The organism is Lacticaseibacillus baoqingensis (assembly GCF_003946165.1).
Taxonomy (GTDB): domain Bacteria; phylum Bacillota; class Bacilli; order Lactobacillales; family Lactobacillaceae; genus Lacticaseibacillus; species Lacticaseibacillus baoqingensis.
This window is the reverse complement of sequence record NZ_RHOI01000005.1, coordinates 57,672-115,342: the sequence shown is the minus strand read 5'-3', so window position 1 is coordinate 115,342 and position 57,671 is coordinate 57,672. Positions and strand designations below refer to the sequence as shown.

Below are 57,671 nucleotides of genomic sequence, written 5' to 3'. Positions count from 1 at the left end.
TGAAAGTGTCGGGGCGGCTGTGACCAATGTGCAGCCTGGCGATTTTGTCATTGTCCCGTTCACTCATGGTTGCGGTCATTGTGCAGCTTGCTTGGCAGGCTTTGACGGGGACTGTCTCACGTTTAAGCATCAAGGCAGCCCGGTGGGTTATCAAGCGGAGTATTTGCGCTATGAGAATGCCAACTGGGCGCTGGTGAAAGTGCCGGGCCAACCAAGCGACTACACTGATGAGCAGCTCAATGACTTGTTGGCCTTGTCTGACGTGATGGCGACGGGTTACCACGCTGCACAGGCTGCCGAAGTGAAACCTGGTGACACAGTGGTGGTCATGGGTGATGGCGCCGTGGGCTTAAGTGGGGTGCTTTCTGCCAAGCTGCTTGGCGCAAAGCGAATCATTGCCATGAGCCGCCATGCCGATCGCCAGGCGCTGGCGCGGGAATTTGGCGCTACCGACATTGTGCCTGAACGTGGGGATGAAGCGGTGGCTAAGGTCATGGCGCTTACCGACGACAGCGGTGCTGATGCTATCCTTGAATGCGTTGGGAACGAACAGTCAGTGGCCACGGCGGTGCAAGTGGGCCGGCCAGGTGCGGTTGTTGGCCGCGTTGGCATTCCGCAAAACCCGCAGATGAACACCAACGACTTGTTTTGGCGCAACATCGGCTTGCGCGGCGGCGTCGCGGCGGTCACCACGCATGACCGTGGCGGACTGCTGCAAGCGGTGTTGAACGGTGAGATCCATCCTGGCAAGGTCTTCACCAAGCGCTTTGACCTGGATCATGTGCAAGCTGCTTATGCGGCGATGGATCAGCGCACCGCGATTAAGTCGTTGCTGGTGATCAGCGAATAAACCCATTGCAACTTTTCTCGCAAATCCGAGAAAAGTTGCTTTTTTTTGCAGAAAAGCCTTGCCTTAAAGTTCACTTTAAGGCTTAAGCTAAATTCATCAGTTAAGAACAACGCTGTCATATCGGCGTTTACATGAAAACAAGCTTGGAGGCTGTCATGCAAAAACAAAAATTTGGGTTGGTGCTGCCAATCATCTTGATCAGTTACTTGATGATCCTGTTAGATAATTCCATCGTGTTTACCAGCACGGTTAAGATCGCGCAAGACTTGCAGATGGATGCGCAGAGTCTGGCTTGGGTGACGAATGCTTACGCGCTGACTTTTGGCGGGTTGTTGATGCTTGGCGGGCGCGCCGGTGATATGATTGGGCGCAGGAAGGTGTTTATCAGCGGCTTGACCTTGTTTACGATCGGTTCCTTGCTGGTCGGGTTGGCGCAAAACGGGGCCCTGATCATTGCCATGCGCGCATTGCAAGGGGTGGGGTCGGCGATTCTGGCGCCAACCACGCTGGCTTTGTTGATGGACAACTATACCGGTAATATGCGCACGCGCGCCATCGCTTATTACGGGGCCACTGCCGGCATTGGCGCCAGCTTTGGCTTAGTCATCGGCGGTTTGATTGCCAGTTATTTTTCTTGGCGTGTGGGGTTCTTGTTGAATGTGCCGGTGGGGCTCGTTTTGCTGGTCTTGACGTTGAAGGTGGTGCCTCAGACCAAAGGGCAAGGCGGGCGGCTTGATTGGGTCGGTGCCGTCACGTCGGTCATTGGCTTTGCCGGTTTGATTTACAGCATCAACGGGGCATACGCTCGCGTGGCGGCTGGGGTCGTCGCGGTGGTATTCTTGGCTTTGTTCGGGTTGGCCGAATCGCGCATCGCTCACCCGTTGATGCCGTTGCGGTTGTTTGCCGATAATGAACGCAGCAGTGCTTACATCGCGCGCTTCTTCTACCTTGGGGCGATGATCTCATACTTCTTCTTGGTGCCGCAAGCGATGCAAAACGTTTACGGTTACACCCCGCTGCTGGCGGCGCTTGGTTTTTTGCCTGAAACGATTCCGCAGTTCATCTCGGCTACCGTGTTGGCGCGGCTCAACAACCGCTTCACCAACAATCAATTGTTGGTCACAGGCGTTGTGATCACACTGGCGGGATTGATCATGGGCGCTTTGATCGGCATTCAAGGCGGCTACTTCTGGGCTTTGGCAATGCCAATGGTCATTATTGGGATCGGGCAAGGCTTGAGCTTGAGCCCGTTAACAGTAGCCGGGGTGGCGCACACTGATCCCGTTATTGCCGGCGCGGCTTCTGGGGTGGTCAACACCGCCCACCAAATCGGCGGATCTTTTGGTTTGTCGGTCATTGTGGCGCTGACCAGCGGCTTCACCAAGGCGGCGGTCAGTTATGATCACGCAGCGGTGCTGATGGCAGGGTTCATGGTCATTGCCCTGCTGGCGACGCTGAACATTGTCCGGCGCACAACGAAATCGGAGGAAAACTGATGAAAATGATGCTAATTGGCGCCACCGGTTCCCTGGGCCGGGTCACGCGCCAGGAATTGCTTGCGACAACAGATGCCAAGCTGGTGTTGGTTTCCCGCCATGCTGCAAGCCTTGCCCTTGACCCGACAAGAGAACAAGCAATGAATATTAACGTGTTGGATCAAGCGGCACTGGTCAAGGCACTGGCTGGGGTGGATGCTGTTTTTGCCGCGCTTAGTGGCAACTTGGCGGCGATGGCGCGCAGTATCGTTTCCGCAGTGACTGAAGCAGGTGCGTCTAGATTAGTGTTTATCGCCTCGATGGGGATTGATAACGAAATTCCCGCGCGAGTGGGGGCCCAAGGTAATTTGGCGCATAACCCGCTGCTTGTGGGTTATCGGCAAGCAGCGGATATCGTCACCGCCTCAAGTCTGAATTATACTGTGATCCGGCCAGGCTGATTTGATCATGGCAGTGATGATTACGAAGTCACGCGCCAAGGCGAACCGTTTGGCGGCCGAGACGTTTCTTGCCGCGCGATCGCCAAATTGTCGATTGCGGCCTTGAGCGATGCTAAACTTTACAGTCGTGAAAGTATCGGCATCAACCGGCCAGAATAAATATCGCGTCAGTTCGCCAGCATCCGCAAATTGAGTGATAATTAAACCAACAAGCAAGGAGAAAGTATATGAACATCAAAGAAGCCAGTGAACGCACAGGCGTGCCTGCGGCGACGATCCGCTATTATGAAAAAGAGGGATTGATCCCCAATATTGACCGGTCGGCGGCTGGTGTGCGAGCAATCGATGACCGTATTATTCGCCGGATCAACTTTGCCAAGCAGATGCGCAACGCGGGGATGAGCATCGAGTCTTTGCAACGGTATATCCACCTGTTTGATGCTCAGGAAAATAACCTCGAAGCACAGCGGACGCTTTTGGCGGAACAACTCGCCATCATGGAAGAAAAGCGTGATGACCTGCAGGCGGCCATTGACCACTTGCATTGGAAATTGGCCCACTTTGATGACCACATGGTGGCAACAGAAGCAGAACTGCGCGAGCTTGAGTCTCAGCACCTGGATGAGACGCTGCGTGACTAGGTGCACCGCTAATGGTCAACCGCAAGGATCGTTCATTAAATCGGTTAACCGCCAGCATCCCATCAAGGGGTGTTTTTTTTCGCAAACAAGGTGAGCGTCAATGAGGCAGCCAACATGAGCCAGGCGGGCAGCAGGAGATCGCGAAAAAACTTGCACACACCAAAAATTGCGGTAAACTAGTATTCGTTAGCTCGCTAACGAATGGGAGGCACACATGCAAACCAAAATCTCACCTAAAGTCGTTGGTGCGATCATCGCCACTGGATTAATGTCATTTTGCGGGGTGATCGTTGAAACTGCTATGAACATCACGTTTCCAACGTTAATGAAAGAATTCCATGTCGCCACGAATACGGTCCAGTGGCTGACGACTTTGTATCTATTGGTCGTCGCAGCGATGGTGCCTTTGTCAGCCGTGTTGAAGCGGCGTTTTCGCACCAAAACGCTTTTTTTGTGGGCAATCAGCGGGTTTATTATCGGCGTAGGCTTAGATGGTGCGGCAGTCAATTTTGGAATGCTGCTGTTAGGCCGCGGGGTCCAAGGGCTAGGGACCGGCATTGCCTTACCGTTGATGTTCAATATTATTTTGGAGCAAGTTCCACCAGCTAAAATCGGCACCATGATGGGCGTGGGGACTATGATCACCGGCGTTGCACCAGCGATCGGACCAACATTTGGCGGCTTTGTGGTGTCGACTTGGTCCTGGCGGTATATCTTTATGTTTTTATTACCGGTATTAGTGATCGCGTTGATCTTAGGGGTGGTGTGCATCCAGCAAAAAAATCCCACCCAAGCAGTCGCTATCGATGGCTTAAGCGTGGGCTTGGTCATCGTGACGTTTGCCGGGTTGATCTATGGTATCAGCAACTGGGGGACGCAAGCGTTTTTCGGTTGGTCAGTAGGCGGTGCTTTGGGACTTGGAATATTGGCTTTTGCTGGTTTTTGGCATCGCAGCCAGCGCTTGGCGCAACCGATCATTAATTTGCAACCATTAGCGACGCCAACGTTTCGGGTCCTGGTGGGGGCTTTTGTTTGTTTGCAGATCAGTGCGTTAGGGTTATCGTTTTTATTGCCGAACTATATTCAACTGGTCAATGGCAAAACCGCCTTGGTGGCAGGGCTGATCGTGTTGCCTGGCGCTGCTTTAGGGGCTTTGGCTGGGCCGTTAAGCGGCCGGTGGTTTGACCATGTTGGGCCTGCATGGCCACTGCGTTTAGGTGCAGGATTGGCATTTGGCGGGATGTTGGGCTTGCTGATCAGCAGTGGCCACTTGGCCGATGGGGCGATCATGGGTTGGTATGCGGTCTTTATGCTTGGGATCGGTTTGAGTTATGGCAATATCATGACCGACGGGTTAAAGCAATTGTCACAAGCGGCAGCTGCTGATGGCAATGCGATCTTCAACACGCTGCAGCAATTTGCTGCTGCAGTCGGCACTAGTGTGGCGGCGGCATTAGTCGCAGCAGGACAAGCCGCGACTAAGCCGCTAGCTGCTGGGACCATTGTCGGCAGCGCCCATGGGTTGCTGGTGTTAGTCGTATTGTTGGCTTGCTCGGTGATTTGTGTTTGGCTGGCAACGCGGCCAAATCAGGCGGCTGCAAGGATCAGGTAAGTGATGCGCAACGCCAAAACGCGCTTGGGCCACGATTAACGAATCGTGATCCAAGCGCGTTTTGATTGTGACACCATCATGCGTCAGGGGCTAAAAAGCCATGTTCGAGGATATCGATCGCGTCAAGTACTTGAGCAATCACTGGATCAAAGGCGTCGATCTTGATATTGGGATCTTGACGGATCATCTCTTTGCTTTGTTCAGTGATCAAATCGATCATCGTGAGCAACAGTTTGGCGACAGTTTCAACTGCAATGCCTGGCCGCAGCGGCATGCGCTTGAGCACAGGCGTGACCATATCCGGCACGTTCTCAGTGGTGACAGCGGTCCAGATCGCTTGGATCTTAGGTTGCAAGCGCTTAGGCAGATGACCGACTTCTGCAAAGGCCTGCATACTCAATGCGAACTCATCAGGATATTGCAGTTGCAAGCTGATCTTGTAGCGCAATGCCCGCTGGATCATTTGCTTGAGGTCAGGCGCCTCTTGCCATACCGACAAGTCGGCGACTGCCATGATCTTGGCATAGGTCGTTTGCACCGTTTCTAAATAAAGCTGCTCTTTGGAGCCAAAGTAGTTAAAGATCAATCCCTTAGAAACATTGGCAGCTTGGGCGATCGCGTCAGTCTTGGTGTCGCGGTAGCCGGATTGAGCAAATTGATGCATGGCGCGATCGAGGATCCGCGCTTTTTTTTCTGGGTCGATCGCAGGACGAGATTTTACCATGAGCACTCCATTTCTTGGTCAATTTACCATCAAATCTCTGTTAGCATACGCACACCCGCCACAAAGGATCAAGCCAAGGCCCAATAAGGTCATCCAAGCGGCTGTCGGCCACTGGACCTGCGCTACTGGGACGTTATTGATCCAACCATATGGAGTCAGCCGGGTGGCCCACTGAGGAAGATCAAGCAGACTGCCGAGATATAACGAGAAAAACCCATATGCTGGCCAGATCCAAATGACGCTTTGCCAGCGCGGCAGCAGCCCGACCAAACATGCCCCTAAGCCATAGACCACGATCAGCGCCGGCACATATCCCCAAAAAGCGCGCATCAAGTGGCTGACGGTCGGTGCATGCGGCATGACGGCTTGGCCAGCGGCGATCATCCCGACCATCCCGCAAAAAAAGGCGAGTACCGCAACCAGCAAGCCATATACGGCGATGCTGGCATATAGCCGGGTGCGGCTGACGTTGCGGGCATGTAGGGCTTCAAAGTAGCCTTTGCGTTCATCTGCGTTGATGCGCAAAAGCGTACTTAAGCCTGGCAGCGTCGCGAGGATGACGAAAATCACCGCTAATTTGTTGGTGAAAGCCAAAACAATGGTCCGATTTGCGGCATGCGTGGCGGCAGTACCGATCAATTTGGCCATCGTCGGATTGGAAGTTAACAAATCACCGGCGGTACCAAAAATCGAACCATAAGTGGCCCCTAAAATACCCAGCCCGAAAAGCCAGATCAAGGTACTGGTGCGCTCAAGGCGGGCGATCAGCGCCAATGGGCTGTTCAACCAAACAGAGGCGCCTTGCCGTCCTTTGCGTTGCGGCAAAAGCCCAGCGCCAACATCGCGATTTTGGGTGACGGCAAGCGTCAAAACGCCTAAAACCACAGTTACGGCAAGCATCAAGCCAACCGGCAGCCACTGATCAGTCGCGTAAATATCAAGTTTTTCGATCCAGCCATACACCGTCAGCCAAGTCGCCTCTGGCGCTTGCACATCAGTGGCCATCCGAGCAATGAATAAGCTGCCCAGCCAGACATAACTCATCATGGTGGCATCACGGCTAGTATCTGCCAATTGCGCCCACAGCAAGCTAAAAGCCCCAAACATCAAGCCAAATGCGGCTAACCCGGCGCCAAAAAGCCAATTGCCCACAGTGGTCATGCCGTGCATGCCGGAAACTTGCAGACTCAAGGCTTCCAAGATACCGGCCGTCAAATTCAGTAAAAGCAACTCTAAAATTGCGGCGGTCAGTGGGGCATTGCGCCCGGTAGCATGGGCGCGGACCAATTCGACCAAGCCGGAATCCTCATCTTGGCGAGTCGCATGAATGGCAAAATAGATATTCATCATGGCGACAAATAAGCCCATAAAAACCATCATTTCTGCGGCATAAATCCCGGCGACGGTATATGGCTGAGCAGCCGTAAATGGGCCGAGCAGTGACACCATTGCAGGCGCTTTCAGGGTGGTGATGATCGATCGCATGGCGGTTTGCGTGCCGTATAACCCGTTGAATTTTGCTGCGGCACCGCCCATCAACCCCACCAAGCCGATCAGCCAAAGGGCAAGTTTCAACCAGTCGCGGCGCAGATTTAGGTGTAAGAGCTGGCCGACATTTGCATTGTGGGTCATCATGACTGCGCCTCCTGCTGGTGGTAATACCGCAAAAAGAGGTCTTCTAAAGTCGGCGGGGTGCTTTGTAATTGTTGGATCCCCAATGGCGTCAAGGCCGTTAACACGGTATTGAGCTGTTCAGAATCGACGGCAAAACTGATTTGGCTGCCAGTTTGGGTAAACCCGTGTACGGCAGCCAACTGCTGGATCGCGCTCGGATCTTGGCTGGTCGTGACTTTGATCTGGGTGCGGGAAAGGTGGCGCATATCGGCTAATGAGCCGGTTTCAATGACTTCCCCGGCGCGAATGATCCCGATACGGTCACACATGCGCTCGACTTCACTGAGAATGTGGCTGGAAAGCAGCACAGATTTGCCTGCGGTTTTTAAAGCGCGGACATGTTTTTGGAAGACGGCTTCCATCAGTGGGTCCAAGCCGCTGGTCGGTTCATCAAAGATGTACAAGTCTGCTGCCGTTGAAAAAGCGGCGATCAATGCCACTTTTTGGCGGTTGCCTTTGGAATAGGTGCGGCATTTTTTAGTCACATCCAGTGCAAAATCTTGGATCAAAGCATCAGTGGCCGCACTGTGGCGTTGGCCATTGAGCTTCAATAAGAAATCGATCACTTCACCGCCAGATAAATTGGGCCACAAATAGACGTCGCCAGGGACATAGGCGAGGCGTTTGTGGATCCAAACGGCATCTTGCCAAACGTCTTTGCCGAAAATCGTTGCTTCACCGCCGCTTTTTTTCAAAATTCCTAATAGTGTGCGGATCGTGGTGGACTTGCCGGCCCCATTTGGCCCGATAAAACCAAAAACCTCTCCGGCATTGACGGTTAAGGTGACGTCTTTAAGCGCTTGGAAGTGCCCAAACCGTTTTTGCAGATGTTGGAGCGAAACCACTGGTTGTGCCATGTTGATGGCCTCCTTAAAAGGGTAAACGCGGGTGCATCAAGGTTGCAACTGCAGTTTAGCACCAAAATGACTGGCCGGTCAATGACTAGCCAGTCATTTTTGCAAAAGCACGTCTTGCGTCAACTGGTGCTGTTCTGCTGCCAGTTGCGGATAAGCCAGCCACCACAGCAAGCATAAACTCCCTAAGGCAGTCAGATACCCGGCCAAGACGTCACTAGGGTAATGAACTTGAACGTAGATGCGCGAATAACCGATCAATAAGATCATTAGCCCGGCCAACAGTCGGGTGAGCCAGCGCCGTTTTGGGGGCCATGACCAAAGGGTGGTTAAAAGTATTAAGCTGCCATATAAAAGCATCGCCCCAGAAGCATGACCGCTAGGAAATGAAAACCCACCGGCAGCAGTCAAGGGGGTGATCGTGGGATCGGCGATAAATGGGCGCGGGCGTTGGAGCCATTGTTTGAGTAGATGATTGACCGCACTGAGCCCGGCAACGTTGATGCCAACAAAAGCGGCTTGATGCCTTCGGCGGCTGTAGATCAGCGCAAACGCGAAGACAGCGGCTAAGCCGACGACACTTGCTGGATTGCCGCTGGCGGTGATGACCAGCAAAAAATGCGTCAACTCAGCGGGACGCCAGGCGGTGACCGCATTGATCACGGGCTGGTCGAAGGCATGCACCCAAGGCGCTTTGGTGGCGACGCCAATGATCAAGGGCAAACTGGCAAGCCAAGCACCAACAGCAACGATCAAGGGTAATTTTGGACGTGACATAATGACCTGCTTTCTAGCCTAAAGGCTAAAGATTATGCTTGCATCTTAGCACGTTTTCCGGTGAGAAGGCTTGTTATGTCGCGGAGATTTTGCTATTATTGACCCAATATCAAACGAACAAGGGACTAGTAATTGACCTGCGGGACAGTCAGAAATCAGGCGGGCAATGTGAGCCTGGCATGGCGGTCGATGAACTCACCTTTGCGTTGCGACCGTGAATCCAGTAACGGCTGCCGGCCCTGACCGTTATCCGTTCAAGCGCTGCAATCGCAGAACTTAGGTGGTACCGCGGGAAATCCGTCCTATATGTATAGGGCGGTTTTTTGTTTGTTTGAGCAATCTTAGGAGGCAATATTGATGGCATACGATCACAAGGCGATCGAGAAGAAGTGGCAAAAGTATTGGGCAGAGCACAATGAATTCAATACCACCACAGATCCCAACAAGAAAAACTATTACGCACTCGACATGTTTCCGTACCCGTCTGGTCAAGGCTTGCATGTTGGGCATCCTGAAGGCTACACCGCAACTGATATCACCGCTCGGATGAAGCGGATGCAAGGCTATAATGTCTTGCATCCAATGGGCTGGGATGCGTTTGGTTTGCCAGCTGAGCAATATGCCTTGAACACGGGCCACAACCCCAAAGAATTCACCAAGAAGAATATCGAAAACTTCAAGCGCCAGATCAACAGCCTGGGTTTTTCTTACGATTGGAACCGCGAACTGGCGACGACTGACCCTGGTTATTATAAGTGGACACAGTGGATCTTTGAGCAGTTGTACAAGCGCGGCTTGGCTTATGAAGCAGAGATCCCAGTCAACTGGAGTCCAGATCTAGGTACCGTGGTGGCCAACGAAGAAGTGATCGATGGCAAAACCGAACGCGGGGGCTTCCCAGTCGTGCGCAAGCCAATGCGGCAGTGGATGCTCAAGATCACCGCTTATGCTGACCGGTTGTTAGAAGATCTGGATAACTTGGATTGGCCGGAAAACATCAAGCAGATGCAGCGCAACTGGATCGGGCGGTCTGTCGGGGCCCAAGTGACCTTCCAAGTGGCTGATTCAAACCAGGCGTTTGATATTTTCACTACCCGGCCGGATACGTTGTTTGGGGCCAGCTACATGGTGATGGCGCCGGAACATGAGTTAGTCGATGCAATCACGACCCCAGAACAAAAAGCGGCGGTGGCAGAATATCAAGCCGCGATCGCGCATAAATCAGATTTGGAACGGACGGATCTGAATAAAGATAAGACCGGCGTTTGGACTGGGGCATATGCGCTCAATCCGGTTAATGGCGAAAAGCTGCCGATTTGGATCTCTGATTATGTATTGGCCAGCTATGGGACTGGTGCGATCATGGCGGTGCCAGCACATGATGACCGGGACTGGGCATTTGCTAAGAAATTCGGCTTGAAGATCGTGCCGGTGATCGCCGGCGGGGATGTCGAGGATGCGGCTTATACTGGCGACGGGGTCCACATCAATTCCGGCTTTTTAGACGGTTTGAATAAAGCAGATGCGATCGACAAGGTCGTTGAATGGTTAGCCGATAAAGGCTTTGGTGAAAAGAAGGTCAATTACAAGCTGCGTGATTGGGTCTTTTCTCGGCAACGCTATTGGGGCGAGCCGATCCCTGTGATCCATTGGGAAGATGGCGAAACCACTTTGGTTCCAGAAGACGAATTGCCATTAATGCTGCCTGAAGAAGCTGATATCAAGCCTTCTGGTACGGGCGAATCACCACTAGCCAATCTTGAAGATTGGGTCAATGTGGTGGATAAAAATGGGCGCAAAGGCAAACGCGAAACTAACACGATGCCACAATGGGCAGGGAGCTCTTGGTATTTCTTACGCTTCGTTGATCCGCATAACAAAGAAGCCTTAGCGGATTATGACAAGCTCAAAGAATGGCTGCCGGTCGATTTGTATATTGGTGGTGCCGAACACGCGGTTTTACATTTGCTGTATGCGCGTTTTTGGAACTTGTTCTTGTATGACATTGGCGCGATTCCAAATAAGGAACCATTCCAGCGCTTGTACAACCAAGGGATGATCTTAGGGGACAACCACGAAAAGATGTCCAAATCCAAAGGCAACGTCGTCAACCCAGATGATGTCGTTGAACAGTACGGGGCAGATACATTGCGCTTGTATGAGATGTTCATGGGCCCATTGGATGCTGGGATCGCCTGGAGCACGACTGGTTTAGCCGGGGCTCGCAAGTTCTTGGATCGGGTCTATCGCACCTTCATTGATGATGAAGGCAAGATGCGTGATCATATCACGACCTTCAATGATGGCAAGCTGGACAAGGTATACAACGAAACGGTGAAGAAAGTCACCACCGACTTTGAAGATCTGCATTTCAATACCGCGATCTCGCAAATGATGGTCTTCATCAATGAAGCACAAAAAGTTGACGTGCTGCCTTATGAGTATGTTGAAGGCTTCGTGAAGATGTTGGCACCGATCGCACCGCATTTGATGGAAGAGATCTGGAGCAAGTTGGATCACGACCACAGCTTGACTTATGAACCTTGGCCAACGTTTGACCCGCAAGCATTAGTCACTGATTCTTATCAAATGATGGTACAAGTCAATGGTAAGCTGCGCGGCCATATCCAAGTCGATGCCGGTACTGACGATGACACGATCAAAGCGGCGGCTAAAACAGTCGAAAACGTCAAGAAGTTCATCGCCAACAAGACGGTCGTTAAAGAAATCGTGGTACCAAAGAAAATCGTCAATATTGTGGTGCGGTAAGTTTTAATTGCCTTAATAAAAGCGTCACTAATCCAAAGTTTAGCCTCAAAACGCCGATGACTCGCGCCGTAAGCACGCTGGTCATCGGCGTTTGCGTTGCCGTTAAGCGCTGTTTTTGGCATGGAAGTTTTATAGGTGCAGCGTGACACAAGGCGGGTTGGCGTTGAAAGGGGGCGGGCTTTCAATTAAAATATAAAGTATCTGGCATTGTGAGGAGCGTCCTTTTTAAATGGATAAACATACACCTGCAGCCCACGTTGAACGGTCTGCAAAGGAACAGATGCTGCGGGGATCGGCGTGGATGACTGCCGGCAGCATTCTTTCCCGGATCCTAGGGGCGATCTATATCGTCCCGTGGCGGATCTGGATGGGCGCGGCTTTTTTGACCGCCAACGCTTTATTTACCAAGGGTTATCAGATCTACAGCGTTTTTTTGATCATCAGCACTGCGGGGATCCCGAGTGCGATCTCCAAGCAAGTTGCCCATTATAATGCACTCAATGAATATAAAACTGGATTTAAACTATTTTGGAACGGGGCCTTATTGATGTCGGCAATGGGCCTCATTTCTTGTGGGGCCTTATGGGCGTTGGCGCCATGGTTGGCGGTCCATGATCCGGCGCTGACGCAGGTGTTTAGGTCGTTGGCTTGGCCGTTGTTGATCATTCCGCTGATGAGTTTGTTGCGCGGCTTTTTCCAAGGCTATAACGAAATGGCGCCTAGTGCGATCAGTCAGTTCATCGAGCAAGTTGCGCGGATCATTTATATGTTGCTGATGACGTATGTGATCATGCGCTTAGGCAATCATAATTACGTCGATGCAGTGTCACAATCAACTTTCGCAGCGTTTGTGGGGGCAGTTTTTGGGCTCAGCCTCTTAGTGATCTACTTATTCCGGCAAAAGGAACGGTTTGCTGGGCTGGCGGCGCAAAGTGCCGACCAGATCCAAATTTCCGTCGGTCAGATTTTGATCGATATCTTCAAGCAAGCCATTCCGTTCATCGTGTTGGATTCGGCAATCAATTTGTATTACATTGTCGATCAATATACGTTCAATCCCTTGATGCAGCAACGGTATTTAGTTGGGAAGCCGCGCCTCGACGAGATCTATGCCTTGTTTGCCGGCAATGCCAATAAATTGATCATGATCGTCGTCAGTTTGGCGGTGGCCATGGCCGTCACGGCGTTGCCGTTGCTGGCGGCTGCCGCCACGCGCGGCGATCGGCGTGAGGTCGCCACCCAAATCACCAATACCTTGCAGTTGTTTTATATTGTGATGGTACCGGCCGCCATTGGCATGGCCGGGATCGCGACGCCGTTATACGTCTTGTTTTATGGCTATGATGCCTTGGGTATCCATATGTTAGAGCTATCGAGTCTGTTGGCGATCTTACTAGGCTTATTCACGGTATTGGCGACGTTATTGCAAGGGTTGTTTCATAATAAATTGGCAATCGGTGAAATGCTGATCGGCTTTGGCGTCAAGTTTGCCTTGCAGTGGCCATTGATCTTCTTTTTCAACGTTTATGGCCCGACGTTAGCCTCCATGGCTGGGATGCTGGTAACCAGCGGCTTGATGCTGCATTCGCTGCGGGTCCGCTATCACTACAAGGACAAGCAGACATGGCGGCGTTTGATCGGGATCACTGCGTTTTCATTGGTGATGTTTGCCGTGGTGCGCATCATCGTGCAAACGCTGAGTTTGATCATGAACCCCGCTTCTGCCATTACGGCGATCGTCATGATCGTGATCGCCTTGCCATTAGGAGTCGGCGTTTATGCCTATGCAGTGTTGAAAACGCGACTGGCCGATTTGATCATTGGTCAGCGGATTGCTGGGTTACGGCGGCGGCTACACATCAGGTGAAAAAATGCGATTAGATAAATATTTGAGTCACATGCAACTGGGGTCGCGCAGCGTCGTGCGGGCATTGATCGCCAAGCGGCAAGTCTTGGTGGATGGCCAAGTCGTGCGCGATGCCGGCTTGGCAGTCGATGCCACCAACCAGATCAGCGTCAATGGCCAAGTGATTAGCGGTCAGCTGGCGGTAACTTATTTGCTGAACAAACCGGCGGGGGTGATCACCGCCACTAACGATGCGCATGCAAAAACGGTGTTAGACTTGATCGCACCAGCTGATCGCCGCCCAGGGTTGTTTCCTGTCGGCCGGCTGGATAAAGACACCACAGGCTTGTTGCTGTTGACTACAGATGGCGCATTAGGACATCAGCTGTTAGCGCCCAAGCGGCATGTCCCTAAGACTTATGTGGCCACGCTGCAAGCGCCGGTGACTCCGGCGATGGTGGCTGAGTTGGAAGCGGGGATCGCGTTTAAAGATTTTGTGAGCGCACCGGCGTCGGTGCGGGTGCTCGCCGCGCAAAAAGCTGAGATCACGATTCACGAAGGCAAATTTCATCAAGTCAAGCGCATGTTTCATGCGGTCGGGACTGAGGTGGTCACGCTGCAGCGGATCCAAATGGGGGCATTGCGCCTGCCAGCTGATCTGCCATTAGGCGCCTATCGACCATTGGCGCCTACTGAAGCGGCAGCGTTGGCGGAATAAAAAAGGAGGGTGACAACCGTCACCCTCCTTTTTTGTCCGCAGTGCAGGTTGACTGCCATTAGTCGTTTGCTGAAGCGGCGGCCATTTTGGCCATGTAACCAGGCAGTGCTTGGATCACCATGCTGGGTAACGCGACGTAATGATCGCTGGCGATTAGATCAGCCACCGCGCTGTGGGTGTAAACCGCCGCCAAAATACTGGCGTCGCGATGCCCAAATTGCCCGACAAAAGCGGCAATGATCCCGGTCAAGGTATCTCCAGACCCGCCGGTTGCCATCGCTGGGCTGCCGACTGGATTTTGATAGCTTCGTGTTGGCGTGAAGATCTCGCTGCGATGGGATTTGACGATCACGGTACCCGGCAATTTTGCCGCAGCGGCTTGATTGGCTGCTGGCGTTTGCGCCGCAATGGCGATACCGCTGAGCCGCTGCCATTCCATTTGGTGCGGGGTCCAGATGAAGCGCGCTTTTGGCAGGCGCATGTGATGAGTTGCCACCAAGGTGATCGCCGAACCATCAATGATCAAGGTTTGCTCAGGGGCAACGGCTTCAAAGACGGTATTTAAAACCTTTAAGGCCGTTTCGTCGGTTCCCAGGCCAGGGCCGATAACGATGACGGTCATAGACTGGAGCAAGTCAGCAAGATTAGCATCATCATAAGGGATGATCATGGCTTCTGGCAGGCGCGCGTGTAACGCATCGCGGTTGACCGCGTCAGTGGCGACGCTGACCAAGCCCCCGCCGGCATAGACCGCGGCACTGGCTGAAAGGATCGCAGCCCCGCCAAAGCGGGCATTCCCGCCGACGATCAAAATGCGGCCGTAGTTGCCTTTATAACTAGCGGTCGGCCGCGGCTGGATCACTTGTTGAACGAGTGTTGCTGAAATTAACTGCATGTGATCACCTCAAGGTTTATTTTACCGCAGATGATAGGCGGGTGTCGCAATCAGTCAGGCAAAAGGATTTTTTTGCCCATGCCGTTGCTTTTTACGTGGGCGCTTGCTATAATATTTTATGTTGTTGCCGCAATGGCGGAATTGGCAGACGCGCAGTGTTCAGGTCGCTGTATGGTTATCCATGTGCAGGTTCGACTCCTGTTTGCGGCATCAGGTAATAACGGATCTCTTGGCTGTTTAGCTAAGGGATATTTTTTTGTCCCCATCGTGGCGCTGAAAAGGCCAGCGGTTTGATTTTCAACGTGACGGCGACTGGGGGAACTTGGTACAATGAACCAAAGGAGGGGATCATGATGAAACCGGGGATGATAATTTTACTTGGCGTGGCGGTGCTGAGCTTCGCCGGCTGTCGCCAAGCGCAGCCAGCCCAGCCTGCTTCAAGCAGCCAATCAGCAAGCAGCCAATCAGCAACCAGCAGTCAAGCCAAGCCGCAAGCACCAACGGCAACGATCAAGGTCTCACTAGATCAAGCCTGGCAGCATTTTCTGCAACAATTTCCGCAAGCGCATGTGACCAGTGTGGAATTGGAACCAGCACAAGGGCGTTATCATTACACGCTTGAAGGCCAAGATCCACAAAATGAAGTGAAGTTGACGCTGGATGCTGAAAACGGCAAAGTGTTGCAACATAGTCAAGAAAGCTTAGAAGCTGATGATCAAGAAGCGGCGTTGAGTCGCTCGGGATTGGTCACGCGCCAACGCGCCAGCAAGATCGCTATCACGCAAGCTGGCGGCGGCAGCGCCGTTGCTTGGCAATTGGATCGTGATGACGGGCAAGTCGTGTGGGAAGTCACGGTGCAGACGACGCAAGGCAATCATGAGGTGACCCTGGATGCGTATTCAGCCGAAATTTTAAGTGCTGAAAATGACGATTGAGTGATCAAAGCCACAAGATGTTGTGGCTTTTTTTGATGGCGATCTACAGATTGTGCTTGAACCTCAGCGACAAGTCTGGGTATAATCGTTCTTGCAGTTATTTTTCAGAAAAGGACGTGGCATTTTGAATTCAGCTTTAGATAATGAAAAAGCGATCACGAGTATCTTCGATCCGCGGTGGTATGTGAGCCAAATGCGAGGCTGGACGTTTTCCAGCTACATGTTATTGATGTTTGGAATCGGGGTGATCATTGGTACGACGATCGTCGATAAGCTGACCTTATGGACAGTATTGGCGATGGTTGCTGGGGTGTTAGGATTTACCTGCACGATTTCCATTACCAATGTGCGTCCATTGAATGGCGTGTTTGGTTTGGTCAGTGCGGTGATCTATATCATTGTTGCCGCACGCTCACGCAACTTTGCTGATGTGGTCTTGCAATTCAGCTATATCATCTTGTTAGATATCCCTGTGTTGGTGATGCCAAGTTGGGCCAAAAATGTCGGCAAGCGGGTGCGCAAGCTAAGCGAAGTCGGCGCTAAGGGGTATCTTGGGACAGCGGTATTTTTCGTGTTGGTCTTTGCGCTGCTTTACTTGATGGACACGCATTTATTCATTTCACCACGGCCGATCGTTGATGCCTTGGCTGGGACTATTGGGATCACCGGGTCACTGCTGGCGACGCTGCGTTTTTCTGATCAATACTATTTCTGGATCGTTCAAAGTGTGGTGTCGATCACGTTATGGGGGATCACAGCAATGCAAGGGGACGCGAATTTGACGCTGTTCTTCACGTACATGCTCTATTTTGCTAATGATATGGTGTCGTTATTTGATAAAGGTGTCGCTTGGTTCCATAAAGCCAACTACCTCGCCAATCAACATTAATCCTGGCTAAGCGGTCGCAATGGCGGCCTGAGATCAGTTAGCCCGGTATTGACCGCAGGATTTTGGCGGGAGATAGCGGGCTATTTTTTTGCGCTAAAACCGAACAATAATAGAATGATGAGAGCTAATGGCGGTGGTTATGGTAGAATGTAACCATCATTAGAAAAGGCAGGATAAACTGATGCAAGTAATCGTGACGGTTATCGGAACAGATAAAGTTGGGATCATTGCCCAAGTGACTACAAAGCTCGCAGAATTAAACGTGAATATCCTCGATGTGTCGCAAACGATCATGCAAGGGGCATTCACGATGATGTTATTGGCTAAATTGCCTGAAGGCGCAGAGTTTGGTGCGGTCAAGCACGATCTGCAAACTCTTGGCCAAGAGATCGGCGTTGATATCAAGATCGCCCGCCAAGAGATCTTCGACGCAATGCACAAATTATAATGGCGTAGGGGGACAGTATGGAAACCAACCAAATCAAAGAAACGATCCAGATGATCGCCGAAGAGAATCTGGATATTCGGACAGTTACGATGGGCATCTCGCTGCTTGATTGCATTACCGATGACACTCAAAAAACCGCTGCAAAAGTCTATGACAAGATCACGACCAAAGCCAAGCAATTGGTGCCGGTGGCGAATGCGATCTCTAGTGAATATGGGATCCCCATTGTCAATAAACGCATCAGTGTGACGCCAATTGCCATGTTAGCCGGTGCAGATCCGCACCCGGATTTTTTGCCCCTTGCTAAAGCCATGGATGACGCTGCTAAAGCAGTTGCTGTCGATTTGATCGGCGGTTTTTCAGCAACTGTGCAAAATGGATGTACACCAGCCGATCTGGCGTTGATGGCGCAGATCCCAGCCGCACTTGCCGCTACCGATCGGGTGTGTGCGTCTGTGAATATCGGTTCCACGCGCAGCGGGTTGAACATGGATGCCGTCAAACGTATGGGTGCAGTCGTCAAAGACATCGCGGCCATTGATCCCAAACTCGCCATGAAGCTGGTCGTTTTTTGTAACGCTGTTGAGGATAATCCGTTCATGGCCGGCGCTTTTTGGGGTGTCTCTGAAGGTGACGTCGCAATTAACACTGGCGTTTCTGGTCCTGGCGTGGTGCAGCGGGCGATCGCCAATCAGCCTGATGCCAGCTTTGCTGTTATTTGTGAAACGATCAAACAAACTGCATTTAAGGTCTCGCGCATGGGCCAATTCGTCGGCGAAGTCGCCGCTGAACGCCTCAATGTGCCATTTAACATCGTGGATCTGTCTTTGGCACCGACCCCAGCCAAAGGGGATTCTGTGGCAGAAATCTTGGAGACGTTAGGCTTAAGCCATGTGGGCACACCAGGAACGACTGCCGCATTGGCCTTGTTGAATGACGCCGTCAAAAAAGGCGGGATCATGGCCGCTGAGCGAGTGGGCGGATTATCTGGGGCGTTTATTCCGGTTTCAGAAGATGCGAACATGATCAAGGCTGCAGCTGCCGGACACATCACCTTAGAAAAACTGGAAGCCATGACAGCCGTGTGCTCTGTTGGGTTAGACATGATCGCCGTGCCTGGCGATACGCCGGCCACCACGATCTCTGGCATGATCGCTGATGAAGCGGCGATCGGTATGATCAATAACAAGACCACGGCTGTACGAGTCATTCCGGTTCCCGGTAAAGGCGTTGGCGAGACGATCGAGTTTGGCGGCTTGTTTGGCTCCGCGCCGATCATGGCAGTCAATACCGGGGATGCGTCTGTGTTTGTCAATCGCGGGGGCCATATTCCAGCCCCGATCCACAGTTTTAAGAATTAGCCACAGGCTTTGGTCGATCATCAAACGGTTCTGCCATCTAACTGGACGAGTTAGATGGCAGAACCGTTTTTTTTGTGGGGAGCGATTCTTCAAATGCGCATCATCGCAACAGAGGTGCGGGGTAGTTTACGCTCTAAACGCGTTCAACAAGGAAATGGGGGTGCAGGTAAGTCATCCCGGTCACGCCGCGTGCCGCGACGCACCCAGGCTGCCTTACCTACACCCCTAAAAGCGCGATTAGTCACGCTCTCACGACAAAGACACGTCCAGTGGTGTGCTGACGTGTCTCGGGCGATTCCTTGCAGGGCAAGGCGCGGTTGCCGGACCGCGGTTTGTTGGGATACGATGCCTAAGTTTGCGCTCAGGGCTTGGCCGTTTTTGCCTCTTGGCAGGTCTGAGCCTGCTTTGAGGGTGGTACGCCAGTGTCTCGCCCGTGCCCGAGTCTTTCCAGGCCATCTTCGGGATTTATCTCTTAGCGTGTGTGAGGCCCAGGTTGCCCCGGCTGGCTGCCCCACTGTTGATGTCTGGGAAAACTTATGGAGTGCGCACCACCATACCCAGCCACATGATCGTTTGATCAAGATACCATGTTTTACCGAATTTGTAAATAGAAAAAGTAAGCCTTTACAAAACTTTTACACAGTGAATTTGGTCAATGCGCTCAACTCTTGATTTCCGAGATTAGAGATAAGCAGCACTTGTTTGCGAAATTGCTTGGTAGGAGGTGAGCCTATGTTTGTTGCGATGGATGAACGTGCGCAATTGGTCACTTTAGTTACGCATGAACAGGCGGCCAAATTGCGCCAGCATCAGTTTGTTTGCCCCGCATGTCGGCGCCTTGTGCGGATCAAAAATGGTGCCGTCCTGCCAGCCCATTTTGCCCATGTTGGGCCAGCATGCCAGGCTGCCAGCGAAGGCGAAAGTGATGATCACTTACGAGGTAAACGCTGGCTGGCAGAGCTTGGCATGAAGCTTGGGTATCAGGTGGCTTTGGAGACGTATTATCCGCAGATCAAACAACGCGCGGATGTCGTTTGGCAACGCTTGGAGACAACTATGGTGATTGAGTTTCAGTGCAGCCCGTTGAGTCCTCAACGACTAGCAGCGCGTACCCGCGGGTATCACAAGCTGGGGTTAACGGTGGTATGGGTGTTAGGGCCAAGATATTACTCCAAGCGACCAGGAATGATGCAAGCGCGCTTCTTGCAATATTCGCCTCGCTACGGTTATCATCTTTGGTTTAGCGATGGCAGACGGTTCTTAGAGGTGTGGCAATTAGTGGAACAAGGCTATTTGGTCCGTCGTTTCGGCGCCGATCCACTGCGTACAAAACGGATCGGGGTGGGCCGCTCGAAGTATAGTGCCGCGCGGATGATCCAAAACCAGCTGCATTATCGAGAGCCTAAAGCGTTGGCACTGCAAGCGCTGGCCTATCAACAAGGCCATCACCTTGCCGGTTTGCCATGGATCGTTCATGAGCGTCCGCTGGCGCTGCTAGGGCTGAAAGTGCCAGAATGGCAGGTACGCACCAAGTTTTTATTGACGTTTGGCGATCGCGATATTTCCCGGGAAATGTTTGTTGAATTTTGGCAGGCACAAGCGGCGCCGGAATTGACCCCGTTGATCGACCAAGGGATCTTGATCGATCTGGCAGCCAGACGATGGCTTTCGGTGTTGCAAGACGCACATTTGCTGATTGCGATCGCAGATGGCTGGCGTTGGTGTGCAATGCCAGTTTGGTATCCTGACTTGACTCGAAAGCTGCAAGCATTGCAGTGACAGACAAATTCCGTGGATAAAAACGGCGCATTCGCGACCCATGTGTCATGGGAGCGGATGCGCCGTATTATGTGCTTGGTCGATTAATACCGCCAAATCATTATAAAACATGTAACGAGGCTTTTTTGGGCTGTGGGGTATGGGCGATATTTTCGCACACGCTCTTGAAGCGTTCATAATTACCGAGGTTGCCTAAGCGCACCCCAGGAGCTTGTGGCTGGGTGGTATCAAACAAAACGGCACAAGGCGTTTGTTCGACGCCCATCTCTTGGGCGATGTTTTGGTCGGCGATAAAGCCGTTGGCAGCTTCGCGACGGTCGGCTTGGAAGGTCTCCCAATTGAGCCCGTAGCCTTTAACGCACGCTTGAGCGAATGCGAGGTCGTAGTCATAACAGCCATCCGTAAACATCTCTTGTTCTGCCATTAGCAAGGTGCGGGCTTTTAAATTTCCTTGATACTGGGCCGCTTGATAATCAAGCGCGACTTGATAGGCGGCGTCAAAAAGGCGATTGCGCAGTGCCAAATCAAGGGGGTCAAACCCCAACCGCTGCATATATTGGTCAATGACTTGGAAATTCAACAGTAAGACGAAGTGTAAGTCGATTTGGATATCGGTTTCTTCAGACAGCCGGGTCACCGCGGTTTCAGCTTCGCGACACCGCATCCCGACGGGGTTGACAAAAAGGAAAACTTCTAGCACGGCTTAGCCTCCATTAGTTGGGTTATCTTAACTTTACCAGAATCTGCAGATAAGACAATTATTTAGCTTGTGATTAATTCACATTTTCGCTGGCGCGTTGTATTTTATTTTTCGGCTTGGCATTCCGCCAGCCGAACTGGCGTTGCAAGGTTTGCCAAAAAGGCAATGCCAGCGCGTAATCGGAATATTCTAACTCAACTTCCCAATCTTGATTGCCGTTAGGATAGGCCGTTTGATCCAAGGTCAACAAACCTGCTGGCAAATTGGCTAAGCGCCGGGTGGTGGTGGCTTCAGCAAAGCAAAAAAGGCTGCTCAAGGTAATGTTGACTGTCGCCAGTTGGGCAGCGACGGTACCGCCGGCGGCCAATTCCCCGTTAGCGATTGGATCGGTATATTCTAACAACTGGCGATGGGGGCCAGCTGGGATTTTCAAAGTTTGTTCGCTATGATCGGTAAATTGGCGGATCCGCAGTCCCCAACCTAGTTGCCGGAGGCTTTGATCCTGCGTGTCATAATAGCGATTGGTTTGGGTAAAAGGTGCTGCGAAGGGATAATGTGCTTGCAGTTGCGTAGCTTGGGTGGCGGTGATCATTGCTTTAAATTCTTGTTCGCGAGCGATCGACATAGCGGTTCCTTTCTGGTCATGGGGTAACGGCGTATGTTTCTATTGTATGGTAAAATGATTAGAGGTTAAATCACAAATATGGAGGTATGGCGATGCAACGCGACTGGGATAGCTTTTTAATGCCGTATCAGCAGGCAGTCAGTGAGTTAAAAATCAAATTCCGGGGCATGCGCAAGCAATTCCAGCAAGCTAATGAGCATACGCCGATCGAGTTCGTGACCGGGCGCGTGAAGCCGATCGATTCGATCATCGAAAAACAAGCGCGTCGCTACATCCCTGATGACTTGTTGGAACAGGACATGCAAGATATCGCTGGGTTGCGGATCATGTGCCAGTTTGTGGAAGATATCTACCAAGTGGTCGATTTGCTACATAAGCGCACAGATATGAAAGTCGTTGAGGAACGCGATTATGTTACCAATAATAAGCCATCGGGTTATCGTTCCTATCATGTGGTGATCGAATATCCAGTCCAGTTGGTCCACGGGGAAAAGAAGTTATTGGCAGAAGTCCAGATCCGGACCATGTCGATGAACTTCTGGGCGACGATCGAGCATTCTTTGAATTACAAGTATCAAGGTGAGTTTCCAGATGAATTGAAGGCCAGGCTAAAGCGGGCTGCTGAAGCCAGCTTTATGCTGGACAAGGAAATGTCGGAGATCCGTGAAGAAATTCAAGAAGCACAACAATTGTTCTCCTATGGCAAGGGCCAAAACGTGCCCATGCCTAAGGACACGGAGAAGAAGAGGGACTAGCGATGCGCATTGCCATCATTAAGAATTCGAATGCTCAATCTAAGCTGGCGGCCGGGTTGTTGACCCAAAAGCTGACTAAAAATGGCTTTACGCTGGATACACACAATCCTGATGTCGTGATCACTATCGGTGGTGATGGCACCCTTTTAGGCGCTTTTCACCGCTATGCGCAGCAGTTGGATCGCGTGCGCTTTATTGGAGTGCATACTGGGCATCTGGGTTTTTATACGGATTGGCGAGATTATGAAATCGATGATCTGGTCCAAGCCCTATTGAAAGATTCCGGGCAAAGTGTGAGCTACCCGCTGCTGGATATTTTAGCGGATTATGAAGACGGCACCAGTTCACATTATTTGGCGTTGAATGAAGCAACGCTAAAGCGATTGTCTGGCACGATGCGCACGGATGTGTATATTCGAGATAACTTTTTTGAAAGTTTTCGTGGTGATGGGTTGTGTGTCTCAACGCCCACCGGATCGACGGCTTATAGCAAGTCAAATGGCGGCGCGGTGATCCATCCGCGATTAGATGCCATGCAAGTGACCGAGATCGCATCTATCAATAACCGGGTCTTTCGGACGTTAGCAGCTCCTTTGATCTTGGCGCCGGATGAATGGGTCGTGTTGCGCCCGGAACCGTTTCAAGATTATTTGATGAGTATCGATCAATTCAGTATCACCCCGCAATTGGTCACCGCGATCCGTTTTCGCATCGCTGATGAGCGCATTCATTTTGCCCGTTATCGCCATATGCATTTTTGGGATCGCGTTGAAGACGCGTTTATCGGCGCTAAGCAATGAGGCTGCAGTGGACGTATCAAGCGGCCCCAGCCAAAGTCGGCACATTTTTGCGCCAAATGGGGCTTTCGCGGGCCCAGATCAAGCGGATGAAGTTTCATGGGGGCCAATTGCTGGTCAATCAGCGTGAACGGCACACCAATTATCTCTTGCATCCTGGGGATCAAGTCATCATGGTCTTAGCACCCGATACCGTATCCGATCAAGTGTTGCCATATTCGGCACCATTGGATATCGTTTACGAAGATGAGTGGTATTTAGTGGTCAATAAACCGGCGGGCAGTGCATCGATCCCAGATGTTGCCAAAAGTCCAGATACGATGGCTAATCGCGTGAAGGCATATTTGATCGCGCAAAACGCTGAAAGTACAGCGATTCATGTGGTGACCCGCCTGGATCGTGACACCAGCGGATTAATCTTATTTGCTAAACACAGCGTGGCTCACAGCTTGATCGATGCGCAATTGCATACCGAACGCTTTGTCAAACACTATGTGGCGTTGGTTTCTGGCACCCAACCGCTGCCAGCGCATGGCTGGATCATTCTCAAATTAGGCCGTACGACTGATTTTTATATGCATCGCGGGGTCACGGCAAACGGGAAGCCTTCAGTGACAGAATATCAAGTCCAAGCGCAAACGCCACAAGCCGCGCGGGTATGGGTGACGCTGCATACCGGGCGGACCCACCAGATCCGGGCCCATTTTGCTGCTTTAGCGCATCCTTTATACGGGGATGATCTGTATGGCGGCCCGCTGGTAGGTATCCAGCGCCAAGCCTTGCATTGTGCTGCATTGGATTTTTGGCATCCGCTGCGCCAGGAGATGATCCATTTAACCGCGCCGTTGCCGGTTGATATGCAAACTTTAGCAACGACCTTAGGTTTAGCTTTCCAGAATTGACCGCTGCGGCGGTTTTTCTTTTTTCTTAATCCGGCCATCGAATGATGGTAATCTTGGCGAGTATCGGTATACTGAAAATGCTGGGATTTTCAGACTCGGGGGATCAGCCCCGTGACACTAGGAGGAAGTTATGTTAGACATTTTCAAGGCCGTGATCATTGGGATCGTAGAAGGGCTGACGGAGTTTTTGCCGATCAGCTCAACTGGACATATCGATCTCGTCAGCCAAGTCGTTAAGATCAACCAAAACGCTGATTTCATGGCGATGTTCGAATATGTGATCCAATTCGGGGCAATTTTAGCGGTGATCTTGCTTTATTTCAACAAGCTCAACCCCTTCAATTTTAAGCAGACGAAACAAGCCCGGCAATCGATTTGGGTATTGTGGTTCAAGGTGATCGTTGCGGTTTTACCGTCAGTGGTGATCGGGTTGCCATTGAATGATTGGATGGATGCCCATTTACATACCCCTCAAGTCGTGGCGACTACTTTGATCATCTATGGGATCTTATTCATCGTGATCGAAAATGCTTTCCGCGACAAAGCGCCTAAGATCACTAAATTAGCAGATCTAAGTTTTCAAACGGCATTATTTATCGGCCTGTTTCAGGCGTTGTCCATCATTCCTGGGACCAGCCGCAGCGGGGCGACGATCTTAGGGGCCATCTTGTTAGGCACCAGCCGCTATGTGGCCACTGAGTTCTCGTTTTTCTTAGCGATCCCAACGATGATCGGGGTTTCGATCCTCAAAATCGGCAAGTACATGCTCAATGGCAACAGCTTCAGTGGCGAACAGTGGGCGATTTTGGCCACCGGGATGATCGTTTCTTTCATCGTTGCGGTGATTTCGATCAAGTGGCTGCTGAAATTTGTGCAAACGCACGATTTCAAGCCATTCGGGTGGTATCGGATCGCTTTGGGGATCGTGGTATTATTAGTCTTGTTCCTATAACTCGCGTTGTCGATGGAGGTCAATATGCTAAAAGAAGTCTGCATTGAAAATTTTACGGCATTGCCAAAAGTGCTTGCAGCAGGTGCACGGCGCATCGAACTCAATGATAATCTCGCAGTTGGCGGGACCACAGTTTCCAAAGGGGTGTTGGCAGAAGCTACGCGCTATATTCATGAACATGATGCCAGTGTGGTGGCCATGATCCGGCCGCGCGGCGGCAACTTCGTCTATAATGATTTGGAATTGAAGATCATGGAAGCAGATCTGTTTGAAGCCCAAGCGCAAGGTGTCGATGCGGTGACATTTGGGGCGTTGACGGCTGATGGCTGGCTGGATGAAGAAGCCATGGAAAATTTGCTTGCGGCTTCTGCAGGCATGACGGTGGTGATGCATATGGCATTTGATGCGATTCCAGAAAATCGGCAAGCAGAGGCAATCGACTGGCTGGCTGAACATGACGTCAGCCGGATCTTAACGCATGGCGGTCCCTTGAGTCAGCCGATTCAAGCTACCTTGCCGCACTTGCAAAAACTCGTGGCTGATGCCGGCGATAAATTGACGATCTTGCCTGGCGGTGGGATCACCGCCGATAACGTGGCGCAGATCACGGCTCAATTAGGGGTCCAAGAAGCGCATGGGACCAAGATCTTGGCATATTGAGCCAATGAACAAAACAGTCTCGCTTAATGACCCTTGAAGGCCAAAAAGCGGGGCTGTTTTTGCGTCCAGACCCAAGCTAGTCGCTAAGGAAAGTGACATTAACGGCTTCTGGAGCAGGAATGTCAGCCACCAAGGTCGTCAACTTGCCAGAATCTGCATCACGTCGGTATAGCGTGGCGTTATCGGTATTTTGATTCACTGCCAGCAGATACTTTTGACTGAGATCGAGGTTAAAGTCGCGCGGGAACTCGCCATGAGTCGTGATCTGCTGGACCAGCTCTAAGTGCTGGCCGTTGGCGGTGACGGCAAAGACCGCAATGCCGTTGTAGCCGCGATTGGATACGTACACAAACCGGCCATCAGCGCTGATACGAATTGCAGCTGCGCCATTATGTGCGGTCCAATCCGCCGGAATGGTCCGCCGGGTTTCCCCTAAAGTAAACTGCCCAGCATGGTACTCAAGGACGCTGATTTGGCTCGAAAGCTCACCAACCAGATAAGCGATGTCGTCATGACCGGGTAAAAAGGCCAAATGCCGTGGTCCATACCCGGCAGGCAGATGCAAGGTGGCGGGTTTGCCGAGTTTGCCATCTGCCGCAACGGGATAGCTGGCGACGGTATCATTACCTAGATCCACAACGGCTAAGCGGCCATCTGGGGATAAGGCCGCATAATGCACATGACTGGCCGTTTGTTCTGGGCGGGGGCCATGGCCGCTATGCACGGCAACGGCGACAGGCTTAAGCGTATGGTCGGCTTGGATCTGGTACACATTGACGCGGCCGTCATGATAGAAGCTGGCAAAAACCAGTTGACGGTTTTCATCGATACTAATGTGGGCAGGCGAGCCGCCAGGGGCTAAGCTGCGATCCAATACCACGCCAGGGGTGTGGTGCAAATCGATGGTCGCCACACCGCCTTTGCCATCGTCTGCAGCCACCGCATAAGCGAACCCGGCTTTAGATACAGCTAAATAGGTCGGGGACTTAAGGGTGGTGACATAAGGGGTCGGAGTCGTTAAGGTCCCGGAATCGGAATCAAAGGTCGCTTTGTAGATCCCTTGACCGGTCTTGCGCGTATAGCCGCCAAGTAATACGATTTCTTTCATGCGTTGCCTCCTTGAATGTTGGCTCTAGTATACCACGGTTGTAACCGGATACGCTGAGGCGAAAACATGTTAGAATAGAAGTAATATTGCTCGTGGGGTGAGTCAGCTTGAACCAGGCGCACGTCATGAAACTTTGTGGTGAAAAGGAGTCTCTAATGAAAACGACAGCAGTTGTGACCGCGATCGGCGCCCACGCTTTAGATCCGGCAGATCCCCTAGTGATTTTGTTTGATGAAGACGCAACAGCGGCATTGCGGGATGTGACGGTGATCCAGCGGTTCAATGATCCGCAGCAACAAGCCAGTTTGACCGTCAAACCCGGGGATCATTTGGCACTTGCAGGGCACACTTATGAGATCATGCGCGTGGGGCAGTTGGCCAATACGAATCTCAGGACGATCGGCCACGTCTCATTGATTTTCCAAGCGATCCCTGCACAACCGATGGAAAATGCACTGTATTTGGAACCATTGCAAAAACCAACCTTGGCAGTCGGCGACGAGTTGACGTATATCACAGAATAAATTTAGTAAGGCGTGCAAAAAGCGCGGGTGTCATCCGATCCATTGATCAAGATCGGTGACAGCCGCGCTTTTTGTATTGGGCTAAGGATCAAGCCTCACCAAGATGCTTTGCGCACCCCAGGGATCTGGCCGGCATGTGCCAGCTTGCGAAAATTGAGTCGAGAAAGCTGAAACTTGCGCATATACGCATGTGGTCGGCCGTCTAAAGCATCGCGGTGATGCATCCGCACTGGACTAGCATTGCGCGGAAGTTGTTGCAATGCCGCATAATTGCCTGCTGCTTTATATTGGGCCCGCAAGTCAGCGTATTTGGCGACTGTTGCCGCGATTTTGTTAGCTTTTGCGATCTTTGATTTTTTTGCCATGAAATACCTCCAGGTGATTTACTTACTTTTCACCAGTAACAACTTATCTAGGATAGCATGGACCCAGTCAAAAGGCTAGTACTGATCGCCATTAAAAATCGAATTCTTAACGATGACGTAATCAACTTTGCGTAAGGCGCTCAGGTTGCGGCCGCCGGCATAAGACACGGCGGATTGGAGATCTTCTTGCATTTCGATCAAGGTGTCTTTGATACTGCCTTTGATCGGTAACAAGATTTTTTTACCTTCGACATTGTGATGAGCTCCTTTTTGATACTCGGAAGCGGACCCGTAGTACTCTTGGAACATTTTGCCATCGACTTCAACATGTTTGCCAGGGGTTTCTTCATGCCCGGCAAACAAGCTCCCGATCATGCAAAAAGTGGCCCCGAAGCGCAGCGACTTGGCGATATCGCCATTATTGCGGATCCCGCCATCGGTAATGATCGGCTTAGAAGCCGCTTTAGCACACCACCGTAAGGCTGCCAGCTGCCAACCGCCAGTCCCAAAGCCGGTTTTTAATTTAGTGATGCAAACTTTACCAGGACCGATCCCAACTTTAGTCGCATCGGCACCGGCATTTTCAAGTTCCCGTACCCCTTCAGGCGTCCCGACGTTACCGGCGATCACGAAAGCATCAGGCAAGTATTTCTTGATGTGTTGGATCATGTCGATCACCACTTGAGAGTGGCCATGGGCGATGTCGATCGTGATGTATTCCGGGGTCAGCTGCGCGCCAGCGAGTTCTTTGATAAACGCAAATTCTTCCGGCTTGACGCCGACAGAGATCGAGGCAAACAAGCCTTTTTGATGCATGGCGGTGACGAAATCACGCCGCCGTTCGGGATTGAAGCGATGCATCACATAAAAATAATCATTTTCAGCGAGCCATTGGGCGAGCGGTTCATCAATGATCGTTTGCATATTAGCGGGAACGACAGGCAGTCTGAAGGTGCGCCCACCGAATTCGACAGTTGTGTCGACCTCCTTGCGAGAGCGCACGATACATTTGTTAGGAATCAGTTGGATATCTTCGTAATCAAAAATTTGCATACCTATCGTCCTTTCGTAAAAGCCGAACATTATCACGGCGGAACGTAAGATCATTACGCCATCAGCTAATATAGAGGATGTTCGGGTAAATGTCAAATTTTGGTTGTTAATGAGTTAAAATGTTCGTCTATTGTGCCATCCTATTTGGTGTCAATCAAAAATGCCGGTACCTGCCGCCCGTTGGCAGGGTGGCAGGTACCGGCACGCAGTTTTGGCAGCAAGGTGAGTTCAGAAATACTTTTTGCGCCAAAATTGAAAGCCCAGCAAGACGCCGATCACCACTGAAATAATGATCGTGATCAACCAGCTGATATGCATATTTGCCCAAGGCAGTTCAACATTCATGCCATAAAAGGAAAAAACTAATGTTGGGATCGTCAAGATGATCGAATATGAGGTCAAAAATTTCATCACACCGTTCATATTGTTATTGATGATAGAAGAATAGGTGTCAGAAGTTTCATTTAGGATCGAATTGGAAATCTGAGCCATTTCTGAGCCTTGCTGATTTTCGATAATAATATCATCTAACAGATCCATGTCGTCTTCGTCTAAGCGCAGCGGGTTGGTCCGCCGCAATTGGTCCAATACATTCCGGTCAGTTTTGATGCTCATCATGAAATACACTAACCCACGTTGGATCCCCATCAAGGCATATAGTTCTTCGTTTTTAAGGTTATTTTGCAATTTGTTTTCAAGGGCCTCACGCGCTTTGTTAATATCGCGCAAGTAACTCAAATACGCTGCCGTCACTTGATAAAGCAGCATCAAGGCGGCTTGCGTACGTTTGGCGGGGTCAAACCCTGAAACGCGGTTTTCGGCAAATAATGCCAGCAATGGTTGCGGTTGCATGTCGATGGTGATCAGTGCGGTTTTGGTGATGATGATCGCCAACGGGACTGTTTTATAAGTCATCCGTTGGCGCTTATCTAACCCAGCAACTGGCATGTCAAAAATCAACAAGTGCGCATCGTCATCAGGTTCGTATTCGTAACGCGCGCCTTCATCAGGATCCATGCCATATAAAAGGAATGATTCTGGGACATGGGCTTTGCGAATCAGTTCTGCGCGCTCTGTTTCATTTGGGGCGACCGCATTGATCCACACGCCAGGCGCGATTTTACCTTGAGTCTTCAACTTGCCGACGGTATCATCGAACTTATAGATAGCGAGCATGAGGGCCTCCGATCTTTTTCTATAGGTCTAGTCTACTTGAAAAAAGCAGTGCTGGCACGTCAAGGAGTGAAAAATGCGAAAAATAAATCAAAAAGCCGAGTGGGCGGCTGCGCAAGGACCCGTATTTGCGTGTCCTGTGTGCCACGAGCCGCTGCAAGCGATTGAAACGAGTTTGGTGTGTGCAGCCGGGCATCGTTTTGATCTTGCCAAAAAAGGCACTGTGAATTTTTTGAATGCACCAGTTAAAACCGAATACACCACCGAAATGTTGGCAGCGCGCCGGCGCGTGTTGCAAGCCGGCTTGTTTGCACCATTTGTGACCCGCATCAAACAAGCGCTGAGCGGCCAAGAGCGGTTGTTAGATGTGGGGTGCGGGGAAGGATCGCCTACCGCTGCATTGGCGGAAACTGGGACAGCAACGATCGGCTTTGATATTTCGGCCCCTGCGATCAATTTAGCTGGGGCATTAGAGACGCCGGCGTTTTTTTGTGTCGCGGATCTGGCGCGCTTACCGTTTTTGACGAATAGCTTTGATGTCTTGGTGGATCTCTTTTCTCCTGGGGCATATGCCGAGTTTGACCGGGTGTTAAGGCCAGGCGGGCGCTTGTTCAAGGTGATCCCAGCAACCGGGTACTTGCGCGAATTGCGGGAAGGTTTATATTCAGGAACGGATAAGGCCACTTACAGCAATGCAGCAGTCAAAGCGCGGTTTTTACAGGCGTATCCTGATGCGGTCGTGACGCCGATCAGCTATGATTTTCCAGTCGCTACTGAACAGTTTGCCGACGTCGTGACGATGACGCCATTGAGTTGGCAGGCGCCGGCAGATAAACGTCAAGCGTTGTTGGCGGCCCCGCCGAGCAGTATTCATGTCGATGTTGAATTGTTACAGATAACACTTTCTTGAGGCAGGGTGTTGCAATTCTTTGTAGCTGGTGTTAAATTACTCTTAAGCATTTTTATTTCTGGCTTTTATCAGGGCTTGCTTTTGGGAAATTGATAAAAGTTAGCGATAGGAAACTTGACTAAAGTACCGTCTCGCCGTGCTAGACACCGAGGCGGTGCTTTTTATGTGCCCCGAAAACGGCGGATACAGCCGCTTTTTTGTTTGGTGGGGAGGTTCATGCTAAACTAGGCGTATTGAAATCATGGAGGCAATTATGGCGAATCACATCGTATTGTTTGAACCTTTGATCCCTGCAAATACTGGGAATATTGCGCGCACGGCGGCAGCCACTGACAGTTATTTGCATTTGATCAAGCCGTTGGGTTTTGAAACCGATGATAAACATCTTAAGCGGGCCGGATTGGATTATTGGAATAGCGTCAAGATCGTGTATCACGATTCGTTAGATGATTTTCTAGCCACGGTGCCGGATCAGCAATATTTATATCTCGTGTCGAAGTTTGCCGAGCGAACCTATTCAGATGTTGATTACACCGATACCAGCGTTGAGCATTACTTCTTGTTTGGGAAAGAAACGACCGGCTTACCGGAGCCGTTCATGCGTGCCAATCCTGAAAAAGCAGTGCGGATCCCGATGACTGATCATGTCCGGGCATTGAATTTGTCCAACTGTGCGGCCTTGGTCATCTATGAAGCTTTGCGACAACAAGCCTTTTTGGGCTTGGAACGCACCCATACCTATGACCATGACAAGTTGAAGTAAAAAGGAGCGGCAATGAAACTCGTATTAGCAGAAAAACCTAGCGTTGGCCAAGAACTCGCGCGGGTGCTCAAAGCAACACAGAAGCAAAATGGCTATTATGAAGGCAATGGGTATCTGGTGACTTGGTCTTTGGGGCATTTGCTGACACTGAAAATGCCTGAGCAATATCATCCGGAATGGGCCGAGTGGACGTTTGACACACTGCCGATGATCCCAGAAAAGCTTGCGATCACCCCATTAAAAGAAACGCGCAAGCAACTGGCAGTCGTGAAGCATCTCGCCAAACGAGCGGATATTGAATACGGGATCATTGCCACTGATGCGGGTCGCGAAGGTGAGCTGGTGGCCAGGTACATCTTTGATTACTTAGAATTCAAACGGCCATTGAAACGACTATGGATCTCATCACAAACCGATGCTGCGATTCGTGACGGTTTTGCGCATTTGCGCCCAGCTGCCGAATTTGAGCATTTATATCAAGCGGCCTTGGCTCGTGCTGAAGCAGATTGGTTAGTTGGTTTGAATGTGTCACGGGCATTGACGGTCAAATACCACGATTCTTTATCTGCTGGACGCGTGCAAACACCAACCTTGGCGTTTGTGGCGGCACAAGAAGCTAAGATCGCACATTTTAAGCCGCAAACTTTCTATAAATTAAACGTCGCCACCCCATTAGGGACAGCTGTGTTGGCGCAACAGCTGACGCAAACTGAAGCTGAACAACTCCGCCAACGCTTGACTGGTCAGCCGTTGACCGTCGTTAAAGCGACTGCTAAGCAAACGGTTGAACAGCCGCCTTTGCCGTATGATCTCAACGAATTACAGCAAGCGGCGAACCAACAATATGACTTTTCACCTAAGCAGACCCTCAACGTGTTACAGCGCTTGTATGAACGGGAAAAATTAGTCACCTATCCGCGAACTGATTCGCGCTATTTGACGCATGATCTTGAAGCAACGATGGGAGCACGCTTACAAGCAATGGGCCGATATTCCAAGACGGCTGCGCAGTTGAGCCGCCATCCCCAAGCACCAGCTTATATCTATAATGACGCTAAAGTAGGCGATCACTATGGTTTGATCCCCACCGAGCAAGCGGTCGACCCCTTGCGGCTGGAAGCAGACGAGTTGAAGATCTATCGCTTGATCGCCGAGCGTTTCATGGATCTGTTTAAACCAGCTTATCAAGCAGAAGTGATCACTTATACCTTAAAATTAGACACGCAAACGTTAAAGGTCAAAACCACCAGTGTCCAAGAACCGGGCTTCAAAGCAACCACGCCATCAACGGCGCCAAAGCTGGCTGTGGGCGCGACGCTGCAAGGTCAAATAACGATCAAAAAACAGCAAACTACGCCACCAGCGCGCTTGAACGAAGCCACGTTATTAGGCAAAATGGATCATTATGGTCTGGGAACACCAGCGACTCGAGCAGATATCATCGATAAACTGCAGCATGCCGGGTCCATGAGCAAGCATGGTCGTGAATTGGTGATGACCCCTAAAGGACAATCCTTATTAAAATTAGTCAATCCAGATCTGGTTAGCCCCGACCTGACCGCCCGCTGGGAGGCACAACTACAAGCCATCGAAAAAGGGCAAACCACGCGGCCGGTTTTCATCAATGAGATCAAAGCAGAAACCAAGCGCCTGGTTTTAGCGATCAAACAAAGTACCACGGTTTATCAAGACCCTAACTTGACCCAAAAGAAGTGCCCCGAATGCGGGCACCGTTTGCGGGAAAGGCCGACTAAAGTGGGGGTCAAGCTGCAATGCAGCAACCCTGAATGCCACTACAGTCGTTTCCGTGATCCCAAGGTGACCAATCACCGCTGCTCGCAGTGCCACAAAAAAATGGTGATCTTATCAGGCGCTAAAGGAGACTACTTCAAGTGTCAAAACTGTGGCAATACGGAACAGATGAGTGCGGCTAAAGGCGGTCGGCATGCCCGCGTGAATAAACGCGAACAACAGCAGCTGCTCAAACAGTACAGCAAAGCCCAAGCCCCAGAAGAAAGTCCTTTGGCAGCCGCTTTGAAAGCCGCCATGGCAAAAAAATAAACCTGTGCGGCACACATTGGTCCTGTCCTTGACTCTGTTTGAGTTAAGCACGCAGGGCTTTTTTTTGCGGGAATAAAGCGGTGCGGCATGGTAAGTTCGACCTTGAGGCTTTGTTCAATCGTGCGTTGCTCGTGTATAATACATGGGTTAGAACCATGAGGAGGCAATTATGGCAACCAGACGCAAAACGACGACCCGTAAGCGGCCAGCGAAACGGCGCACGAAAAAAACCGACCACACCTTGAATTGGGTGGGGCTGGTGTTTGTGGCGCTTGGCGTTTTGGCCATGTTTAAGCTGGGGTTGGTGGGTGCCGTATTGGCGAATTGTTTTCGCTTGTTAGGCGGCAATACTTACTTATTCCCGGCACTTTTGTTGACTTTATTCGGCGCCTGGCTGACCGCCGCCGGTTCGCTGCCAGAGGTGCGGCCGCGGTTTTTATGGGGCGGGTTGTTAAGCTATGTCAGCTGTTTGGTGGTCGTCACCGGCATGACGATGCGCCTATTAGGGGTGCACAGCCATTATTTATTGGCGATCTGGCGCACTTTGCAAAATGATTTTGCCTTGGTGACGACCACGAGTGATGCTGGCGGCGGTTTGCTGGGGGGCTTGTTATTTGGTATTTTTGCCCCTTTGATCTCGCCGATCGGCGCGCAAATTTTGTTTGGATTATTGCTTGTGATCGGGCTTTTGATTATTTTCGGGATCAGTGCAGAGCAGGTTTTCGCGGTGATCAAAAAAATCGCGCAAGGCGTTGCGGCAGGGATCAAGCATGTGCAAGCTGCGTTTGCGCAACTAGCGGCGCACTGGGCAAAAAAGCGCCGCAAGCGCCCACAAGCACAAAAGCCAACACCGGCAACCGCACCACCCAAAGCCAAGGATCTCCCTAAGCCAGTCAGTGAACAAGAACCGGATGACTTCACGATCAACGCCCCGCCGGCAGCGACTCAGCCGACGCCGACACCAGCACCAACGCCTGCACCTGAGCCCGAAGCGCCGGCTGTTGCGGCTGTTTCAGACATCGATACCCAAACGCCTGGGGCTGATTATGTCATGCCGCCAGTGACGCTGTTGTCTCCGGTGCAAGATGTGGATCAATCACATGAATATCAGCTCATCAAACAAAATCGTGTCAAGCTAAAAGAGACAATGGACAGTTTTGGGGTCGATGTGACGGTGAAGTCGGCCACTTTAGGGCCTTCGATCACGCAATATGAAATCCAACCGGCCACTGGCGTCAAAGTCTCCAAAATCGTGAATCTCAGTGATGATCTGGCTTTGGCACTGGCGGCAAAAGACATTCGGATCGAAGCGCCGATCCCAGGAAAATCGTTGATCGGGATCGAAGTGCCAAACTCACAAGTGGCCACAGTCGGCTATCGCGATGTGTTGGAACAAACGCCGAAACATCCTGGCAAGCCGTTGGTGATCCCACTGGGTAAAGACGTTAATGGCAAGGTCCAAACCATGGATCTGACCAAAATGCCGCATTTATTGATCGCCGGGGCGACTGGTTCAGGTAAGTCCGTGATGATCAATGTGATCATCACCAGTATTTTGATGACGGCCAAGCCTGATCAAGTCCGGTTGATGTTGATCGATCCCAAGAAAGTCGAATTGTCGGTTTATAATGGCGTGCCGCACTTGTTGACGCCAGTGGTCACCGAAGCCAAGCAGGCACCGTCTGCGTTAAACAAGGTGCTCAAGGAAATGGAGAAGCGCTATGAGCGCTTTGCTGCAGGCGGCGTCCGCAACATGGGTGAATATAACAAAAAAGTTGAAACCAGTGATGATCCAACACTGCAAAAGATGCCTTATATCGTCGTGATCGTGGATGAATTATCGGATTTGATGATGGTGGCAGGCAATGAAGTGGAAACGGCGATCGTGCGCTTGGCCCAAATGGCGCGAGCGGCGGGGATCCATATCATTATCGCAACTCAGCGACCGTCGGTGGATGTCATCACCGGGTTGATCAAGGCGAATATCCCGTCACGGATCGCGTTTGCGGTGTCTAGTGGGGTGGATTCACGCACCATTTTAGATGCTAATGGGGCGGAAAAACTTTTAGGGCGCGGAGATATGCTGTATAAGCCGATCGATGCCGCCAGCCCGGTGCGGATCCAAGGGGCGTTCATCCCTTCTGCAGATGTCGAAGCCATCGTCAATGCGATCACCGATCAAGTGGCGCCAGAATATATTGAAGAAATGGCACCCAGTGCAGCGACTAGTGAAGCAGGCAGCAGCGAATCTGATGATGACTTGTATGCACAGGCCAAAGCCTTTGTCATTCAACAAAAAGGGGCATCCACGTCAATGCTGCAGCGGCATTTTCGCATCGGCTATAATCGGGCTGCGCGTTTGATCGATGACTTGCAGGCAAATGGAGTCGTCGGTCCCAGTTTAGGGTCTAAGCCGCGGCAGGTATTTGCCCAGCCAGATTCAGCCCCAGAGGATCATCAAGGTTGATTTAGGAGAAAATATATGAGAATTGAATTGACGCAAGGGGTCGGCTTAACGGTCGTGCCAACCAAAAAATTTAAGACGACCCGCATTGCGATCCATTTTTTGACGCCTTTAGCGCAAGCTGATGTGGCCGCACGAACACTTTTGACCAGTGTGTTAGAAACCTCAAGTGCAGATTATCCCACCCAAGCGGCGTTGTCGGCATATTTAGAGTCGCTTTTTGGCGCCAGTTTTGGCATCGGTGTCGGCAAAGAAGGACATTGGCACCGAGTGACCGCCGGGTTGACTTTACTGAATGATCAATTTGCACAAGAAAACCTGTTGCAGCAAGGCGTCGCGTTTTTGGCCGGGGTGTTGAACCGGCCGCTGCTGCATGCGGGTCAATTTGATGCTGACGTGTTCACTCGAGAACAGCACAATTTGCATCAATATTTGCAAAGCCTGGCTGAAGATCGCCAAACGCAAGCCAACTTAGGGTTGCAGGCGGTGTATTTTGATGATGACCCATTGCAAGCGACCCCGTCGTTTGGCACGCCCAAGCAGTTGTTAGCCGTGACTTTGAACAGCTTGTTGCATGCCTATCAACAAATGTTGGCCCAAGATCGCATCGAGATCGTCGTGTTAGGGGATGTCGCCGTAAGTGATGTCGAAAAGCAAATGCAGGCTTTAAAGTTCGCCCCGCGTGTGATCGCGTCCGTGGCCTTGCCGGTCAGCGGGGACGCGCGGCCCGAGCGGACCAAAGTCGAAACCGCACCGGTGAATCAAGCCAAATTGAACTTAGGCTATCGCGCTAATTTTGCCTTATATTCTCCGGCGCATTATGCCGCCATCGTCGCCAATGAGTTGTTTGGCGGGTCGGCATTGTCACTGTTGTTCACCAATGTGCGGGAAAAAGCGAGTTTGGCCTACTATGCCTCCAGCTCGTTAGATGCGATGCGCCACTTGGTGATGGTCCAAACAGGGATCGATGCACAAGCGGCGCCGAAAGTCACGCAGCTGATCGCAGATCAACTGGCGGCGGTGCAAGCTGGGGCGTTTTCCGCGGATAAATTACAGGTGATCAAAGACGGCTTAGTGGCCAATCGCCAAACGGCTTATGATTCGCCACGATTCTTGGCCAGACAAGCCTTGTTGCAAGCACTGCTGGCAGCGCAGCCACGGGAGTTGGCGCAATACGTGGCAGGCGTGCAAGCGGTCACGAAAGCACAAGTGATGGCACAAGCGGCAACATTTAATTTAGAGGCCCAGTATTTGCTGACAAAACAGCCAAAGGAGTCATGATGGAGCAACACATTTATTCAGATGTCGCAGAGACGCTGTACACGCAGACGCTGCCCAATGGCTTGCGGGTCTTAGTGGTCAATAAGCCTGACTATCACGAGACTTATGCCTTATTGGCAACTGATTACGGTGCGATCGATACCCGCTATGTGCCAGTCGGTGCCACAAAATTCGTGCAAGATCCTGCAGGGATCGCCCATTTTTTGGAGCATAAATTGTTCGAAAAGGCTGATCATGATGCCTTTGATCTGTTTGGGGCGACTGGTGCCAATGCCAACGCGTTCACTAGTACCACCCGGACCGCATATTTGTTCAGCGCAAGTGCACAAGTTGAAAAAAACCTCACGATCTTATTGGATTTTGTCCAAGATCCGTATTTTACGGACAAGACAGTCAATAAAGAAAAAGGCATCATTGGCCAAGAGATCCAAATGTATCAAGATGATCCTGGCTGGCGGAGTTACGTTGGGTTGTTAGGTAATTTGTATCCGCATCATCCCGCCAGTGTCGACGTCACAGGCACCCAAGCTTCGATTGCACAGATCACACCGGCAATGCTGTATCAAGCACATGCCCGGTTTTATCATCCCAGTAATATGACGCTGACTGTGGTCGGCAATTGTGATCCTGAGGCGGTTTTGAACGTGGTGGCAGCCAATCAAGCGCGTAAACAGTTTCCGGCAGCGACGCCGATCATTCGCGGGGTACAGCCGGATCTGGACGTTGTGGACATGCAGCAAGCAAAAACGATTCAATTACCCGTGGTGCGCCCCAAAGTACAAGTAGGAATCAAAGGCACGCAAGATGTGGATGATTCAGCTGCCGGCGTCTCGTTTCAAATCGCCGCCCGTCTGCTATTAGAAGCGCTATTTGGCGATTCGTCACCGTTGTATCAAAAATGGTACGATGCTGGCTTGGTCGATGATTCTTTTGATTACAGCTATGATGCCCAACGCACCTTCAATTTTGTGGCGCTAGGCGGCGATGTCAGCCAGCCGCAGGCCTTGATCGCTGCCATCAAGGCCGTGATCGCCCGCAAGTCGGCGCAGCCAGAGCTGAGCCAAGCGCGGTTTGACCGGCTCAAACACGCGGCATTGGGCAAGTATTATATGTCCATGAATTCCTTATCTGGGATCGCCAACGCGCTGAGTGCGCAAAGCTTTGCGCAGACCAATCTCTTTGATTATGGCCGCTTGCTGCAACAAGTCACGCTTGCAGATGTGCAAAAAGCGGCTGAGCAGTTGTTTAACTTGGATGCGGTCACCAGTTTTGTGATCATGCCCAGCCAAGGAGGCAAGTGACATGCCAGCAGCTTTGATCATGGGGGCTTCTGGTGATATTGGTGGTGCGGTGGCGCGGCAACTGGCCAAAAATGGCTGGTCGCTATATTTGCATTACCATGCGCATCAAGCCCCAGTCGCGGCTTTGATGCGTGAGTTAGCGGCGGCCTATCCCAAACAAGACTTTATTCCAGTCGCGTATGACCTGACAGATGCGACGGGCCTGAGTCAATTGACCCAACAGCTTTTTAGCCTGGATGCGGTGATTTTTGCTGCAGGGCAGACCTATTATCATCTGTTCAAAGACACGACGGTCCAGGAGTTAACGGCGCTGATGCGGGTGCATCTGTTAACACCGATGGCTTTGTTGACGCAATTGCAAGATAAGCTGGCAGCCAGCGGGCGCGGACGTGTTGTCTTCATAGGTTCCGTTTATGGCGGCGCAGGCTCGGCCATGGAAGTGGCTTATTCCACGGTCAAAGGCGGCCAAAGCGCCTTTGTGCATGCCTATGCCAAAGAAGTGGCCAGTTTGGGCATTACTGTCAATGTTGTTGCCCCTGGTGCAGTGGCGACTAAAATGAATGAGATGTTTGATCCGGCAACTTTAGCGGCCGTGCAAGCCGAGATCCCGGCGGCGCGCTTTGCACAGCCGCAAGACGTCAGCTTTTATGTTGCCATGTTGTTGCAACCGGAGGCGGCATATCTGACTGGCCAGACGTTGTATGTGACCGGGGGCTGGCTGCAATGACGTGTGCAAACCCGCTTTTGCGGCGCTCTAAACAATTTCTTAATTCATGCAGACGTTATTTCATGCTATACTGAAAACAGACATTAAAAACTTAGCGGGTGAAGAAAACAAATGGATGAAATTGGGCAAAAACTGCGCACAGCCCGAATTGAAAAGGGCTATACCTTGGATGATCTGCAACAGATCACTAAGATTCAAAAACGTTACCTGATCGCGATCGAAGAAGGCAATTTCGATGCGCTGCCAGGCGACTTTTATGTGCGTGCGTTCATCAAACAATATGCGGACACGGTGGGGCTGGATAGTGATGCCTTACTGACGCAATTCCAACAAGATATCCCGGACACCCAGCCACAAGAATATGTGGAACAATCTGTTGAAAGCAAGACCCGCGCGACTCGTGCAGCCGCGGCCAGCCCTGCTAACAAGATGCGCCGGCATTTGCCGCAGATCGCCTTGGCGGTATTGGCGGTGATCATTATTGCAGTCGTTTATTTCATTACGTGGCGGGCGAGCGCAGACAATAAACAAGCGATCCCGGCAGATTCTTCTTCAGTGGTCGTTTCCAGCAAAAAAGAACCGTCTGTCAGCAAGTCCTCGGCAGCCAAAAATACGGCGAGTGCCAGCAGCAAGGCTTCTTCGTCTGCGGTTAAGAAGAGTTCGTCCAGCAAGAAATCTTCTAGCAGCAAAACCAGCGATAAATTAAGCGTTGCGGTGGGCACGGATGCCAATTCAGTGCAAGCGGTGACGGTGAAAAATTGGCCAGCCAAAAGCAACACCGTGACGTTAGCGGCCAAAGACTCTGCTGCTTGGGTTTCAGTGATCATCAATGGGACGACCACTTGGCAAGGCTCTTTGAGTGCAGGGCAAACGCATACGGTGTCCTTACCAGATGGCACGACGGCGTTTTCGGTGAAGTCCGGTAATGCGACGGCGACGACGATCAAGCTGAATAAGACCAATGTCGACATCAGCAATGGGACCAGCATCGTGCGCACGATTAACTTTACGACAGAAAGCGCAGGTAACTGATCGTGAACCTTCCCAATAAATTAACCTTGATGCGCATGATCTTGATCCCGATCTTTACGTTACTGTTGGTCTTAGACTGGCCCAGCGGCAGTATCACGATCGCCGGTACGTCGGTGGCAATGAGTTGGTTCGTCGGCGTCTTGATCTTCATTGTGGCGTGCATCACAGATTTTGCCGATGGCCAAATTGCCCGCCGCAATCATTTGGTCACGAATTTTGGTAAATTCGCTGATCCGCTGGCAGATAAGCTTTTGGTCATGACGGCGTTTATCTTCTTAGCGACGCGTGGCAGTGTGCCGGCTTGGGGTGTCGCGATCATTTTGTGGCGAGAACTCGCGGTCACTGGGTTGCGGTTGTTGTTGGCCAATGGTGGTGAGGTGATGGCTGCCGCTTGGCCAGGTAAGATCAAGACCAATGCGCAAATGTTTGCAATCATCTTTTTAATGGTGAATAACGCCGGTTTTGCGGCCTTGCATTTTCCATTGGCGACCATTTTGTTTTACATCGCGGTATTCTTTACCATTTATTCAGGCGTGGAATATTTCTACAAGAATCGCGCGGTTTTCTCAGACAGCTTTTAATTTAGGTAACGGGTCGTCTACGCGGCCCGTTTTTTTGTGACTGCGTGGTAAAATGAGGCCGGATAACGAATTTAATTAAAAGGGGTCATGAACGTGAAAGCAGAAATCATTGCGGTGGGCACAGAGATCTTACTGGGGCAGATCGTAAATTCTAACGCCAGTTTTTTGGCACGCCAATTCGCCGATTTGGGCATCGACAGCTTGAATCAACAAGTCGTCGGCGATAACCCCCAACGGTTAGCAGCGGCGATCCAATTGGCTGCCAGTCGCGCTGACTTAGTCGTGTTGATCGGCGGCTTAGGGCCGACAGCAGATGACATTTCCAAACAAGTGTTGGCCAAGCATCTCGGTGTGGATTTAGCCAATGACGAACCGGCACGGGTCAAATTAGCCGCTTATGCCAAGCAGCAGCAAAAGCAAATGACCCCGAATAATTGGGTGCAAGCGCAATTGCCGGCAGGGGCGCAGCCTTTGATGAATCGCGTCGGCTTAGCCGTTGGCGCGGTGGCCAAAACCGCGACCCATCAATATGTGCTGCTGCCTGGGCCGCCAAAGGAATTTCAACCGATGGTCTTGGAACAGCTGGTACCCTATTTGGCGGCGGAAATTGGGGATGCCCCGATACTGGAAAGCGAGGTGTTGCGCTTTTTTGGGATCGGCGAATCGGCTTTGGTGACAGCGTTGCAAGATCTCATCGAGAGGCAAACGAATCCGACGCTTGCGACTTATATCAAAGATTGGGAAGTGACGCTGCGAATCACGGCTAAAGCTGCCGATCATGCAGCGGCCCAGAATTTGATCGCGGCGACTGAAGCGGCGATCCAAGCGCGGGTAGGGGAATATTTTTATGGCTATGGTGACGATAACTCCTTAGCCCAAGAAGTGGTCAAAGCGCTCAAAGCCACGCAAACGACTTTGACGGCGGCGGAAAGCTTGACTGCAGGCGCGTTTCAATCGGCCTTAGGCGCAGTGGCGGGTGTTTCTGAATGGTTCAAAGGCGGATTTGTCACGTATAGCAACCAAACCAAAGCAGATTTTCTGGGCTTGGACAAACGCCAGATCGATGCAGACGGCGCCGTCAGTGCAGCCACTGCCAAAGCGATGGCAGTCGGTGCGCAACAAAAGACGCATGCCAAGATCGCTGTCAGTTTTACTGGTGTGGCTGGACCTGGGCCTAGTGAAGGCCAGGCAGCTGGAACCGTTTGGATCGGTTTGGTGCAAGCCAGCCAGGCGCCAACTGCGACACTGCTGCACTTACCAGGGAGTCGTCAAGACGTGCGCGGGAGAGCCGTTAAAGCAGGATTGTTTGCGGTGCTGAAGGCGTTGCAAAATAAATAGAACGTTTGTTCGATTTTTTCTTGCTATTCGCTGGCGGCTCTTGTAAAATTAGGCATAGACAACCGCGGTGGATACGCGGGCTAGAGGAGGACGTAACGTGGCTCAAGATAAAGATCAACGGGCGGCAGATGCGCGGCAAAAGGCGCTAAATGATGCCTTAAAAAAAATTGAAAAGAATTTTGGGAAAGGCTCCATCATGCGGATGGGTGATAAAGTCGAAACGCGGATCTCAACGATTTCCACAGGTTCGCTTGCCTTAGATGATGCGCTGGGCGTAGGGGGCTTTCCGCGCGGCCGGATCGTTGAGATCTATGGGCCAGAAAGTTCCGGTAAGACAACGATCGCGTTGCATGCCGTCGCTGAAGTGCAAAAAGCCGGCGGGACCGCGGCTTATATCGATGCTGAAAATGCGATGGATCCGAAGTATGCAACAGCGCTTGGCGTGAATATCGACGAGCTGTTGTTGTCACAACCAGATACCGGTGAACAAGGCCTGGAAATTGCTGACGCCTTAGTGACTTCTGGGGCGGTCGATATTGTCGTTGTCGATTCTGTGGCGGCTTTGGTACCGCGGGCAGAAATCGAAGGCGAAATGGGCGATGCCCATGTTGGTTTGCAAGCGCGGTTGATGAGTCAAGCACTGCGGAAATTAAGCGGCTCGATCAATAAGACCAAAACCATCGCATTATTTATCAACCAGATCCGTGAAAAAGTCGGGGTGATGTTTGGCAACCCTGAAACTACCCCAGGTGGGCGAGCATTGAAGTTTTATGCTACGGTCCGTTTGGAAGTGCGGCGGGCTGAACAGATCAAAGACGGCACCAATGTGATTGGGAACCGGACGAAGATCAAAGTGGTCAAGAACAAGGTGGCCCCACCGTTCAAGGTAGCTGAAGTCGATATCATGTATGGTCATGGGATCTCACAAACCGGTGAGATCATCGATATGGCAGTTGAAAAAGATATCGTTGATAAGTCAGGTTCCTGGTATTCATATGGTGACGAGCGCATTGGCCAAGGCCGCGAGAATGCCAAGGCGTACTTGGATGATCATCCTGAAATGAAGTCAGAGATCAGAAGCAAGGTCCGCGCCGCCTATGGGATGGACGGTGTCGGCACTGAAGACCCTGAAGAAACCGTTGAAACTGATACCTCGGCAACGGCAGCCAGTGAGCCGACGATCTTTGATAAATCAGATGACAATGCAGCCGATTAATGTTGCCAAAAAAGAAACCATTCTTGGTTTCTTTTTTTATGCCGGCAAGCGCAGCGGCCTTTGGTCAAGTTGACACCTGCAAGGGCATTCGCTACAATCAATTAGTGTAATAAATTTCAAAAATAGCATCAGTGAATGTTTGATTAAAAAATTGAACCATCGCTTAGATGATGCGGAGGTGAACAGATGAGCTCAGGAATACTGGTCTCAATAATCCTCGCAGTCGTCATCGCTTTAGCGGTCGGATTATTGATTGGTATCACGATTCAGAAGAAAAACCATCATAACAGCCTACAACAGGCGACAGACTCTGCCGAAGGCATTATTGAGGCCGCTAAAAAAGAAGCAGCGACACTCAAAAAAGAGACCTTGATCGAAGCAAAAGACGAGGCCCATCGGTATCGAACTCAGGTGGAACAAGAACTCCAAGAACGGCGCAGTGAAGTGCAAAAAGCTGAAAACCGTAATGTTCAAAGAGAAGAGACACTGGATCATCGAGATGACACGCTGGATCGTAAAGAACAAAGCTTGGCAGATCGAGACGCTAACCTTAATCAAAAACAGCAAACGCTGGATGAACGCGAAGCCAGCATTGCGACAGTCATAGCCGAACAACAAGCCGAACTAGAACGCATCGCGGAGTTGACGAAAAATCAAGCTCGCGATCGGATCTTAACTGAAACCAAGGCGGAACTCGCTCATGAGCGCGCGAAGCTGATCAAAGAAAGTGAAGAAGAGGCCAAAGATACTGCTGACAAGCAGGCGAAGGTCTTGATCGCCAACGCGATCCAACGCTCTGCTTCTGATGTCGTTGCAGAATCGACGGTTACCGTCGTTAATCTGCCTAATGACGATATGAAAGGGCGGATCATTGGGCGCGAAGGCCGGAATATTCGTACTTTGGAAACGCTAACAGGGATTGATCTGATTATTGATGATACTCCTGAAGCCGTGGTATTAAGCGGCTTTGACCCGATTCGTCGCGAGATCGCCCGCATGGCCTTAGAGAAACTGATCCAAGATGGGCGGATCCATCCAGCCCGCATCGAAGAAATGGTCGACAAGGCGCGTAAAGAGATGGATGATCGGATCCGTGAAATCGGTGAACAAGCCATTTTCGACATCGGGATCCACAATATGCACCCAGACTTGATCAAAGTCTTAGGGCGGCTTCACTTTAGGACGAGTTATGGACAAAACGTACTGGATCACTCCTTGCAAGTGGCTAAATTAGCAGGGGTGATGGCGGCTGAATTAGGCGAAGATGTGACCTTAGCGAAACGCGCGGGATTATTACATGACATTGGTAAGGCACTTGATCACGAAGTTGACGGTTCTCACGTTGAAATCGGGGTCGAGTTGGCAACAAAGTATAAAGAACCAAGCGTTGTGATCAACACGATCGCGTCACATCATGGTGATGTGCCTGCAACTAGTGTGATCGCCGTGTTAGTAGCTGCAGCAGACGCGATTTCTGCAGCGCGCCCAGGCGCGCGGTCAGAGTCGTTGGAGAATTACTTGCATCGTTTAGAGAAGTTGGAAAGTATCGCTAACGCCTTTAAAGGGGTGGATCATAGCTTTGCCATCCAAGCTGGACGTGAAGTGCGCGTGATCGTGCAACCAGACAAGTTGTCTGATGAACAATCAGTGGTATTAGCGCGTGACATTCGCAACCAGATCGAAAAAGAACTCGAGTATCCAGGCCATATCAAGGTCACAGTGATCCGCGAAAAGCGCACTGTTGAATACGCGAAATAGCTTTGCGGCCCAGCAGCGATGCTGGGCTTTTTTATTGCCAAAATTATGACAACCTTTCGTAATATTACTATTCGATAACAGACGCTGGCGATTTGTTCTGTTGCCAGTCTTTTTGACGTATACTGACAATACCTTAGAGTTTATTTAAGAACGTTTTGAATTAGTTAATATTGTTAATGACATAGGGGTTGAAAAACATGAACAAAAAAACGGCACAGCGCTCGGTGTGGGGGGTCGTCGGATTATTTTCGGCACTGATCCTAGCCAATCAAATGAACACGGGCACATTGTATCCTGACGCTAGTACGGATGCTGCCGTCAGCACAGCCGCCGCGACAAGTACTGCCAGCAGCCAAACGACGGCTAATAGTCAGATCAAAGTGACCAATGATCAAGTCAAAGCGGCGGCCACTGTCGCTGAGGCGGCATTTTCTTTGACCAATCAGCACAGTAATCAAGGCGTTGAAACCGTCACCGATCACAGTATGGGCACCGTGATCAGTGATGATGCTTTAAAAGCAATGACCAATGAATCGGGCTCGACGAGCAAAGAACATATTTTACGGATGCCAGCAGGGCTGGATGAAGTGACCGCCGCCAAATGGCTGGTTGTGGCCAAAAAGAACGCGGAAGCAGATTACCAAAAAACCGGCCGCAGTCAGCAAATCATTCAAGTTGCAGCGACCGCTTCGACGCTGACTTTTGCGATCGGCAATACGTCGGTACCTTCAGTTGACGCAGTGGACGTGGCTTCATACCAGAACTGGATGGGCCAAGCGCAATATAACCAACTTAAGGCGCTGGGCGTTAAAACTGTGATCGTGAAAGTTTCTGAAAGTACCAACTACGCTAACGAGTATGCGGCTAGTCAGATCAAATATGCTCAAAACGCCGGTTTGAAAGTAGCAGTTTACCATTTTGCCCGCTTTGGCAATGCGGCGACGGCTGCGGCAGAGGCCAATAAGACCGCTGCTACCATGCGGTCATTAGGACTGCCAAAGTCAACGCTGGTCTTTGCAGACATGGAAGCGTCCGAAACTGACACTAACAATGTTGGCGCTAATTTGAATCAATACTGGGCCACATTGAATGCGGCCGGCTATACCAACCATGGGGTCTACACCGGCGGTTTGTTTGGTTCAACGTATGCGAATGCCACTAGTGGCACTGTGGGCGCTGCGAAGACTTGGTTTGCCCAATACCCATATACCCCGTCGAAAAATGATCTCTGGAACACCCAATATGGCGCTTGGCAATTTTCTTCAACTGCTTATTTGCCCGGCCATGCCGGCAACAGCCTAGATACTTCTGTTGATTATCAAGGCCTGTTCACCAGTGCGGCGAAGGCTTATGACACGATCAAGAGCACTAAAGCGGTCAATCTGCCAGGGACTATTGATCAAAACAGCCGTGCAGACGGCTTTTATTCGGCACCATACAATACCAATGCGGCGACGGCCACTGCAAACTCGAATGCCAAGGCGTTTAATGGCCAAACGGTCCAAGTATTGCAAAGTGCCACGACATCTCGCAGTGCGGCAGCAGGAAACACCTTTTATCAAGTGCGCTTCGTGAATGGTAAGACCTATTGGACAGATTCCCGCGCGGTCAAACTCGGCAGTTTTTATGGGATCAGTAATCGACATACCGTTAACTACACGGCCCGGATCAAACAAAGCGGGCGGCATGATGGCTTGTATCCAGGCGGGCCGTATAAGACCAGCTTGGCCAATATCTATCAAAACAGCAATGCGCCGGCGTATGACAATCAAATCGTGCCGGTGACGGCAGAAGCCACGACGGCCACTGGGACTTATTGTCAGATCAAGTTGAATAGCGGCCAAGTTGAATGGATCGACAAACATGGCTTGACCACAGATATTTACGATAAAGTGACGAGTAAAAAGACGGTGGCTTTAGTTGGGAAGATCAATCAATCCGGACGCGAAGATGGGCTATATTCCGCCCCGTATTGCACGAATGCGGCGACCATCACGCCTAACCACAATGCCTTAGGGTATAACGAGCGTGCAGTTGCGATCATTGCTGAAGCCACTACTGATCGCTCAGGCAGTGACGGCAATACGTATTATCAAGTCCGCTTCACGAATGGCCAAACGAATTGGATCAATGCGCGCGGCGTTGCTTTGGTCACATTAAATCAAGTGACGAGTAAAAAAACCGTCAATATGGCCGGCACGATCGCACAATCAGGCCGCGCAGACGGGCTTTACTCAGCACCTTATTACACGGATGTGTTGACGATCACCGAAAACCACAACGCCCAAGCCTTTAACGGGCAAAAAGTGCAAGTGGTGGCGGAAGCGACGACCAATCGGTCCGCCGCGGCTGGCAATACTTTTTATCAAGTGAAATTCAGCAACGGTCGCCTGTTGTGGCTTGATAGCCGCGGGGTCAAGACGATGGGCTTAGAAGCAGTCACCAACACCAAGACTGTCAGCTATGATGCCAAGATCACTGAAAATGGCCGCCGTGACGGGCTTTATGCGCATCCTTATAATAGTGATGCGGATAGTATCTTCAGCAATACTGATGCCTTAGCTTACAATGGCCGCGGGGTCAAAGTCACCGCTGAAGGGACAACATCTCAAGGCACCTACGCGAAAGTCACGTTGCCGGATAAGACAACCAAGTGGATCGATGTCAAGGCATTGACCAAGATCACATACAATCAAGTTACCAGTACCAAAACGGTGGCATTGACCGGTAAGATCAACCAAACTGGGCGTGCTGATGGGCTTTATTCCGCCCCTTATTACACGGATGCCTTATCAGTGTTGGAAAATCATAATGCTGCCGGTTTCAACGGCCAGACGGTCAAGGTGTTGAAACAAGCGATCACTAACCGTTCAGCGGCTGCTGGCAACAAGTTCTATGAGATCCAGCTGGCTAGCGGCAAAACCTATTGGATCGACAGCCGGGGGGTCGCATTGAGCAACTGATCGCCATGAAAACGCAATGGTTTTAAGCTATCCATTTAAACGGCTCTGCCTCACAATCGCAATGGTTGTCAGGCAGAGCCGTTTGGCGTTGATCTGATCAGCGTCAAGGTTTCTTTAGAAACAGTTACACTTTGCTTGGCAGGACCCGTTGTGCTGGCTTCGGGCGTATAATAACGCTCGAAGCCACGTTTGCCAGCGGCTTATGGAGGACAGGTAGAGGACTGTGGTATAATCCATCTGTGTGTCTAAGCAGGCACGAGATGATGACTTGTTGAGAGGGTTTGATTATGAGACAAAAGACTGAGTGGAACGGGTTAAGACGCCTGTTGACCATCGTTGGGGACGTCGCACTCTATAACTTTAGTGTTCTCCTTGGATTTTATGTGCGGTTTGGCAGTGTGTTACCGGATCGCAACTTTTATACTTATGAAAAATCGGCGATCTATATTTCCGTTTTATTCTTACTGATCAATTTCTTGCTAGGCGTGTATATTTTTTACAACCGCCGCGTGAGTGATATCATTTTCAATACGATATTAGGACAGTTCTTAACGACGCTTGGGTTGATGATGATCACCTTCTTTGGCCGCCTGTTCGCTTTTCCGCGTTCAGTGCTGGGATTATCGTTCGTCATCAGCATTGTGATCTTAGGCATCTGGCGAGTTTTCATCTATTACATGTACATTCGCTTTACCAGCGACCGGCGCGTCGCGGTGTTGTCATATGAAAATGAGCTGCCGGCAATTATTGAAAACTTCGATTCCGCCAAGAATAACAAGCACAAAGTCACGATCGTGATCACGGACCACTTTAAAGAAAATGCGCAAAAAGTATTGCCGGATGTGGATATTTTTTACTTGACCAAGAGCTTACATGATAATGATCGGCGTGAGATCATCGACATGTTGATCAAAGAAAATAAAGAAGTCTTGTTGCCATCGACCTTTGATAACTTATTGATGCTTGGCCCGAACTTAATGAACTTTGAAGATGAAAGTGTGATGGGCCTTAGTGCTTTTCGCATTTCACCGGAAAATGCGTTTTTGAAGCGCGTTTTTGATGTGATCGTATCATTATTGATGTTGATCGTGGCGTCGCCATTTATGCTTATTTCGGCGCTTTTAGTCAAGTTGACGTCGCCGGGCCCGGTGATTTATAAGCAAACGCGGATCACCTTGAATCAGCGGGAATTCAGTATTTATAAATTCCGCACGATGGCAGCCAATGCTGAAGCCAAATCTGGACCAATGCTGGCGACCAGCAACGATTCGCGGATCACGCCGGTCGGTAAGTATTTACGCAAGTTCCGGCTGGATGAATTACCCCAGATCTTTAATGTGCTGCGTGGTGATATGTCGATCGTGGGCCCGCGTCCGGAACGGCCGTTTTTCGTCGATCAATTTAATGCGGAAGAACCGCATTATTATTTGCGGCATAATGTCCGCGCCGGGATCACCGGCTATGCGCAAGTATACGGGAAGTATGCGTCTGATTATCGCAGCAAGTTGAAGTTTGATCTTTTGTACATCAAATGCTATAGCTTGTTTCTTGATGCGAAGATCTTATTGCAAACGATCAAGATCTTGTTTGATAAGATGTCGTCTGCCGGCGTCGATGAAGATGAAGAACCAAGTTATAAGAAACTCCATGAAATTGTTTCAGAAAACGATATCAAGCATCTCGATTAAAATTAAGGCGACGCTTTGCGCCGCGATCATTTCGGAGGAATTATGAAACTTGTAATGAGCCTTAAGGCATTTGCCAACGCATTCAAGAAAAATTGGGTCTTAGTGGTGGCCTTGACTGTCATCGGGTTGGTCGGCGGGTATGCTGCGGCGAAGTACTTAGTAACGCCGCAATACGAATCAACGACGGCGATCGTGGTGAACCCAGAAGAAAAGTCTGACAAAGAAACTTTAGCCTCAGCATTGAACCAAAACCAAGCAGATACGCAGATGCTCAGCACCTACAAGGACTTGTTCACCCAGCAATCGATTTTAGATTCTGTGATCACGTCACTGCAAAAACAAGGTAAGCTCAAGGGCTCGATCGGCAATTTGGCCAATGACATCACGGTTGAAAATAACGGGGGATCGCGGGTGTTTACGATCACAGTCAAAACGCCGAATCCGCAATTGTCCGCTGATGTAGCCAATGAACTTGTGGCGGCATTCAAAAATCGGGTCAAAACGATCGTTTCTAATTCCAAGCCGATCACAGTGGCTTCAAAAGCAACGCCGGATATGACCCCGAAGAGTCGGGTCAAAACGTTTGCCTTAGCTGGCGCTGTATTAGGATTAGTCATTGGTTTTTATATTGTCAGTGCCAAAGAGTTGTTTGATCCGCGGATCGCAACGCTTGGCTACTTTAAGCAACAAGATGTCCCAGTAATGGGGGATATCACAAACTTCAAGGCAATTAAGTAGGTGAAGGGATAAATCATGGCAAACACAACAAACGATTTGCTAGCGGTTGCGCCAGCATCACAAAACCAGTTTCGCGCATTGCGCAACGAGCTATTCTTAAAGCGGCAACAAAGCCCGATCAAAACGATTCTGGTGACCAGTCCGATCGATGGTCAAGGCAAGTCCACTGTTAGCGCGAACTTGGCACAAACTTTTGCCCAAAATGGGGATCGCACCTTATTGATCGACGCTAATTATCGCCACAGTGACGTGTCTGCAGCGTTAGGCGATAAAACGCAAGGGTTAGCGGAATTGTTGGCGGCCAATGCGGCGCCTGAGCAATACATTCAACCGACAGCAATTGCTAATCTTAGCTTGTTAGCTGCTGGTGCAGTACCAGAAGATCCCTCTGCGTTGTTCGTGAATCCTGCGTTTGCACAACTCCTTGAGTCGCTGCAACAAGTATTTGCGGTGGTGATCATCGATGGCGACACCTTCTTACAGCATGCTGATATGCAAGTGTTGGCAACCTTGTGTGATTTCACCTTGTTAGTAGTGGGCCATAAGCAGGTCAAAAAAACCGCTTTTGCGGATACGCTGCAAGCATTGAAGACAGACGAAGTGACCCGTTATGGTGTGGTGTATAATCAAGCGCCAAGCAAACGTTCAGACTACGATTATTAAAGCAGCCAAAGGAGAATTAGTGTGACCGTAATCAAAGATCTATCGCAAGCAACACCAGCGCAAATGCAGGCGTTGCAGGCCAAAGAACTTGAGATCCTAAAATATCTCAAGCAGGTCTGCGATGCCAATGGGCTATCATTTTTCTTGGCTGGTGGCAGCTGTATCGGTGCCTTGCGCCATCACGGCTTTATTCCTTGGGATGACGATGTTGATGTGTTCATGATGCGTGAAGATTATGAGCGCTTGGCACGCGATTGGTCAAAACTTTCACCCAATCCGCAGTATGAGTTGTGTCGTTCTGATGCGACCCATAATTATCGGCACGCGGCAATGACGTTAAACGACAGCGAAACCACGTTTATCAACTTTCGTACGGCAGATCAAGATGTGAACCAAGGTATCGGGATCGATATTCTCCCCATGGATCGCTTAGCCACCTCGGCGTTTGCGCGCTTTAAACAGCGTGCCAATGCAGTGATCTTTTCGATTTACATCAACCAACGGCTGCCGGATCATCAAGGCAAGCTGTTGCGTATGTTGACAGGATTGCCACTGGCATTGGTCAAATCCCCAAAGCGGCGCTATCAATTATGGCATCATGCAGAAGCACGGATGATCAAGCCGTCGCTCAAAGCATCCCCGGCGGCAGTCGAGCTGGTGACGGGGTTAAAGGCCATCATGCGGCCTTTGGACGCCGCTTGGTTTGAACAAACCCAGCTGGTGCCTTTTGAAGACACCCAAATGCCAGTTCCGATTGGGTATGATCAATACTTGACCTTGATTTTCGGGGATTATATGAGTTTTCCGCCGAAGTCAGATCAAAAAGCCAAACATCATACAGCGATTATCGATACCGAGCGCTCATATCGTGAGTATAAAGGGCAATATTATCTCGTGGAGGATTAGACATGGATTATGCGGTTATTTTTGCCGGTGGTGTAGGCCGGCGGATGAACAACGGTGCGCTGCCAAAACAATTTTTAGAAGTGCATGGCAAGCCGATCATCATTTACACGCTGGAAAAGTTTGAACATGATGACAATATTGACGGCATCGTGGTGATCTGTGTGGCTGGCTGGGAAGACTACTTGCAAGAAAAGCTGGATCGCTTTGGGATCAAGAAGGTCAAAAAGATCATGACCGGAGGGGCCGAAGCCATTGATTCTCAATTCATTGGGGTCCAATACGTGTATGCCAACTTACCTCATGATGCCCAAACGGCGGTCTTGCTCCATGATGGGGTGCGGCCTTTGATCGATACGGCAACGATCGATGCGAATATTCAGACTGTTCACGAAAAAGGGACCGCGATCACCGTGGTACCGGCAATTGAAACCATCGGGGTCGGCGTAACTGCCGGCAAACTGGATCGATTCGTCGACCGCTCGCAATGTGTTTTGGCTCGGGCACCGCAAAGCTATCGCTTAGAAAGCTTATACCAAACCTTCAAACGCTCCCAAGATGAAGGCCGCCATGATTTCATCGATTCAGCGTCGATGATGCAACATTATGGCGTGGAATTATATACCGTCACTGGAAGCACCGATAATATCAAGGTGACCACGCCGACTGATTTTTATATTTTCCGAGCGATTTTAGACGCGCGTGAGAATTCTCAGATCTTTGGAGGACAGGCATGAGTACCGTGATCGATCCAGTTTTAAGTGGCGCACTCGATGATTTAGTGCAAACCCAAAAAGCACACTTAACAGCTTATAAAGGCAAGCGGGTCTTGATCACTGGCGCGACTGGTTTAGTTGCGCGGATCTTGACCCTGTTGTTTTTACGGGCTAATGATCGCTTGCACCTCGGGTTACAAGTGGTGGCGATCGCCCGGAATCCGCAAAAAGTCACTAGGCTTTATGGGGCGTTGGCCAAGCGGCCTGATATCACATTTGTTTATCAAGATATCAAACAACCTTATGATCAGATCACTGAGCCAGTGGACTTTATTTTTCACGCTGCAGCCGTCACGAGTTCTAAACAACTGATCGCCCAACCAGTCGAAGCGTTTTCGGCGCAAGTTTTGGGCATGATGAACATTTTGAACCGGGCCCGCCAAGACCATGCCAAGGTGGTTTATTTATCTAGCATGGAAATCTATGGGCAGCCGTTTGTTGAACGGCGGGCGACAGAAGCAGATGTCGGCTATGTCGATCCATTGGTGGTGCGTAACGGTTATCCTGAATCTAAGCGCAGTAATGAATTTTTAGCCAGTGCCTTTTATCATGAATTCGGGGTCGATGTCGTCAATGCACGGCTGGCACAAACCTTTGGCCCTGGGGTCGCCGCGGATGATTCGCGGGTCTTTGCCCAATTTGCGCGGAGTGCCTTGAAGCATGAAGCCTTGGTCTTACATACTGATGGCACTTCTATGGGGAATTATTGTTATCTGCCGGATACGATTGCAGCGTTATTGACTTTGAGCATCAAAGGAGCAGCTGGCGAGGCATATAACGTCGTGAATGAAGCCGCGACAGTTTCGATCAAGCAGTTGGCAGAATTAGTCGCGACTAATTTTGGCAATGGTCAAGTCGTGATCGATATTCCTGAGCAAGATATGGGCTATGCCCCGCAAGTGCAATTGCGTTTGAGCGGCAAGAAGCTGGCTGCACTAGGCTGGCAGCCGACTGCAGGGTTGCTGGAGATGTTTGCACAAACCATTAAAAGTTGGGAGGCAATGAAGTGATGGCAGAGACTTTACCCTTGGTGACAGTGCTGCTGTCCACTTATAACGGCGCCCAATATTTAGCGGCGCAAGTGGACAGTATCTTGGCCCAACAAGGCGTGCAGGTGCAGCTGCGCATTCGTGATGATGGGTCAGCTGATGAAACCGCGCAATTATTGCACGCGTATGCCCAGCACGAGAATGTGACAGTCGCTTATGGCCAAAATGAAGGCTGGAAGGCGAGTTTTACTGATTTGATGCACGCTGCACCGGTGATCCCAGACAGCTTTTATGCCTTTGCCGATCAAGATGATGTGTGGCATCCCGATAAGCTGGCCGCGGCCGTCGCCAAATTGGCCGACCAGACGACACCGATGGTTTATCATGGGAATGTGGCAATCATGGATGGTGACATGCAGTTTTTAGGCAACCGGTTTGCGGCTGATTTTGATCCCAATCAACATTTTCCCGAAAGTTTCTTAGACGGCTGGGGCGTAGGGGCCACAATGGTCTTTAATGCGACGATGTTGCGCTTGATTCAAAAATATCACCCGACGCAAGCGACTAATCACGACGCGTTGGTGATGGCGTTGGGCAACTTACTAGGGACAGTCGTTTACGATCCAAAAGCACATATCTCGTATCGGCGCCATGCAGGCACCGCGACTGGTTTTGGCCAAAATGCCAGTGCGATCAAACCGACATTGATGGATCGTTATCGGCGGTATTCAAAAGGGCCTAAGCATCAATTTTCGGTTCGCGCAGCCGCCTTGTTAGCCGGCTGGCAATCACAATTGGCGCCTGAACAAATCCAGGTCTTAACGGCAGTTGCGAGTTATCGGCAACACTTCGGCGCTAAGTTGCGGTTGTTGTTTGATCCGCGTTTTCGCGCTAGTGGGGCGCGCAAAACCCTGCAGGTGAAATATCGGGTACTCATGAACACTTTGTAAGCCGCTGATGGCTTACGATTTTGTGGAGGATTTAGATGATAGCTTTAATCGTACTGGTCATACTGCTGTTCATGGGCACGTTTACTCGGCATAATACGGTGGCGAATCTTGTTGCTTTTGGCGGTTTGGCGTACTTAGTCGGCGCGGCTGGGCCTAAAACGACTGACTATGCGACATATGAATCATATTATCAATCTGTCGGGATCGGCACCCCCTATTTTGAACGCGGCTACACGGCACTTGAGCAGCTGTTCTCAAATTGGGGCTGTGATTATGCAACGTTTCGATTAGCCTTGGCCGTCATTGCCACATTCTTTTTATATATTGGCGTGCGGCGTTTTACAGACAACATGATCTTTTTTGCCATCGCGTACTACCTTTCAGTGCTATTTTTGGATGTTATTCAGATTCGCAACTATGTCGCGATCAGCTTGATCATTTTTGCCATTTCGTTTTTGAAAGAAAAAACCTGGTGGGGCGTCGGGATCGCCATTGTCGGTTGTCTGCTGGCCGCTCAGTTTCATTCGATCGGCTATGTCTTCTTACCGGTGGTGTGCTTGCGCTTGCTGCCTAAGCGCTGGTTAAAACCCGCCTTGATCGTCTTGATGGTGCTCGTGTTGTTTGTAATGATGCTTACTGTGGTGGTCGGAGCCAATTATGTTTCTGCGGTGCTGGGAAAGATCGCTGGCATCGTGACGTCGCGGGCGAACTTGGCGGCGCGGATCACGTCGATGTACACGGATCGCACCAGCTTGTTTCGGATCGTCGGTCTGACTTTTACCGCATTTTCTGGGGCGCTTTTTGCCTTCTTTATTGACTACATTGCCAAATTTTCGAAGCAAGATCATGAGACCTTCAATACGCTGTTGTGCGGCTTTATGATGTCGTTTTACGCGCTGCCGGCGGATTTTTTGGCCTATGATTATTCCCGGATCCAACGTAACGGTTTCTTGTTTTTGATCATCTTGGCGGCGTTTTATTTTGAAAAGCAGCCACAAGCGCGCTTCAAGCTGAAGTTGCATGTCGGGGCGTTTTTTGCCTTGGTTACCGTGACGTATTTCTTCTTTACCTGTTATCTCTGGCGCGTTACAGATATGATCCCATATCTGTTGCTGCGCTGATCAATTAGGAGTGTTTATGGTCAATCAAAATGTCGTGATCTGCATGTCGACGTATAACGGGGAGCAGTTTTTACCGCAACAACTCGACTCGCTGATCGCCCAAGATTACCCTCACTGGCAGCTGCTGGTGCATGATGATGGCTCTGGTGATCACACTCAGCAGATTTTAGCTGAGTATAGTCAACGAGACCAGCGTATCCAAGTCCGCGCTGATACACCCCATTTAGGTGTCGTCAAAGCCTTCTTGTCCTTGTTGGCTGAACAAGATGCAGACTATTATTTTTTCAGCGATCAAGATGACGTTTGGGCACCCAATAAGCTCAGTCAGATGATCGCTGTTGCCAAAGACTTTGAGCCGACGTTACCGGGATTGTGGCACTGCGGTTTTGTCCAAATCGACGCTGATGGGGTCGAGCTGCCAGAACAAAATTGGCATTTGTACAAAGACGCCAGCTTTAAAGGCTATTTGTTGAACAACAACGTGATCGGCTGTACGACGATGTTCAATCGCCAAGCTCGGGATCTCGTAGTCGCTAAGTGGGCGCAAATGGATGTTTCGGCGTTATTCATGCATGACTGGCTGATCGCCTTGATCGCCAGCGGCTTAGGCCAAGTCTTGACAGTGGACCAGCCGTTGGTGGGGTATCGACAGCATGCCAACAACGTCGTCGGTGCGCAAGGCCAGCATCGCTGGCGCAAATTGCTCGATCGCCTCACGTTAAAAAAGAAGCTCAAGATCTGGCAGATCTGTCGTCAAGATCAGCAATTTATGGCGTTATATGGGCAGCAGCTCACCCCAGCAAACCAAGAGCTCGGCCAATTTATGGCAGACTTGTTGCATCGATGGCGGCCGCTCAAGCAAGTGCGTTTTGCTAAGCAACATCACTTGACGATGCATGCAAAGGCGCGCGATGTCCAGTTTAGGCTATTTTTGTGGCTGCCGTTAGCGTTACGCCAGCGCCTTTTTTAGGGGGATCACATGCAAAAACAGACATTTGGTATCGTGGTCGTGGCCTATCAGCCAGATCGGGCTGCTTTTTTGACCAAGCTTCAAGCATGGGCACAAGTTTGTGACCACATTGTCGTGGCCAATAACGGGGATGCGTTGACCATTGATTTGCCGCAA

52 protein-coding genes, 1 tRNA gene and 1 pseudogene (2 of these 54 cut by a window edge) are annotated in these 57,671 nt (G+C 50.7%); 43 read left to right on the top strand and 11 right to left on the bottom strand.

Features of this window, described 5'->3' with window-relative positions; translation table 11 throughout:
• The 5 genes and pseudogenes from EKM91_RS03285 to EKM91_RS03265 form a co-directional block, all read left to right on the top strand.
• Positions 1 to 850, top strand: the 3' portion of a protein-coding gene (locus tag EKM91_RS03285) for a zinc-dependent alcohol dehydrogenase family protein (RefSeq protein WP_125749733.1). Its footprint begins 194 nt before the window's first position; only the last 850 of its 1,044 coding nucleotides appear in the window; its start codon lies beyond the left edge, outside the window; the stop codon is at positions 848 to 850.
• A 155-nt stretch (positions 851 to 1,005) separates the two neighbouring features.
• Positions 1,006 to 2,346 (top strand): MFS transporter, encoded by a 1,341-nt coding sequence (locus EKM91_RS03280; RefSeq protein ID WP_125749730.1) that lies wholly within the window; start codon positions 1,006 to 1,008, stop codon positions 2,344 to 2,346.
• A pseudogene (locus tag EKM91_RS03275) lies at positions 2,343 to 2,945 on the top strand (NAD(P)H-binding protein). Before EKM91_RS03280 ends, EKM91_RS03275 begins: the two are co-directional and overlap by 4 nt.
• 68 nt (positions 2,946 to 3,013) lie before the next feature.
• Positions 3,014 to 3,427, top strand: a complete 414-nt coding sequence (locus EKM91_RS03270) for a MerR family transcriptional regulator (protein ID WP_125749728.1) — start codon at positions 3,014 to 3,016, stop codon at positions 3,425 to 3,427.
• A 214-nt stretch (positions 3,428 to 3,641) separates the two neighbouring features.
• Complete coding sequence (locus tag EKM91_RS03265) at positions 3,642 to 5,039, top strand: MFS transporter (protein ID WP_125749725.1); 1,398 nt, start codon at positions 3,642 to 3,644, stop codon at positions 5,037 to 5,039.
• A gap of 76 nt (positions 5,040 to 5,115) precedes the next feature.
• On the opposite strand, the gene EKM91_RS03260 is transcribed toward EKM91_RS03265, so the two are convergent.
• The 4 genes from EKM91_RS03260 to EKM91_RS03245 form a co-directional block, all read right to left on the bottom strand.
• Complete coding sequence (locus EKM91_RS03260) at positions 5,116 to 5,763, bottom strand: TetR/AcrR family transcriptional regulator (protein ID WP_125749722.1); 648 nt, start codon at positions 5,761 to 5,763, stop codon at positions 5,116 to 5,118.
• An 18-nt stretch (positions 5,764 to 5,781) separates the two neighbouring features.
• Positions 5,782 to 7,398, bottom strand: coding sequence for an ABC transporter permease (locus EKM91_RS03255; protein ID WP_125749719.1), 1,617 nt, complete (start codon positions 7,396 to 7,398; stop codon positions 5,782 to 5,784).
• Positions 7,395 to 8,294 carry an ABC transporter ATP-binding protein gene (locus tag EKM91_RS03250; protein WP_125749716.1) on the bottom strand — a complete coding sequence of 300 codons (900 nt, stop codon included), beginning with the start codon at positions 8,292 to 8,294 and terminating at the stop codon, positions 7,395 to 7,397. Before EKM91_RS03250 ends, EKM91_RS03255 begins: the two co-directional genes overlap by 4 nt.
• Positions 8,295 to 8,387: 93 nt before the next feature.
• Positions 8,388 to 9,068, bottom strand: coding sequence for a phosphatase PAP2 family protein (locus EKM91_RS03245; RefSeq protein WP_125749713.1), 681 nt, complete (start codon positions 9,066 to 9,068; stop codon positions 8,388 to 8,390).
• 357 nt (positions 9,069 to 9,425) lie between these two features.
• On the opposite strand from EKM91_RS03245, the gene leuS reads away from it, so the two are divergent.
• The 3 genes from leuS to EKM91_RS03230 all read left to right on the top strand — a co-directional run bounded on the left by leuS (position 9,426) and on the right by EKM91_RS03230 (position 14,401).
• Positions 9,426 to 11,837: a leucine--tRNA ligase gene (gene leuS / locus EKM91_RS03240; RefSeq protein WP_125749710.1), complete on the top strand. Its 2,412-nt coding sequence runs from the start codon at positions 9,426 to 9,428 to the stop codon at positions 11,835 to 11,837.
• Positions 11,838 to 12,066: 229 nt separating this feature from the next.
• A complete protein-coding gene (locus tag EKM91_RS03235) occupies positions 12,067 to 13,704 on the top strand; it encodes a putative polysaccharide biosynthesis protein (RefSeq protein ID WP_125749707.1) in 1,638 nt (545 codons plus the stop codon).
• Between the two features lie 4 nt (positions 13,705 to 13,708).
• A complete protein-coding gene (locus EKM91_RS03230) occupies positions 13,709 to 14,401 on the top strand; it encodes a pseudouridine synthase (RefSeq protein ID WP_125749704.1) in 693 nt (230 codons plus the stop codon).
• A 58-nt stretch (positions 14,402 to 14,459) separates the two neighbouring features.
• On the opposite strand, the gene EKM91_RS03225 is transcribed toward EKM91_RS03230, so the two are convergent.
• Positions 14,460 to 15,296: an NAD(P)H-hydrate dehydratase gene (locus tag EKM91_RS03225; RefSeq protein WP_125749701.1), complete on the bottom strand. Its 837-nt coding sequence runs from the start codon at positions 15,294 to 15,296 to the stop codon at positions 14,460 to 14,462.
• Between the two features lie 126 nt (positions 15,297 to 15,422).
• On the opposite strand from EKM91_RS03225, the gene EKM91_RS03220 reads away from it, so the two are divergent.
• The 6 genes from EKM91_RS03220 (at position 15,423) to EKM91_RS03195 (ending at position 20,708) form a co-directional block, all read left to right on the top strand.
• Positions 15,423 to 15,506, top strand: a tRNA-Leu gene (locus tag EKM91_RS03220).
• A 140-nt stretch (positions 15,507 to 15,646) separates the two neighbouring features.
• Positions 15,647 to 16,231 (top strand): PepSY domain-containing protein, encoded by a 585-nt coding sequence (locus EKM91_RS03215; RefSeq protein WP_125749698.1) that lies wholly within the window; start codon positions 15,647 to 15,649, stop codon positions 16,229 to 16,231.
• A 193-nt stretch (positions 16,232 to 16,424) separates the two neighbouring features.
• Positions 16,425 to 17,120, top strand: a complete 696-nt coding sequence (gene pnuC, locus EKM91_RS03210) for a nicotinamide riboside transporter PnuC (RefSeq protein ID WP_125749771.1) — start codon at positions 16,425 to 16,427, stop codon at positions 17,118 to 17,120.
• A 181-nt stretch (positions 17,121 to 17,301) separates the two neighbouring features.
• Entirely contained in the window at positions 17,302 to 17,568 is a 267-nt protein-coding gene (locus tag EKM91_RS03205; RefSeq protein ID WP_125749696.1) for an ACT domain-containing protein, read from the top strand.
• Between the two features lie 17 nt (positions 17,569 to 17,585).
• A complete protein-coding gene (locus tag EKM91_RS03200) occupies positions 17,586 to 18,929 on the top strand; it encodes a PFL family protein (RefSeq protein WP_125749693.1) in 1,344 nt (447 codons plus the stop codon).
• Positions 18,930 to 19,661: 732 nt separating this feature from the next.
• Positions 19,662 to 20,708: a competence protein CoiA gene (locus EKM91_RS03195; protein WP_125749690.1), complete on the top strand. Its 1,047-nt coding sequence runs from the start codon at positions 19,662 to 19,664 to the stop codon at positions 20,706 to 20,708.
• 100 nt (positions 20,709 to 20,808) lie between these two features.
• On the opposite strand, the gene EKM91_RS03190 is transcribed toward EKM91_RS03195, so the two are convergent.
• The gene (locus EKM91_RS03190) at positions 20,809 to 21,408 is read right to left on the bottom strand and encodes a DsbA family protein (protein WP_125749687.1); all 600 of its coding nucleotides are present in this window, start codon (positions 21,406 to 21,408) and stop codon (positions 20,809 to 20,811) included.
• A 73-nt stretch (positions 21,409 to 21,481) separates the two neighbouring features.
• A complete protein-coding gene (locus EKM91_RS03185; protein ID WP_125749684.1) occupies positions 21,482 to 22,033 on the bottom strand; it encodes a CYTH domain-containing protein in 552 nt (183 codons plus the stop codon).
• Positions 22,034 to 22,125: 92 nt separating this feature from the next.
• Between EKM91_RS03185 and yjbM the strand changes: the two genes are divergently transcribed.
• The 5 genes from yjbM (at position 22,126) to EKM91_RS03160 (ending at position 26,099) form a co-directional block, all read left to right on the top strand.
• The gene (yjbM, locus tag EKM91_RS03180; protein ID WP_125749681.1) at positions 22,126 to 22,788 is read left to right on the top strand and encodes a GTP diphosphokinase; all 663 of its coding nucleotides are present in this window, start codon (positions 22,126 to 22,128) and stop codon (positions 22,786 to 22,788) included.
• A gap of 2 nt (positions 22,789 to 22,790) precedes the next feature.
• On the top strand, positions 22,791 to 23,588 hold the full coding sequence (locus EKM91_RS03175; protein ID WP_125749678.1) for an NAD kinase: 798 nt from the start codon (positions 22,791 to 22,793) through the stop codon (positions 23,586 to 23,588).
• On the top strand, positions 23,585 to 24,487 hold the full coding sequence (locus EKM91_RS03170) for an RluA family pseudouridine synthase (RefSeq protein WP_125749675.1): 903 nt from the start codon (positions 23,585 to 23,587) through the stop codon (positions 24,485 to 24,487). The genes EKM91_RS03175 and EKM91_RS03170 overlap by 4 nt, the downstream gene beginning before the upstream one ends.
• A gap of 130 nt (positions 24,488 to 24,617) precedes the next feature.
• The gene (locus tag EKM91_RS03165; RefSeq protein WP_125749672.1) at positions 24,618 to 25,439 is read left to right on the top strand and encodes an undecaprenyl-diphosphate phosphatase; all 822 of its coding nucleotides are present in this window, start codon (positions 24,618 to 24,620) and stop codon (positions 25,437 to 25,439) included.
• Positions 25,440 to 25,463: 24 nt separating this feature from the next.
• Positions 25,464 to 26,099, top strand: coding sequence for a copper homeostasis protein CutC (locus EKM91_RS03160; RefSeq protein ID WP_125749669.1), 636 nt, complete (start codon positions 25,464 to 25,466; stop codon positions 26,097 to 26,099).
• A gap of 76 nt (positions 26,100 to 26,175) precedes the next feature.
• On the opposite strand, the gene EKM91_RS03155 is transcribed toward EKM91_RS03160, so the two are convergent.
• Complete coding sequence (locus EKM91_RS03155) at positions 26,176 to 27,207, bottom strand: lactonase family protein (RefSeq protein WP_125749666.1); 1,032 nt, start codon at positions 27,205 to 27,207, stop codon at positions 26,176 to 26,178.
• A 155-nt stretch (positions 27,208 to 27,362) separates the two neighbouring features.
• Here EKM91_RS03155 and EKM91_RS03150 point away from each other — a divergent pair, with 155 nt between their 5' ends.
• On the top strand, positions 27,363 to 27,731 hold the full coding sequence (locus EKM91_RS03150) for a PTS glucitol/sorbitol transporter subunit IIA (protein ID WP_125749663.1): 369 nt from the start codon (positions 27,363 to 27,365) through the stop codon (positions 27,729 to 27,731).
• Between the two features lie 95 nt (positions 27,732 to 27,826).
• Here EKM91_RS03150 and rpsN read toward each other — a convergent pair whose 3' ends face one another.
• From rpsN to EKM91_RS03135, 3 genes are all read right to left on the bottom strand, one after another.
• Positions 27,827 to 28,096, bottom strand: coding sequence for a 30S ribosomal protein S14 (gene rpsN / locus EKM91_RS03145; RefSeq protein WP_125749660.1), 270 nt, complete (start codon positions 28,094 to 28,096; stop codon positions 27,827 to 27,829).
• A gap of 75 nt (positions 28,097 to 28,171) precedes the next feature.
• Complete coding sequence (locus tag EKM91_RS03140) at positions 28,172 to 29,149, bottom strand: GMP reductase (protein ID WP_125749657.1); 978 nt, start codon at positions 29,147 to 29,149, stop codon at positions 28,172 to 28,174.
• 228 nt (positions 29,150 to 29,377) lie between these two features.
• Positions 29,378 to 30,325, bottom strand: a complete 948-nt coding sequence (locus EKM91_RS03135) for a magnesium transporter CorA family protein (protein ID WP_125749654.1) — start codon at positions 30,323 to 30,325, stop codon at positions 29,378 to 29,380.
• A gap of 73 nt (positions 30,326 to 30,398) precedes the next feature.
• On the opposite strand from EKM91_RS03135, the gene EKM91_RS03130 reads away from it, so the two are divergent.
• The 23 genes from EKM91_RS03130 to EKM91_RS03020 all read left to right on the top strand — a co-directional run.
• Positions 30,399 to 31,232, top strand: coding sequence for a methyltransferase domain-containing protein (locus EKM91_RS03130; protein WP_125749651.1), 834 nt, complete (start codon positions 30,399 to 30,401; stop codon positions 31,230 to 31,232).
• A gap of 253 nt (positions 31,233 to 31,485) precedes the next feature.
• Positions 31,486 to 31,995: a tRNA (uridine(34)/cytosine(34)/5-carboxymethylaminomethyluridine(34)-2'-O)-methyltransferase TrmL gene (gene trmL, locus EKM91_RS03125; protein WP_125749648.1), complete on the top strand. Its 510-nt coding sequence runs from the start codon at positions 31,486 to 31,488 to the stop codon at positions 31,993 to 31,995.
• A gap of 12 nt (positions 31,996 to 32,007) precedes the next feature.
• Positions 32,008 to 34,056 (top strand): DNA topoisomerase 3, encoded by a 2,049-nt coding sequence (locus EKM91_RS03120; RefSeq protein WP_125749645.1) that lies wholly within the window; start codon positions 32,008 to 32,010, stop codon positions 34,054 to 34,056.
• A gap of 169 nt (positions 34,057 to 34,225) precedes the next feature.
• Positions 34,226 to 36,523 carry a DNA translocase FtsK gene (locus tag EKM91_RS03115; protein ID WP_125749641.1) on the top strand — a complete coding sequence of 766 codons (2,298 nt, stop codon included), beginning with the start codon at positions 34,226 to 34,228 and terminating at the stop codon, positions 36,521 to 36,523.
• A 15-nt stretch (positions 36,524 to 36,538) separates the two neighbouring features.
• The gene (yfmF, locus tag EKM91_RS03110) at positions 36,539 to 37,801 is read left to right on the top strand and encodes an EF-P 5-aminopentanol modification-associated protein YfmF (RefSeq protein WP_125749638.1); all 1,263 of its coding nucleotides are present in this window, start codon (positions 36,539 to 36,541) and stop codon (positions 37,799 to 37,801) included.
• A complete protein-coding gene (yfmH, locus tag EKM91_RS03105; protein ID WP_125749767.1) occupies positions 37,801 to 39,102 on the top strand; it encodes an EF-P 5-aminopentanol modification-associated protein YfmH in 1,302 nt (433 codons plus the stop codon). Before yfmF ends, yfmH begins: the two co-directional genes overlap by 1 nt.
• A 1-nt stretch (position 39,103) precedes the next feature.
• Entirely contained in the window at positions 39,104 to 39,829 is a 726-nt protein-coding gene (ymfI, locus tag EKM91_RS03100; protein WP_125749635.1) for an elongation factor P 5-aminopentanone reductase, read from the top strand.
• Between the two features lie 111 nt (positions 39,830 to 39,940).
• Positions 39,941 to 40,861, top strand: coding sequence for a helix-turn-helix domain-containing protein (locus EKM91_RS03095; RefSeq protein WP_125749632.1), 921 nt, complete (start codon positions 39,941 to 39,943; stop codon positions 40,859 to 40,861).
• 2 nt (positions 40,862 to 40,863) lie between these two features.
• Positions 40,864 to 41,442 (top strand): CDP-diacylglycerol--glycerol-3-phosphate 3-phosphatidyltransferase, encoded by a 579-nt coding sequence (gene pgsA / locus EKM91_RS03090; protein ID WP_125749629.1) that lies wholly within the window; start codon positions 40,864 to 40,866, stop codon positions 41,440 to 41,442.
• Between the two features lie 93 nt (positions 41,443 to 41,535).
• A complete protein-coding gene (locus EKM91_RS03085; protein WP_125749626.1) occupies positions 41,536 to 42,780 on the top strand; it encodes a competence/damage-inducible protein A in 1,245 nt (414 codons plus the stop codon).
• Positions 42,781 to 42,877: 97 nt separating this feature from the next.
• Positions 42,878 to 43,996 carry a recombinase RecA gene (recA, locus tag EKM91_RS03080; protein ID WP_125749625.1) on the top strand — a complete coding sequence of 373 codons (1,119 nt, stop codon included), beginning with the start codon at positions 42,878 to 42,880 and terminating at the stop codon, positions 43,994 to 43,996.
• A 186-nt stretch (positions 43,997 to 44,182) separates the two neighbouring features.
• Positions 44,183 to 45,754 (top strand): ribonuclease Y, encoded by a 1,572-nt coding sequence (rny, locus tag EKM91_RS03075; protein WP_125749622.1) that lies wholly within the window; start codon positions 44,183 to 44,185, stop codon positions 45,752 to 45,754.
• 197 nt (positions 45,755 to 45,951) lie between these two features.
• On the top strand, positions 45,952 to 48,717 hold the full coding sequence (locus EKM91_RS03070) for a GW dipeptide domain-containing protein (RefSeq protein WP_125749619.1): 2,766 nt from the start codon (positions 45,952 to 45,954) through the stop codon (positions 48,715 to 48,717).
• Between the two features lie 287 nt (positions 48,718 to 49,004).
• On the top strand, positions 49,005 to 50,405 hold the full coding sequence (locus EKM91_RS03065; protein ID WP_125749616.1) for a sugar transferase: 1,401 nt from the start codon (positions 49,005 to 49,007) through the stop codon (positions 50,403 to 50,405).
• A gap of 42 nt (positions 50,406 to 50,447) precedes the next feature.
• Positions 50,448 to 51,143 (top strand): YveK family protein, encoded by a 696-nt coding sequence (locus EKM91_RS03060; RefSeq protein ID WP_125749613.1) that lies wholly within the window; start codon positions 50,448 to 50,450, stop codon positions 51,141 to 51,143.
• A gap of 15 nt (positions 51,144 to 51,158) precedes the next feature.
• Positions 51,159 to 51,806 carry a CpsD/CapB family tyrosine-protein kinase gene (locus EKM91_RS03055; RefSeq protein WP_125749610.1) on the top strand — a complete coding sequence of 216 codons (648 nt, stop codon included), beginning with the start codon at positions 51,159 to 51,161 and terminating at the stop codon, positions 51,804 to 51,806.
• Between the two features lie 21 nt (positions 51,807 to 51,827).
• Positions 51,828 to 52,712, top strand: a complete 885-nt coding sequence (locus tag EKM91_RS03050) for a LicD family protein (RefSeq protein ID WP_125749607.1) — start codon at positions 51,828 to 51,830, stop codon at positions 52,710 to 52,712.
• A gap of 2 nt (positions 52,713 to 52,714) precedes the next feature.
• Complete coding sequence (locus EKM91_RS03045; RefSeq protein WP_125749604.1) at positions 52,715 to 53,446, top strand: IspD/TarI family cytidylyltransferase; 732 nt, start codon at positions 52,715 to 52,717, stop codon at positions 53,444 to 53,446.
• Positions 53,443 to 54,495 (top strand): NAD-dependent epimerase/dehydratase family protein, encoded by a 1,053-nt coding sequence (locus EKM91_RS03040; RefSeq protein WP_125749600.1) that lies wholly within the window; start codon positions 53,443 to 53,445, stop codon positions 54,493 to 54,495. The genes EKM91_RS03045 and EKM91_RS03040 overlap by 4 nt, the downstream gene beginning before the upstream one ends.
• Complete coding sequence (locus EKM91_RS03035) at positions 54,495 to 55,424, top strand: glycosyltransferase (protein WP_125749597.1); 930 nt, start codon at positions 54,495 to 54,497, stop codon at positions 55,422 to 55,424. Before EKM91_RS03040 ends, EKM91_RS03035 begins: the two co-directional genes overlap by 1 nt.
• Before the next feature lie 35 nt (positions 55,425 to 55,459).
• Positions 55,460 to 56,545 (top strand): EpsG family protein, encoded by a 1,086-nt coding sequence (locus EKM91_RS03030; RefSeq protein ID WP_125749594.1) that lies wholly within the window; start codon positions 55,460 to 55,462, stop codon positions 56,543 to 56,545.
• A gap of 16 nt (positions 56,546 to 56,561) precedes the next feature.
• Complete coding sequence (locus EKM91_RS03025; protein ID WP_125749591.1) at positions 56,562 to 57,515, top strand: glycosyltransferase family 2 protein; 954 nt, start codon at positions 56,562 to 56,564, stop codon at positions 57,513 to 57,515.
• Positions 57,516 to 57,524: 9 nt separating this feature from the next.
• A protein-coding gene (locus tag EKM91_RS03020) for a glycosyltransferase family protein (RefSeq protein ID WP_125749588.1) crosses the window boundary here: on the top strand, positions 57,525 to 57,671 show its beginning. 723 nt of this gene lie beyond the right edge of the window; the window shows 147 of its 870 coding nt (coding positions 1-147); its start codon is at positions 57,525 to 57,527; its stop codon lies beyond the right edge, outside the window.

Bases quoted from the DNA above. Each gene is read 5' to 3' on its own strand.
- EKM91_RS03280 (WP_125749730.1), top strand. From the start codon at position 1,006: ATGCAAAAACAAAAATTTGGGTTGGTGCTGCCAATCATCTTGATCAGT.
- EKM91_RS03270 (WP_125749728.1), top strand. From the start codon at position 3,014: ATGAACATCAAAGAAGCCAGTGAACGCACAGGCGTGCCTGCGGCGACG.
- EKM91_RS03265 (WP_125749725.1), top strand. From the start codon at position 3,642: ATGCAAACCAAAATCTCACCTAAAGTCGTTGGTGCGATCATCGCCACT.
- EKM91_RS03260 (WP_125749722.1), bottom strand. From the start codon at position 5,763: ATGGTAAAATCTCGTCCTGCGATCGACCCAGAAAAAAAAGCGCGGATC.
- EKM91_RS03255 (WP_125749719.1), bottom strand. From the start codon at position 7,398: ATGATGACCCACAATGCAAATGTCGGCCAGCTCTTACACCTAAATCTG.
- EKM91_RS03250 (WP_125749716.1), bottom strand. From the start codon at position 8,294: ATGGCACAACCAGTGGTTTCGCTCCAACATCTGCAAAAACGGTTTGGG.
- EKM91_RS03245 (WP_125749713.1), bottom strand. From the start codon at position 9,068: ATGTCACGTCCAAAATTACCCTTGATCGTTGCTGTTGGTGCTTGGCTT.
- leuS (WP_125749710.1), top strand. From the start codon at position 9,426: ATGGCATACGATCACAAGGCGATCGAGAAGAAGTGGCAAAAGTATTGG.
- EKM91_RS03235 (WP_125749707.1), top strand. From the start codon at position 12,067: ATGGATAAACATACACCTGCAGCCCACGTTGAACGGTCTGCAAAGGAA.
- EKM91_RS03230 (WP_125749704.1), top strand. From the start codon at position 13,709: ATGCGATTAGATAAATATTTGAGTCACATGCAACTGGGGTCGCGCAGC.
- EKM91_RS03225 (WP_125749701.1), bottom strand. From the start codon at position 15,296: ATGCAGTTAATTTCAGCAACACTCGTTCAACAAGTGATCCAGCCGCGG.
- EKM91_RS03215 (WP_125749698.1), top strand. From the start codon at position 15,647: ATGATGAAACCGGGGATGATAATTTTACTTGGCGTGGCGGTGCTGAGC.
- pnuC (WP_125749771.1), top strand. From the start codon at position 16,425: ATGCGAGGCTGGACGTTTTCCAGCTACATGTTATTGATGTTTGGAATC.
- EKM91_RS03205 (WP_125749696.1), top strand. From the start codon at position 17,302: ATGCAAGTAATCGTGACGGTTATCGGAACAGATAAAGTTGGGATCATT.
- EKM91_RS03200 (WP_125749693.1), top strand. From the start codon at position 17,586: ATGGAAACCAACCAAATCAAAGAAACGATCCAGATGATCGCCGAAGAG.
- EKM91_RS03195 (WP_125749690.1), top strand. From the start codon at position 19,662: ATGTTTGTTGCGATGGATGAACGTGCGCAATTGGTCACTTTAGTTACG.
- EKM91_RS03185 (WP_125749684.1), bottom strand. From the start codon at position 22,033: ATGTCGATCGCTCGCGAACAAGAATTTAAAGCAATGATCACCGCCACC.
- yjbM (WP_125749681.1), top strand. From the start codon at position 22,126: ATGCAACGCGACTGGGATAGCTTTTTAATGCCGTATCAGCAGGCAGTC.
- EKM91_RS03175 (WP_125749678.1), top strand. From the start codon at position 22,791: ATGCGCATTGCCATCATTAAGAATTCGAATGCTCAATCTAAGCTGGCG.
- EKM91_RS03170 (WP_125749675.1), top strand. From the start codon at position 23,585: ATGAGGCTGCAGTGGACGTATCAAGCGGCCCCAGCCAAAGTCGGCACA.
- EKM91_RS03165 (WP_125749672.1), top strand. From the start codon at position 24,618: ATGTTAGACATTTTCAAGGCCGTGATCATTGGGATCGTAGAAGGGCTG.
- EKM91_RS03160 (WP_125749669.1), top strand. From the start codon at position 25,464: ATGCTAAAAGAAGTCTGCATTGAAAATTTTACGGCATTGCCAAAAGTG.
- EKM91_RS03155 (WP_125749666.1), bottom strand. From the start codon at position 27,207: ATGAAAGAAATCGTATTACTTGGCGGCTATACGCGCAAGACCGGTCAA.
- EKM91_RS03150 (WP_125749663.1), top strand. From the start codon at position 27,363: ATGAAAACGACAGCAGTTGTGACCGCGATCGGCGCCCACGCTTTAGAT.
- rpsN (WP_125749660.1), bottom strand. From the start codon at position 28,096: ATGGCAAAAAAATCAAAGATCGCAAAAGCTAACAAAATCGCGGCAACA.
- EKM91_RS03140 (WP_125749657.1), bottom strand. From the start codon at position 29,149: ATGCAAATTTTTGATTACGAAGATATCCAACTGATTCCTAACAAATGT.
- EKM91_RS03135 (WP_125749654.1), bottom strand. From the start codon at position 30,325: ATGCTCGCTATCTATAAGTTCGATGATACCGTCGGCAAGTTGAAGACT.
- EKM91_RS03130 (WP_125749651.1), top strand. From the start codon at position 30,399: ATGCGAAAAATAAATCAAAAAGCCGAGTGGGCGGCTGCGCAAGGACCC.
- trmL (WP_125749648.1), top strand. From the start codon at position 31,486: ATGGCGAATCACATCGTATTGTTTGAACCTTTGATCCCTGCAAATACT.
- EKM91_RS03120 (WP_125749645.1), top strand. From the start codon at position 32,008: ATGAAACTCGTATTAGCAGAAAAACCTAGCGTTGGCCAAGAACTCGCG.
- EKM91_RS03115 (WP_125749641.1), top strand. From the start codon at position 34,226: ATGGCAACCAGACGCAAAACGACGACCCGTAAGCGGCCAGCGAAACGG.
- yfmF (WP_125749638.1), top strand. From the start codon at position 36,539: ATGAGAATTGAATTGACGCAAGGGGTCGGCTTAACGGTCGTGCCAACC.
- yfmH (WP_125749767.1), top strand. From the start codon at position 37,801: ATGGAGCAACACATTTATTCAGATGTCGCAGAGACGCTGTACACGCAG.
- ymfI (WP_125749635.1), top strand. From the start codon at position 39,104: ATGCCAGCAGCTTTGATCATGGGGGCTTCTGGTGATATTGGTGGTGCG.
- EKM91_RS03095 (WP_125749632.1), top strand. From the start codon at position 39,941: ATGGATGAAATTGGGCAAAAACTGCGCACAGCCCGAATTGAAAAGGGC.
- rny (WP_125749622.1), top strand. From the start codon at position 44,183: ATGAGCTCAGGAATACTGGTCTCAATAATCCTCGCAGTCGTCATCGCT.
- EKM91_RS03070 (WP_125749619.1), top strand. From the start codon at position 45,952: ATGAACAAAAAAACGGCACAGCGCTCGGTGTGGGGGGTCGTCGGATTA.
- EKM91_RS03065 (WP_125749616.1), top strand. From the start codon at position 49,005: ATGAGACAAAAGACTGAGTGGAACGGGTTAAGACGCCTGTTGACCATC.
- EKM91_RS03060 (WP_125749613.1), top strand. From the start codon at position 50,448: ATGAAACTTGTAATGAGCCTTAAGGCATTTGCCAACGCATTCAAGAAA.
- EKM91_RS03055 (WP_125749610.1), top strand. From the start codon at position 51,159: ATGGCAAACACAACAAACGATTTGCTAGCGGTTGCGCCAGCATCACAA.
- EKM91_RS03045 (WP_125749604.1), top strand. From the start codon at position 52,715: ATGGATTATGCGGTTATTTTTGCCGGTGGTGTAGGCCGGCGGATGAAC.
- EKM91_RS03040 (WP_125749600.1), top strand. From the start codon at position 53,443: ATGAGTACCGTGATCGATCCAGTTTTAAGTGGCGCACTCGATGATTTA.
- EKM91_RS03035 (WP_125749597.1), top strand. From the start codon at position 54,495: ATGGCAGAGACTTTACCCTTGGTGACAGTGCTGCTGTCCACTTATAAC.
- EKM91_RS03030 (WP_125749594.1), top strand. From the start codon at position 55,460: ATGATAGCTTTAATCGTACTGGTCATACTGCTGTTCATGGGCACGTTT.
- EKM91_RS03025 (WP_125749591.1), top strand. From the start codon at position 56,562: ATGGTCAATCAAAATGTCGTGATCTGCATGTCGACGTATAACGGGGAG.